This window comes from Pseudomonas sp. JC1203, assembly GCF_056175065.1.
Genome location: NZ_JBWCAM010000008.1, coordinates 110,496 through 164,634 on the forward strand (window position 1 = coordinate 110,496; position 54,139 = coordinate 164,634).

Sequence of the window (54,139 nt, forward strand, 5' to 3'; positions counted from 1 at the left end):
CTGGTGGTGCCGATCCTGATCGTGATGGCCTACTCCCTTATGCAGGCCAACCCCTATGGCGGCGTCGATCACCATTTCAGCACCGAGGCCTATATCTCCCTGCTGTTCGAACGGCAGATGGACGACAGCCTGGCCTTCACCGACGCTTACCTGATGATCGCCCTGCGCTCCATCGGCATCGCCGGGCTGACCACGCTGATCACCCTGCTGATCGGCTTCCCCGTGGCCGTGTGGCTGGCCATGCAGCCGCCCCAGCGCCGCGGCCTGTTGATTTTCCTGATCACCGTGCCGTTCTGGGCCAACCTGCTGATCCGCACCTACGCCTGGATTCTGCTGCTGCGCGACAGCGGCGTGATCAACAACAGCCTGATGGGCCTGGGCCTGATCAAGCAGCCGCTGCCGCTGCTGTACACCGACGGCGCCGTGCTGCTGGGGCTGGTCTACACCTACGCGCCGTTCGTGGTGCTGCCCATCTACGCCACCCTGGAGAAGATGGACATCCGCCTGCTGGAAGCCGCGCAAGACCTGTACGCCGGCAAGTGGCGCACCCTGCGCAAGGTGGTCCTGCCCATCGCCAGGCCCGGCATCATGGCCGGTGCCATCCTGACGTTCGTACCGTGCCTGGGCGCCATGATTGCCCCGGAACTGCTGGGCGGCGGCACGAAGCTGATGCTCGGCAACCTGATCTTTCGCCAGTTCAGCGACGCCCGCAACTGGCCGTTCGGCGCCGCGCTGTCGCTGGTGCTGATGGCGGCCGTGATGCTGGTGTTAACCCTGTACGCCCTGCGCGCCGAGCGCCAGCGCATTGCCCAAGGAGGCCTGTGATGCTGCGTCTACTGACCCGTGGCCGGCTGGGGGTGCAGGACTTCCCCGGCTTTGGCGGCTTCAGCTTTTTGTTCTACCTGTACCTGTACGCGCCTATCGTGGTGCTGGTGGTGTTCTCGTTCAACGCCAACCAGTCCGCCACCGTGTGGACTGGCCTGAGCCTGGACTGGTACCGCGCCGCCTTCGCCAACCAGGCCCTGCGCAGCGCCGCCGGCAACAGCCTGCTGATTGCCGGCTGCGCCAGCGTGATTGCCACGGTGATCGCCACCCTGGCGGCACTGGGCACCTCGCGCGGGGCGAAATTCAAGGGCATGCAGCTGTCCATGGGCGCGATCATGCTGCCGCTGGTGCTGCCGGAAATCGTCGTCGGCGTCGCTACCCTGGCGCTGTTCTCGTCGCTGGGCGTGTCGCTGGGCTACGGCAACCTGATCATCGCCCACACGGTGTTCTGCATCCCGTTCGCCTACCTGCCCATCCGCGCGCGGCTCAACGACATGGACCTGTCGCTGGAGCATGCCGCCGCCGACCTGTACGCCGGCCCCTGGCGGATATTTACCAAGGTCACGCTGCCACTGTTGATGCCGGGCATCGTCAGCGGCCTGATGCTGGCGTTTATCGTCTCGCTGGACAACTTCGTGATCTCGATGATGGTCTCGCAGGCCGGCACAACGACCTTGCCGATCTTCATCTTCGGCCTGCTGCGCATGGGCGTGACGCCGGACGTGAACGCGGTTTCCACCCTGATTCTTGGCGTGTCGGTGCTGTTCGTCAGCCTTTCCTATCTGCTCGGCAAAAAGAAAGCCTGAGCCTTTTATCCAACCGTGGGGGTTTATGCATGAAGACGTTGATGACCACCGTAGGGATGTCGCTGGCGCTGGGCCTTGCCGGCACCGCGCAGGCGGCGGAGCAGTTGAACGTGGTGAGCTGGAGCGGCTACTTTTCGCCGGAAATTCTCAACAAGTTCGAGAAGGAAACCGGCATCAAGGTGACCGTGGATTCCTACGATTCCAACGAGACCCTGCTGGCCAAGTTGAAACAGGGTGGCAGCGGCTATGACGTGGCGATTCCGTCGCACCAGTTCGTGCCCATCCTGATCAAGGAACAGCTGCTGGAGCGCTTCGACCCGGCCAAGCAGCCGTACTACGCCAACGTGGTGGATAACCTGAAAAATCCCACCTGGGACCCGGACGGTGCCTACGCCATGCCGTTCATCTGGGGAACCACCAGCGTGGTCCTCGATACCGCGCGCTACAAAGGCCCGCTGGACAGCTACGACGTGCTCTACCACCCGCCGGCCGAGCTGCAGGGGCGCATCAACATGTTCGACTCCTCCAGCGAAGTGATCGATACCGCCAGCCTTTACCTGAACATTCCGCTGTGCAGCGAAGACCCCAAGCAGATGCAGCAGGTACTGGCGCTGCTCAAGGCGCAGAAGCCGTTCGTGAAGACCTACAGTTCCAAGGCCGGGTCGATTCGCGAGAACCTGGCCGCGGGTGAAGTCGACATGTCGATGTTCTGGGGCGGCTCGGCCATGCGCGCCCGCGAGATGAAACCGACCCTGGCCTACCTGTACCCCAAGCAAGGGGTGATGGCTTGGGTGGACAACATGGTCATCCCCAAGGGCAGCCAGCACCCGGGTAACGCGCGCAAGTTCATTGCTTTCCTCAGCCAGCCTGAAAATGCCGCCATCACCCAGAACTTCCTCAAGCATCAAAGCCCGATCAAGGGCGTGGAGCCCTTCCTCGACGCCAGCCTGAAGGATGCGCCGGAGCTGCACATTCCCGCCGGCACCAAGGTCGTGTTCAGCCAGACCTGCGGCGAGGGCGCCATCCGCCTGGCCGACCGGCTGTGGACCAACCTGATGCGCTGATGCACCACTGCCCCGCCAGGACGGCGGGGTCTGTTTCCCTGTTACCAAGGTTGCTGCCATGAACACCCCGACTGTCAACGAGCTGGTGCTGCTGCCGGCCCATGAGCTTGCCGAACGAATCCGCCTGCGCCAGGTGTCCTGCCGCGAGGTGATGCAGGCCTATTTGGGCCACATCGAGCGCTTCAACCCGCTGGTCAACGCACTGATCAGCCTGCAACCGGCCGAACAGTTGCTGGCCCAGGCCGACGAGCGCGACGCGCAACTGGCCCGGGGTAGCTACCTGGGCTGGATGCACGGGTTGCCCCACGCCATCAAGGATCTGTCGCTGACCCAGGGCATTGCCACTACCCTGGGCTCGCCGCTGTACCGCGACTTCATTCCCGAGCGCGACGGCATCATGGTGGCGCGCATCAAGGCCGCTGGCGCAATCATCATCGGCAAGACCAACACCCCGGAATTCGGCCTCGGTTCGCAAAGCTACAACCCACTGTTCGGCGCCACCGGTTGCGCCTTCGCCCCCGAAAAGACCGCCGGCGGCAGCAGCGGTGGCGCCGCCGCGGCCCTGGCCCTGCACCTGGTGCCGGTGGCCGACGGCAGCGACATGATGGGCTCGCTGCGCAACCCGGCGGCCTTCAACAACATCATCGGTTTGCGCCCCTCCCAGGGCCGCGTGCCCTTCGACGACGCCGCCGACCTGTTCTTCGACCAGCTGGGCTACGAAGGCCCCATGGGCCGCACCGTGCGCGACACTGCCCTGCTGCTGTCGGTGCAGGCCGGCCACGACCCGCGGGCACCGCTGTCGCTGGCCGGCGACGGCAGTGAATTCGCCGCGCCCCTGGCCCGTGACTTCACGGGCACCCGGCTGGGCTGGCTGGGCGATTTTAACGGCTACCTCGCCATGGAGCACGGTGTCACCGCCCTGTGCGAAAAAGCCCTGGGCGATTTCCAGGCGCTGGGCTGCAGCGTGGAACACGCCGACCTGGGCTTCAGCCCGGAACGCCTGTGGGACTGCTGGCGCACCCTGCGCCATTGGACCGTCGCAGGCTCCCTGGGCAACGCCTACCAGGACCCAGCCAAGCGCGCGCAGCTCAAGCCGGAAGCCCAATGGGAAGTGGAAAACGGCCTGGCCCTGAGCGCCAGCGCCGTACACCAGGCCGGCGTCACCCGCACCGACTGGTACCGCGCCATCAACGCGTTGTTCGAACGCTACGACTACCTGCTGCTGCCCAGCGCCCAGGTTTTCCCGTTCGACAAACGCCAGCACTGGCCTGCCGAAGTGGCCGGGCGCAGCATGGACACCTATCACCGCTGGATGGAAGTAGTCATCCCCGGCACCCTCAGCGGCTGCCCGGTGGCCAACGTGCAGGTGGGCTTCAACGCCCAGGGCCTGCCCATGGGCATGCAGATCATCGGCCGCCACCAGGCCGACTTCGCGGTGCTGCAGTTGGCCCATGCGTATGAGCAGGTGAGCCGGTGGTTTGCGCGGGTGCCGGCGCCGGTGTTGGCACTAGCGCCGTAACGGAAGGCGGCAGACATGAAAAGGCCCGCATCGCGCGGGCCTTTTCATGGGTCAGGCTTTGCGCGTATTAGGCAACAATATCGTCAGGATGCCGAACAGCGGCAGGAACGAGCACAGCGTGTACACATACTCGATGCCGTGAATGTCCGCCAAGTGCCCCAGCAGCGCCGCGCCGATGCCGCCGAAGCCGAACATCAGGCCGAAGAACACCCCGGCGATCATGCCGACGTTGCCGGGCACCAGTTCCTGGGCGAAGACGACGATGGCCGAAAACGCCGAGGCCAGGATAAAGCCGATGATCACGCTGAGCACGGTGGTCCAGAACAGGTCCACATAAGGCAGCGCCAGGGTGAACGGCGCCACGCCGAGGATGGAGAACCAGATCACCGCCTTGCGGCCGATCTTGTCGCCGATGGGGCCACCGAAGAAGGTGCCCGCCGCCACTGCGCCCAGGAACAGGAACAGGTGCAGTTGCGAGCTGGCCACCGACAGCTGGAATTTCTCGATCAGGTAGAAGGTGAAGTAGCTGGTGAAGCTGGCCATGTAGAAGTACTTGGAGAACACCAGCAGGCCCAGCACCACCAGCGCGGCGGTGACGCGGCGCTTGGACAGGCCGTGGGTGGCCTGGCCGCCCTTCTTGGCCTTGAACAGGTTCAGGTGTTCCTTGTACCAGCGGCTCAGCACCCAGGTAACGCCCAGGGCGAATAGCGCGAAGATGCCGAACAGCGCCACGTTGCCTTGGCCGAACGGGATGATCAGCGCCGCCGCCAGCAGCGGCCCGAATGCTGAACCGGCATTACCACCCACCTGGAAGGTCGACTGCGCCAGGCCATAGCGGCCACCGGAGGCCAGCCGCGCGATGCGCGAGGTTTCCGGGTGGAAGGTCGACGAGCCAATGCCCACCAGCGCCGACGCCACCAAAATCATCGGGAAGCTGCCGACGAAGGCCAGCATCACAATGCCCACCAGCGTACAGATAGTGCCCAGCGGCAGCAGGTTCGGCTTGGGGTTGCGGTCAGTATAGAAACCCACCCATGGCTGCAGCAGCGAGGCGGTGATCTGGAAAGTCAGGGTAATCAGGCCCACCTGGGTGAAGCTCAGGCCGTAGTTGGCCTTGAGCATCGGGTAGATCGAGGGCAGTACCGACTGGATAAGGTCGTTGATCAGGTGCGCCAGCGCACAGGCGCCGATGATTCGCATCACCAGGGGGCTGGTCTGCGCTGCCGCGGCAGCAGGGGCCGTGCTGGTTTGAACGTTGGTTATGGCCATCAGGCAAATCTTCCACACAACGGGTAGGAACGCTGCTCAGCGTGCCGCAAACGAGTGCACGTCCAGCGCAAGGGCTCCTAATGTGCCATTTTTCGGGGCGGGATTGCTAACAATGAAACAATTTATGTCCGAAACCTGGGGGTTTGCCTGCCCGTTTGTCCGCGTGAACCCTAACCTTTTGATCACACGTAAAAAATTTTCAAAAAGATGATTGACACATGTTCGTTCTGAGGGAATAATGCGCGCCATCTTGGCTACATAGCTCAGTTGGTTAGAGCATAGCATTCATAATGCTGGGGTCCGGGGTTCAAGTCCCTGTGTAGCCACCAAGTACGAAAAAGAGCTTACCGAAAGGTAGGCTCTTTTTTTTTGGCTTGGGAAAAGTCCTACGAAATTTTGGGGTTAGGCTGATATAGGATCTTTGCTGACAGACGTATGCTGGCGTTTGTCATATTTCAGCAGGAGCTGGTGTCGCGGTGTCTGCCGTCGGCACCTTGAAACTCATGGATAACCTTGCCACCTCCGATTCACGTTGCGCACATACCTGGGAGGGCTTCATGAATAACGCTCACCCAACTCCCCAATGCCGTTACCCGTTTCGACGGAGCAGGGTGATAGTCATCGACCCTGATCGGAATTTCGGCAGCGCCATATTGTCAGCCAGCGGCATCGATACAGCCTTGCTGTATCAAGCCTACCTGGCAGAAGGCGAAGATCGCGAGCGCATCGCCGCGCTGTACGAGATTTCAGCCAGCGATGTGGCAGCCGCAGTCGCCTTTGAAAGCGGGAGCGCGGCTTGAAGTTTCTGCTCGACCACAACCTGCCCCCGGCGCTGGCCAGAGCTCTGAATGAATTATCCAAAGCAGATGGCCATAACGTTTACCCATTAAGGGACCGCTTTGCGCCCAACACCAGTGACCAGTGCTGGATCGGCATACTGAAGGCTGAAGGTGACTGGATTGTCATTTCACAGGACAGGTTCAGCAAGGGTGACGCCGAGCGCCAGGCATTCAGAACGTCTGGCATTCCTATATTCTGCCTCGCCAGGCAATGGGCCACGGAAACCTACTGGAACAAAGCCCACAACCTCATTCGCTGGTGGCCTGCGATTATCCAGCAGTCATCGCTGATCAAAGGTGGCGCCGGGTTCAAGATCAGCTGGCGCTTCTCACCTCCCGGCAAGTTCGAGCAACTGAAAATTTAACCCAGCGGCTGCTACATGCTGGTGACACACCTTGTCTCGCTGTGGCATTTCCAGAGCTTGGGGAATGTCCTACCCAGCGGTCGGCCGTTTCGGATTGTTTCCCTAGGGAACCCGCTGAAACAAACCCGCCCCACAACCGTCACAAACCACTGCTACCCTCCCGGCCAGTATTTTTTTGTTACGCCTGACCAGGGATGCCGTGATGAGTGACAAGACTGACGATACCCAAGCCCCCTCCTCCCCCTCGCTGCCCGACACCAGCCGCCGCCGCTTCCTGGGTGGCGTGGCGGTGCTGGGCGTGGGGGCGGCGACGCTGAGTGCCTGTGGCAGCACCAATGACCAGCCGGGCAAGGCCGATGAGCACCCGCTGTCGCCTGCCGAGCTGGACAAGGCGCTGGCCGACAACGTCAAGACGGTGGTGGTGATCTACGCCGAGAACCGCAGCTTCAACAACCTGTTCGCCAACTTCCCCGGCCTGGAAAACCCCTTATCGGCGCTCAAGCCGGAGCAATACCAGCAGCGCGACCGCGACGGCAGCCTGCTCAAGACCCTGCCGCCAGCCTGGGGCGGCACGCTGCAGGTTGGCCCGCAAGCAGTGGACGGCGTGACCTACGCCGCCGGCGTGCAGTACCAGGAGAACCTGCCCAACGCGCCGTTCGCGCTAAAAGGCCCGAACCAGGAAGACCTGCCCCTGAGCGTGGTCACCCGTGACCTGTGGCACGTGTTCTACCAGAACCAGATGCAGATCAACGGCGGCAAGAATGACCAGTTCGTGGCCTGGGCCGACTCCGGCGGCCTGACCATGGGTTATTACGCCCAGACGCAATATTCCCTGCGCCTGTGGGACGTGGCCCGCGAGTTCGTGCTGTGCGACAACTTCTTCCAGGGCGCTTTCGGCGGTTCGTTCTTCAACCACCAGTACCTGATCAGCGCCACCGCGCCGTTCTACCCCAATGCCACCACCTCCGTGGCCAAGGAACAGATCGCCACGCTGCAGAGCGATGACCCGCTGGACACGCGCTTGAAGCCCCTGGACAAGTCCCCGGCCAGCGCCATGACCGGCGCGCCGGCGTTCGGCCCCAGCGCGCTGACCCCGGACGGTTTCGCCGTGAACACCATGGCGCCGCCGTACTGGCCCACCTGGATCCGTGACCCGGAACGCCCTGACTATTCCAAGCCGGACCTGGCCAGCGTGCTGGTGCCGCAGACCCACGAACACATCGGCGACAAACTGAGCAAGAAGAACGTCGACTGGGCCTGGTACGCCGGCGCCTGGCAGGCCACGCTGGACCAGTTCAAGGACTCGGGCGGTATCCCCAAGATCCCCAACTTCCAGTACCACCACCAGCCGTTCAACTACTTCACCAAGCAGGGCCCGGAGAACCCGGCCGAACGCCAGAAGCGCCTGCGCGACGGCGGCCTGGGGGACGAGGTGGGCACCAACAAATTCTTCGCCGATGCCGCCGCCGGCAAGCTGCCTGCCGTTACCTTCTACAAGCCCCAGGGCAACCTCAACATGCACGCCGGCTACGCTGACGTGGCCGCCGGCGACCGCCATATCGCCACCGCCCTGAAGGTGCTGCGCAACAGCCCGCAATGGAAAAACATGGTGGTGGTTGTCACCGTGGACGAGAACGGCGGTTGGTGGGACCACGTGGCGCCGCCCAAGGGCGACCGCTGGGGCCCGGGCACGCGTATTCCGGCGCTGGTGGTGTCGCCGTTCGCGCGCAAGGGCACCGTGGACCACACCGTGTATGACACGGCGTCTATCCTGCGGCTGATCACCCGGGTGTTCAAGCTGGAGACCCTGGACGGCCTCAAGCAGCGCGACGATGCGATGGTGGCACGTGGGCAGAAGCCCATGGGCGACCTGACCAATGCGCTGAAATTCTGAGACCGACGCTGCCTCGTAGCAGTGGCCGCCAGGCCGCGTCATGGCGGCCACGGTGCGTCAGGCAAACCGCACCCACCGCCTGACGCAGCCTGGCGGCAGCTGCTACGCGGCCGCTCACAGGCGGCGCGCCACCAGCCGCCGGTTCCAGGCCTGCCCCGCCACCAGCACCAGCGCCGCCCCCAGCACGCTGGCCAGGTAATGCTGCAGCGCCACACTACCCGGCAGGTACCCGGCCAGCGCCGGGTCGGCCACCAACATCCCCCCGGCAATCCAGCCAATCAGCGCCCCGCCCAATTGAATCACCACCGGGAAACGCTCCATCGCCGCCAGCACCAGGCGGCTGCCCAGCACGATCACCGGAATGCTCACCAGCACCCCGAAGCTCACCAGGTAAATGTTCCCAGCCCCCGCAGCCGCCACCGCCAGCACGTTGTCCAGCGACATCACCGCGTCGGCGACGATGATGGTCTTGATGGCATTGAACAGGTGCACATCGCCACGAATGTCCGCGTGCCCGTCATCCTCGCGCACCAACAGCTTGACGCCGATCCACAGCAGCAACAACGAGCCGGCCAGCTTCAGGTAAGGCAACGACAACAGCTGCATGGCAAAGAACAGCAGCACCACGCGCAACACGATGGCCCCCGCCACCCCACCCAGAATGGCCTTGCGGCGCTGCTCGCGCGGCAGGTTGCGGCACGCCAGGGCGATGACCACGGCGTTATCGCCGCCCAGCAACAAATCGATGGCGATAATCTGCAACAGCGCGGTCCAGACGGCGGGGTCGGTCAACCAGAACATGAAATAAGCTCGCGGCGGCGTGAATAGTCATTGACCATTTTCGCAGGGAATCGGTCAATGGACGCCTGACTTACTTTTTCTCGGAGGGAACCCATGAGCGCAACGGTCCTGGTGCTGGTCGAAGCCGTCAACGATTACCTGCACATTCTCGAAGACAGCGGCTTCACCCTGATTCTGGCGCCCACCCCCGCGCAGCGCGCCGCCGCCATCCGCGAGCACGGCCAGCGCATCACCGCCGTACTGACCCGTGGGCCGCTGGGGTTCTTCGCCGATGAAATGGCGGCGCTGCCGCACCTGAAAATCATCTGCGTGATTGGCGCCGGCTACGAGCAGGTGGACCTGGCTGCCGCCCATGCCGCCGGCATCACCGTGACCAATGGCGCCGGCGCCAATGCCTCGTCGGTGGCCGACCATGCCATGGCCCTGTTGCTGGCGCTGGTGCGCGACATTCCCCAGGCCGACGCCTCGGTGCGCCGCGGCGAGTGGCGCAAACTCAGCCGCCCTACCCTTGAAGGCACCCGGCTGGGCATCCTTGGCCTGGGCGCCGTGGGCCTGGCAATCGCCAAGCGCGCGGCGCGCGGTTTCGACATGACCATCACCTACCACAACCGCCGCCCGCGCACCGACGTTGACTATCACTACTGCGCCAGCCCGTTGGAGCTGGCGGCGTCGTGCGATTACTTGGTGATCGCCACCCCCGGCGGGCCAAGCAGCCAGCACGCCATCGACAAAACCGCGCTCCAGGCCTTGGGCCCGCACGGTTTCGTGGTCAACATCGCACGCGCCAGCGTGATCGCCACCGCCGACCTGATCGAGGCCCTGCAACAGCGCACCATCGCCGGCGCGGCGCTGGACGTATTCGACGACGAACCGTCGGTGCCCGATGCCCTCAAGGCCCTGGACAACGTGGTGCTCACGCCACACGTCGCCGGCCTGTCGCCGCAGGCCTCCGAGGCCACGGTGAGCCTGGTGAACCAGAACCTGCTGGCCTTCTTCGCCGGCCAGCCGGTGCTGACGCCCATTCCCTATCCGTAAGGCTCAGGCCTGGGGGTGCTGGTAGCGGTACTCCTGAGTAATGCCAGCGTAACTGTAGGCCGAGGCACGGCAATCAATCACATGCACATTGGAGTGCGAGTGCAGGTTGCCGATGCGCTCGGCCAACAGGGCGTAGGCCTCGCGCTGGAACCGCGCCTTCTGGTCCTTGGTGGTGGTCTCATCGGTGATGGTGACTTGCAGGCGGAAGGCGTCCTTGCCCAGCTCGGCCAGGCTGCGGTTGTGGATAAACCACTGCGCGCGGGGCAGGAAATCCACCATCACCGTGGTGCTCTGCTGCTGTTTGTCGAGGATGGCGCAGGTGAGCTCGGTGAGCTCTCGCGCCAGCACAGGCACCAGGGCGTCTTTTGGTTCACCGGAAATCAGTAGGCTCAGACCAGGCATGATGTCGCTCCTTTTGAGTGAATTACGGCCATGATGATCAGCCTTGCCATGACATCGGAAAAGCGGGATATTCCGAGCACAGCCATCGGCGAAAGGCGCGATTATCGTGAGCCGCTTTGACCTCGACCTGCTCAACACCCTGACCGTGGTCGCCGAGGCCGGCACCCTGGCAGCGGCCGCCGAACGCCTGCATCGCTCGCAGTCCGCCGTCAGTGAACAACTGCAGAAACTGGAAAGTTTCTGCGGCCAGCAACTGTTTACCCGCAGCAAGCGCGGCACCCGCCTCACGCCCGTGGGCGAGCGCCTGCTGGGCCATGCGCGGCAGTTACTGGACCTCAACGACCAAGTGCTGCACGACATGCGCGGCACCGCGCTGAACGGCGACCTGCGCCTGCTGATCACCGATTACTTCCGCCCCAACGCCATTGCTCCGCTGCTCAAGCGCCTGGCCGAGCGCTACCCCGGCCTGCGCCTGCACGTGACGGTGCGCAAAAGCGCGTTGATCGAGGCCGAGCCCGCAGATTTCGACATCGGCCTGTACATGCAGATTCTCCACGACAGCGCCCAGCCGCTGCTTGAAGGCGTGGAGCCGGTGCGCGATGAAAGCCTGCACTGGGTGGTTGCCGAGCACCTGGTGGGCGAACGCCCTGCCACCCTGCCATTGGTGGTGCTGCCCGCTACCTGCTCGCTGCAGGGGCTGGCGCTGAACATTCTCGACCGCGCCCGCCGCCCCTACCTGGTGGCCCATTCCGCTTCAGGGGTGGCCGGCCTGCAGTCAGCGCTGAGCGCCGGGCTGGGGGTGGCCTGCCTCAACGAGTCGTCGATACCACCCGGCACGGTGCCGGTGCCGGCCAGCTGGCAACTGCCCGTGCTGCCGCCGGTGCAGTTCCGCGCCAAGGTCAACGCACATAGCGGCGCGTTCGCCCGGGACGTACTGGCAGTGCTCAAGGCACATCTAACCTGACGTCGGCTGCAGGCAATAGGAGGTGCGTGCGCTGTAGTCATCACCCCAGGTGCGGTAGCCGGTGGTGTCCAGGTGCACGCGCCCGGACGGGTAACGGCTGAGGCCCAACTGCCATTCGCCGCCGTGCTGCTTCCAGAAGTCGCACAGGCGTTGCGCATCGACACTGCCTTGCGGGAATTCCAGGTCCACGGCAAACGCCTGCACATGGGCGCTGCGGGCCGCACCGCCGGCACAAGCATTCAAGCGCTTGCCGCGGTAGGCCGAGACCACCTCGAAGCGGCCCAGCACGCCTTCACGCTTGAGCGTGGCCAACAGCTGCAGGGTCGACTCCACCGCAGGCCAGTGGCTGGCAGGCGGCAGCGCGAACGGCGGCGCCTGGCACTGCTGCCAGTCGGTGGCGGTGCGCAGCAGCTGGTACAGCGGCACCACGGTGTCGACCTTGCGCTGCATCAGGAAGCGCTCGAAACCCGCAGTGTCGTGGTGGCGGAACCAGGCCACGAACATCGCTTCGTCACGCGGGTCATCGGCCTGGGCCACGCCGGCCAGCAGCCCCAGGGTCATCATCAGAATGGCTTTCATGGGATTGAATTGTAGCCATCGGCAACCGCCACAAGACCATACAATTTTTTTGCCGGAAAGCATTCCCCGGCAACGCACACTCGCGCACTATGCGGCCTCTCACTGACAAGGAGTTATGTATGCCCAAGGCTTCCCCGCTCGCCACCGCACTCGCCGCCCTGACCCTGGCCGGGGCCGCCCAGGCAGACATCCAGATCGACCTGGGCAGCACCCAGCGCGTCACCCAGTTGTTTGCCTACCCCAACAACTGCAACGTCATCTGCTACAAGAACTGGACCCTTGAGCAGACCGTCGAGCATTACCTGGAGCAGAGCCTGAAGCGCGACGGCTACAACCAGGCCACCGTACGCGTGACCACCGACAACCAGCAGGTGTTCGCCACCCTGAAGGGCGTGCCCGACAACTACGACCAGCCACTGGTGCAGTTGCTCAACGCCGGCGACCTGGCCTACAAGGGCGCCAGCCAGCTCAACGCCGACAACAAATGGGCCTACAACTGGTATCTGTTCCTGCCGCTGGGCATGGCCCTGGAGAACCGCCGCAGCATCGAACTGCTGCACTTCCCGCCAGACTACTCCCTGACCCAGGCCCAGGATTACCTGCGTTCCAACACCAGCGACCGCTGGGCACAGCTGCTGACCGACAACGGCGTGGCCGCCGAGCAGACCCCGGGTTACCAGACCATTATCGATATCGCCCCCATCGCCGCGCCAGCCACCGCCGGCAAGGACCTGGAAGGCGTGTACGGCTACTTCCAGGACTACCAGACCACCATGGTCAAGCAGGTCAGCCAGAACCTGGCTGGGCAGACACTGCCCATGGTTGCGTTCGGCGCACCGGTGCGGGCCTGGATCAAGGCACAGTACGGCCAGGACCTCAGCGTGCTGAGCCTGGCCAGCATCAGCCCCAACCCGGGGCAGAACGTACCCGTACTGGGCGCTAACCACCCCAGCTACATCTGGAACGCGGCAGACCCGGCCAACTATGACAACAACGTGCAGGAAGCCGATGCAGTGGGCTTGAAGGTAATGGGCCAGGACCTCAGCGCCGCCTGCTGGCAGGCCGGCATGGGTGGCAACCCGAAAGCTGACGCGCAGGCAACCCTGGGCGCCTGCACGCAAAAATGGCAGGTCACCGACAAGGAACAGACGTGTGAGCTGTTCTACACCTCGGTGCGCCGCAACACGGCCGAGCAGGCCAGGGAGAAATGCGCAACGGCGCCGGTGAGCAAGGTGCTGAAGACCCTGAAGGCGCCGCTGGTGGTGCCCGCAAGCCTCTGACGGCCTGGCGGATCAACCCTGCATAGCAGCAACTGTCTTGTGGGAGCTGGCTTGCCAGCTCCCACAGGATGTAGCAGCTGCCGAAGGCTGCGTCCGGGCCCGACACACTATGCATGCGGGCCTTTGACGCGGCCTGGCGGCCGCTGCTACGTGGGCCAACCGTGCGCCGTTACAGTGGGCGCAAGCGGTACTGCGGCGGCAATTGCTCGAAGCCGCTGATGTTGGCGCCCAGGCTTTTCCACAGGCCATCCTTGATGCCGTAGATGCAACCATGCACCGACAGCGGCTGGCCACGGTGCCAGGCGTTCTGGACGATGCTGGTGTGCGCCACGTTGGCCACCTGCTGAATCACGTTCAGCTCGCACATGCGGTCCACCCGCTCTTCCTCGGTGGGTAGCTCGGCCAGGGCCAGGCGGTTCTCGTAGTACAGGTCGCGAATCGAGCGCAGCCAGCCGTCGATCAGGCCGAACTGGCGGTCCTGCATGGACGCCCGCACGCCACCGCAGCCGTAGTGGCCGGTGACCAGGATGTGTTTGACCTTGAGCACGTCCACGGCGTACTGGATCACCGACAGGCAGTTGAGGTCGGTGTGCAGTACCACGTTGGCCACGTTGCGGTGCACGAACAGGTCGCCCGGCAGCATGCCGACGATCTCGTTGGCGGGCACCCGGGCGTCCGAGCAGCCAATCCAGAGAAACTCTGGTGTCTGCTGGCGCGCCAGCTTGGCGAAGAAGTCGGGATCCTTCTGCTTGATGCCTTCGGCCCAGCGGGCGTTGTTATCAATCAGTTCCTGTAGATCGTTCATGTTCTAGCCTCGAAATTGGTGCGCAACCTATGACTGGCGCCGGGCGCCCCAGGTCACGCGCATGCCGCGATGGCCGGCTCGATACAGGGGGAATCTTCATGAAGGCCACGGGTCCACCCTATTAAGGCCCCAAACATGAGGAATAGCCATGACCGAGTCACACCGCCCGATGCACGCGCCGCAACCGGCGCCCATCGACGACAACGAAGACCGCATGGGCTCCATGGAGGAGCTGCACCTGGACCAGGAAGAGCCCAGCGCGAAGATCGGCGACGAAATGACCAACCCCGAGCTTGAACAGCAACTGCCCCCGCGCCGCGCCCGCGAAGCCGGCATGACCGGCGCCTCGATGGATGACCACGAACCCACTGATGACGACATGAGCCCCGAGACGCTGATCGACGAAGACGGCGCGCGCTCCCCCGACGAACCGGGAAGTGGCCGGCCGGCCGACTGGGCACTGAGCGTGGTGGATGAAGATGACATCGGCGGCGGCGACGGCCTGGATGAAGCCGAGCTTGCGCAGTTGGACCCGCTGGACGGCAAGCCCGAGAAACGTTGAGCGGAGGACCGCGGCGCTGACCGAAGTTCAGCGCCGCGCGGCAACTAGAACAGCACGGTCCACAACGCGATCACGGCATACCACAGCACTGCGGAACGCAGCAGCAGGTCCCAGAGGTTATCCAGGCTGGCGACACCCGCCTCGCCTGCGGCGGAGTCTGGCAGCTCACCGGCCACGCGCCCAACATCGGCAATCAGCTTTTTCGCACCGATATGCCAGTGCAGCACTTCGTGCAACATTACCTTGCCCACCGCGACGAAATTGCCCACCAGGGCAAAGCTTGCAGCCAGCACCCGCACCGGCAGCCAGTCGAAAGCATGGCGAATGCTGCCTGCGCGCGCGACCACGCCTGGGTGCTTCGAATGCGCCACCGCCAGCGCCAGCAGGCGATACACCAGCGCCGCCACAGGCCCCAGTAGCACATACCAGAAAATGACCGCGAAGAAGCTTTGGTACGCCTGCCACAGGAACAGGTTCTGCACCTTGGCCAACAGGCTGGCCTCGTCGTCACCGGTTACGCCCAGGTCACGCTCGGCCACATGCACCGCCGCTTGCTCGTCACCCCGGCGCCAGGCATCGCGGAAGGGCCCCAGCGACGCCTTCACATCACCCCGGCCCAGGCTGTAGATCACCACCCACAAGTGAATGGGGAACGCCAGCAAGCCATAAGCAACCGGCTTCAGCGCCAGCAGCACGGCGCCCAGCACGATGGCCGGCAGCAGCACCCACAACGCCAGGATCAACGCGGGCTCCTTCGCCAGCCTGGGTTTCGCTTCCAACCGCGCCAGCTCCTTCAGCCAGGCGCCATCGCGTTGCAGACGATGACGCAACGCCGAGAACTTCTCGACCCACAGCACCAGCACCAATACCAGAAAACTCATTGTTCGCCCTCATTGGCCAGCAGGCTGGCGCGGTAACGCGCCCAGTCGAAATGCGGGCCTGGATCTGTCTTGCGCACCGGGGCAATGTCGCTGTGCCCGCAGATGCGCGTCGGGGTAATGCCCGGGTACTGCGCCAGCAACTGCCGGGTCAGCTGCTCCAGCGCCTGGTACTGGGCATCGGTGAAAGGCTCGAAATCCGTGCCTTCCAGTTCAATACCGATGGAAAAGTCATTGCACGTCTCGCGCCCTTCGAACGTGGAAACACCGGCATGCCAGGCGCGCTGCAGGCAGGAGACGAATTGGCACACGGCCCCGTCCCGCTCGATCAGGAAGTGCGCCGACACCCGCAGCTCGGCAATGGTCTCGAAGAAAGGGTGGGCAGTGGTGTCCAGCTGGTTCTGGAAGAACTGCTGCACGCGGCCGGTCTTGAACTGGCCCGGCGGCAAGCTGATGTTGTGGATCACCAGCAGGGAGATCTCGCCGTCGGGGCGTTCGTTGAAATTCGGCGAGGGGCAGTGCTCGGCGCCCTGGCACCAGCCAGTGGCAGGATCGATGTGCATCCGTGGCTCCAGGATGTGTATTGCAGCCAGTCTACTTGCTTTTCAGCTGCCGCAGGTTGCTGACCACCGAATCCAGCGCACGGTCGAACAGCAGCGCATCGTCGAGGATGCGTACCGCGCCGCTGCGGAACTCCATGGCCAGGCCCGTGCGAGTCTTCTCCAGCACCTTCATGCCCGTGCGGTTGACGAACACATACTTGCCGGTGGCCTCGATGATCGCCGTCAGCTTGCAGCGCAGCCGGTGATCGTGGTCTTCCTGGATTTCCACCCAGCAACCCGGCCGAAGCTTGGCCACCTGCAACATGCCCGGGTCGTCGGCCGGCAGGCGCACCTGGGGCTCGCGTTCCTCGGCATCGCCATGGCCGGCCAGCACTATTTCTTCCACCACCGCCACCAGCGCCGGGGGCTCCTGGCCTGCGGCAAGCGGCGCCGGGTGCAGCGCGTCACGCTTGAGCGCCTGCACATGCAGCAGCTCCAGCTGGCTGAAGAATTCGCTGGTGGCGAAGGGGTCGAAGGCTGAGCTGGTGAGGCCGTCGCGCAACGCCTTGAGCAGGCCTGGCACCACGTTAAGCAAGCGCTGGTGGGCGTCGGGCTCATCATGGGGCTCCACGCTCCAGATCAGCTCGTCCATGGTGGCCAGGCCTTCGTGCCACTGCGCGGAACCGTCGCCGTGCTTCAGGCACACCAGCAGCAGCACTTTGCTCCAGGCCTCTTCCAGCAGGCGCACCACCACAACCGGCAATACCTTGCCCAGCAAGCGGCCGTTCAGTTCTTGCTGCACGCGGTGGCGCGCCAGCTCGGCCTTGGCACGGCCCTCCTCGGCATCGCGGGTGCGCTGTTCCAGCAGCTCGCTGCGGCGGCGCTCATCGGCGGTAAAGGCCAGGAAGTCGGCCAGCAACTCGGAGAAGATAGCCGGGTCGTCGACGAAGTCATTGAGCAGCCGCTGCACGATCTGCTCGATGCGCAGGTACAGGCTGTCACGCTGGTAGTCATCACGGTTGCCCCAGCCCATGGCGGCCGAGGCAATCTCGTTCAGCAGCCGCCGCGCGGGGTGGCTACCACGGCTGAAGAAGCTCTTGTCGAGCACCGCCACCTTCAGCATCGGGATTTGCAGGCGGCCGATCAGCGCCTTCAGCGAATCGGGCAGGGTGCGGTCGTCGAGAATGAATTCGAACAGCATGGCGATCAGGTTGATGACGTCTTCGTCCACCACGCCGATCACCCGGAACTTGCCGCTCTTGACGCTGACCCGGGTCAGCAATTGCTCCAGCTGGTAGCGCAGGTCGTAGTCGTCCTGCGCGGCCTGGGACGAGGGCACGTACTGCTGCAGGTGCGACAGCAGGCGCATCAAGTCATTGGTGGTGATGGGCTGGGCGTCGTGGCTGGCCTCAAGCTTGGGGGCCACGCTGCCACGCAACTGGCGCAACAGCTCCTGCAGCGCGCCGAACACTTCCTGCACGCTTTCATCCAGGTGCGTGGCAGTGGGCGCGGCAGTACCGGCCGACTCATCGCGGCGCGTGTTTTCCCGGGCCGGCGCCCGGTCGGCGCTGCGCCGCGCCGGGGCGGCCTTGAGCTCGGGCAGCACGCCCGTGGCGATCAGCAGCTGGTTGGCCTCGGCGTACAACTGGTCGCAGTCGCTGAGCACGTACTTCTCGAACAGCTTGAGCACGATCAGCTTGACCTTGATTTCCACGCCAAGGTTGCGCCCGGCCTCCAGGAAGAAATCGCAAAGCATCGCCGGCCCCAAGGGGTTGCTGGCGTCCTCCAGGCGGCGCAGCACCAGCGCGTTCAAGCGCGCCGTCAGTTGCCCCAGGGCAAAGCCGTCGCGGGCCAACACCTTGCCCACCATGGCATCCAGGGCCACCGTGCGCTCCAGGTCGTCGTTGGCCACCAGCTCCAGCTTTTCATAGTTGACCGGCTGCGCCACCACCGGCTCGGCAATCTCGTATTGGGCAATGGCGACGAAAGCCTCGTAGAGGCGTTCGAGGAAGCCACGCTCGATGCTCTTGCGCTTGAGGCGCAGGTCGCGCATGGCTTCGAAGAAAAGGTTCTGCTCGACATTGTTCTGGGCCCGGTCGGCCATCTCGAACAGCGTGTCGTCGGCGTTGTCGAACAATGCCTGCAGGCCTTGGCGCAACTGCTGCGCGGCCTTGTCGCGCACTTGCAGGAGGACAACGGGCAGGCGTGCCAAGGGCGTCTGACTGGCTTGGTCAGCAGCGGCCTTGTTCAACGGCACGACTTTCCCATCGTTGTGCATCCCGTCCTCCTGAAAGAATGAGGTCCTGTTGCGTATCGCCCTAGTATGCAGGTTCCCGGCACCCGCCCACAGCTACCTGGCGCAAAAGCTTTTGTAAGCAGTGGCACGCGGAACGAAAACAATATGGACCGACGTCAAAGACATGACGCCAATAACAAGGCGCTCATTATCTGCAAATCCGGGCGGCAGCGCTAGAGCGCCTGAACGGGTTATTTGCAACCCGATGCGAAGTGGACAACAAAGATGGCAAAAAGCTCCCACGCGCCCGTCTATTTCGTAGCGTAGCGCCACCTGGCCGCAAGCCGCTCGCAAGGCTTCGCGCCAGGGCATCACTGCCCTATAATCCGGCCACTTTGCCTGTGGAGCCTGCTATGCCGAATCTACGCCTCGCCGACCTGACTGCCGAGATCGAAGCCAACGTGCGCCGTGCGCTGCTGGAAGACATTGGCAGCGGCGACATCACTGCCCAGCTGATCCCGGCCGAGCGCCTGGCCAAGGCCACCATCATCACCCGCCAGGATTGCGTGGTAGCCGGCACCGCCTGGGTGGACGCGGTATTCCGCCAGCTTGACCCGCGCGTGGCTGTGCACTGGCAGGTCAGCGACGGCCAGCGCGCCAGCGCCAACCAGGCCCTGTTCCACCTCGAAGGCCCGGCGCGCTCGCTGCTCAGCGGCGAACGCACCGCACTGAACTTCCTGCAGATGCTGTCTGCCGTGGCCACCCAGGCCCAGGCGCTGGCCGACAAGGTGGCCGGCACCCAGGTCAAGCTGCTGGACACCCGCAAGACCCTGCCCGGCCTGCGCCTGGCGCAGAAATACGCCGTCACCTGCGGTGGCTGCCACAACCACCGCATCGGCCTGTACGACGCCTTCCTGATCAAGGAAAACCACATTGCCGCCAGCGGCGGCATTGCCCAGGCCATCAGCGCCGCGCACCGCATCGCCCCCGGCAAGCCGGTGGAGATCGAAGTGGAAAGCCTGAGCGAACTGACGGAAGCCCTGGCCGCCGGCGCCGACATCATCATGCTCGACGAGTTGAGCCATGACGACATGCGCGAGGCCGTGCGCCTGAACGCCGGCAAGGCGAAGTTGGAAGCCAGCGGCGGCATCAATGAAAGCACGCTGTTGCCCATTGCCCAAACCGGTGTGGACTACATCTCCATCGGCGCCATGACCAAGGACGTCAAGGCCATCGACCTGTCGATGCGCCTGAGTCTGTGACACCACCACCCACGAGATGAACGAAGGTATTGGAGTACTCGCAGTGACGAACACGCTCAACCCCGGGGCCGACAAGGTCTACATCATCCGCATCGACGGCACCCGCCTGGGGCCTTTCCAGACCCGGGTAGAACCCAACAAGGCGCTGATCTACGAGATCACCCTCAACGCCGGCGCCGGCGACACCCTGGAACACCACCGTGAAGACGGCCAGGTGGACAAATACCTGATCACCAACACCCACTTCCAGCCGCAGATGACCAGCGTCGCGGCGCACTACACCGTGCGCTGGCGGCAGGAAGGCTAACGCCCCCCGTAGCCGCTGCCGCAGGCTGCGCTGCCCTGATATTCACTGGAGATTTCCAGCGAGGTTCAAGGCCAGCGCAGCCTGCGGCAGCGGCTACAGTGGCTTGAGCGGCAGCGCACCCACCTGCGGCCGTGCAAACAGATACCCCTGCATCAGCTCGATACCCAGCGCCAGCAGCGCATCACGCTCCCCTGCCGTTTCCACGCCCTCGGCCAGCAAGGTAATCCCCAGCCGCTGCGCCACCAGCACGATACCCGCCACAATGGCCTCGCGCACGCCGTCACTGTCGATATTGCGGGTCAGCGCCATGTCCAGCTTCAGCACCTGCGGCTGGAACGTCGCCAGCAGGTTCAAGCCCGAATAGCCCGAACCGAAATCATCGATGGCCGTGGTAAAACCCTGGCGCTCGTAAGCCTTGAAGATTGACTTCAAATGCTCCGGGTCTTCCACCTTCTCACCCTCGGTCACCTCGAACATCAGCCGCTCCAGCGGGAACGCCGATGCCCTGGCCGCTTCAAGCGTGGCGCGAATGCAGGTTTCGGCGCGGTACACCGCATTGGGCAGGAAGTTGATGCTCAACTTGCAGTCGGGGATCGCCACAATGCCCAGCCTGGCCGCCGTCTCGATGGCCTTGACCCGGCAAGCCTGGTCGAAGCGGTAGCGGTTCCCGTCGTTGACCTGGCCCAGCACGCTGGCCGCCGACTCGCCATTGGGCCCGCGCACCAGCGCCTCGAAGGCGTACAACTGGCCGGTGCGCACGTTGACGATCGGCTGGAAAGCCATGGTGAAGTCGAAATCCAGCGCTTCCAGGTTGCGGCATTGGGCGCAGCTGGCGGGTTCGAAGGGCGTGGGGAAGAAGGTATGGGTCATAGGCCCCTCTGGAAACGTGGAACGTTAGTAGTCTTGCAGTTGGAGCACATGGCCATCATCGCATTTGAATAACGAACGGCGGGCAATTTTCTTCAATCAGCTTGATAGCGTGAGCGCACTATTTTCCAAACCGCCGCCGCCCCGATTAGTTCAGAAAACATGCAGAACCGTTACTCATCAGCGCCGCGCGGCCTATTGCCAATCAACATAGGTGCGCGCCTTCGGCTGTCTACGCTGGAATAGGCAAATCTCCCCTCAGTGGGCCCTCCCGCCAATACAGGTACTTCACCATGAAAGGGATCTGCTTGACCGCCCTGGTCATATTCCTCGCCGGCTGCGCCATGCACGACGAACGCACCAACGACCCCCGCGAGCCATCGGCCAACGCCGTGGAACTCAAGGGCAATGCCATCAGCACCGCCCTGGTAGGCCGCCCGCACCGCGGCATCAACCGTGACGGCCAGGCCTACAGCGAAACCTTCCAACTCGACGGCACCGCCGTGCTCAGCCTGGCCGGCACCGGGCCGCAGAAAGGCAGCTGGCAGGTAAGCGAAAGCACCCTGTGCGTGAACTACGCGGCGTATGGCAACAAGTGCAACAACGTGAAGGCCGATGACCAATGGATCTGGTTGATCGATACCACAAACATGACCACGAACAATCGCATTTCGCGGCATTGAGGAAAGGGGTGGGTGACGCGGGGGAAGATGGTGCCGGGGATAGGAATCGAACCTACGACCTTCGCGTTACGAGTGCGCTGCTCTACCGACTGAGCTACACCGGCGGGGTGTGGTACATACGCTAGCATTGCCCGCGGGGGCGTTCAACTGCGCCCAATAAAAAGCCCCGCACTACGGCGGGGCTGGTATATCAGCTACCTGCAGCAGCCGCTGCAGCCGTACAGCCTTTTGGCAAGTAATCGCTATCAATGCTGGTGGCTGAGCAGCTCCAGCCAGTCGAGGCGTCGCGAGTCAGCTTGATAGAGCCCGAATTGATAACAGTAGGCGCATTGAGCAAGGCACAAGTGATGCTCGTTCCATCAACGGTAATCGTGCAGTTCTGAGTGGTTCCAGTACCACCAATACCAGTTGCCGCAGAGGGTACGGTGCCATTTCCAAGTGACTCTTCGAAACCGCTCTTGAGCGAAGAGATTTCCGCCAATCCGGCAGTTGCCTTAGCACGAGCTTGGTACTTGGAATAAGCAGGAATTGCAATGGCAGCCAGAATGCCAATGATGGCAACGACAATGAGCAATTCGATCAAGGTGAAGCCTTTTTGTGCCTTCATAGTTCCGTCTATCTCAACGTAAAAAAGCTTCGCCTCTCAATGGAGGCGAAGCAGGGGGGGAAGCATTATGGATAACTAGTTAAGCATCAGTAAAGCTACCCAACGCTTGATTCAGGATCAAGAACAGCCTTTGGGTTTGTAATCTGAAGTGATGTTAGCGTTGGTGGCGCAAGTCCAGCCGCTCGTAGCATCGCGCGTCAAAGTAATAGTGCCGCCCGAAATTACGGTCGGAGGGGCTACCAGCGCACATATAATGGTGGTGCCGGTAACAGTGAGGGTGCAGTTCTGCGTTGGCGAGGTACCGCCGATGCTGGCTGCAGTGCTAGGAACTACGGCGTTACTCAGAGCGTCCTCAAAACCAGTCTTCAACGCGGAAATTTCAGCCAGGCCTGCAGTCGCCTTCGCTCGCGCCTGATACTTGGAGTATGCAGGGATTGCGATAGCGGCCAGGATGCCGATGATCGCAACCACGATCAGCAGCTCGATCAGGGTGAAACCCTTTTGTCCCTTCATATGTTCGTCTCCAAATGTGAGAGAAGGCCAATTGCCTAGTGGAACATCAGCAACCGCCATGCCAGTTCTCAATCGGCGCGTTTATTGGGCCTGACGCAGGCTAACCGGGCTACCGGAGCAGACACAACGAGGGCAAAACTGACGTTTTTTGTCACACCCTTTTATCCGATTTGGCACCACCGCCCGACTACGCTATAAAACACCGATTAGTTGTGTCCGGTGCCTAAATGAACGATATCGCCCTTACTGGTCTGGCCAAGCATCTGGTCCAGGCTGAACTGCTCACTGACAAAAGCGCGCAACAGGCGTATCAGCAAGCTCAACGCAACCGAATTCCGCTCGTGCATTTTCTCGTGCAGGGCAAGCTGGTAAAGAGCCGCGAAATCGCCGAAGTGGCGTCCGAGCAGTTTGGCGTGGCCTTCATGGACCTCACCATGCTGGACAAGGAGAGCCAGCCCAAGGGCCTGGTAAGCGAAAAGCTGATCCGCCAACACCGCGCGCTGCCCCTGTGGCGGCGGGGCAACAAGCTGTTCGTGGGTATATCGGACCCCACCAACCATCAAGCCATCACCGATATTCAGTTCAGCACCGGCCTGACCACCGAAGCCATTCTGGTTGAAGACGACAAGCTCACCGACGCCATCGAGAAGTTCCTGGACAACGGCAGCACAGGCCTTGAGGAAATGGCCGATGTCGACCTTGATGGCCTCGACGTACAGGTTATCGACGATGACAAGGACGAGCCCGTAGGGCAGGAGTCTGATGACGCGCCAGTGGTGCGCTTCGTCAACAAGATGCTGCTGGATGCCATACGTGGCGGCTCATCCGACCTGCACTTCGAACCCTACGAGAAAGTGTACCGGGTGCGGGTGCGTACCGACGGCATCCTGCGTGAAGTAGCCAAGCCACCGATCAACCTGGCTGGCCGTATTGCCGCCCGCCTGAAGGTGATGGCCAGCCTGGACATATCCGAACGGCGCAAGCCGCAAGACGGCAGGATCAAGATGCGCATCTCGAAAAACAAGGCCATCGACTTCCGGGTCAATACCTTGCCGACCCTGTGGGGAGAGAAGATCGTGATGCGGATCCTCGACCCGTCCAGCGCCCAGATGGGCATTGATGCGCTGGGTTATGAGGCCGATCAGAAGGAGCTCTACCTTCAAGCCTTGCGCCAGCCGCAAGGCATGATTCTGGTCACCGGCCCTACGGGTTCCGGTAAAACAGTCTCGCTGTACACCGGCCTGAATATTCTCAACACTGTGGATATCAATATCTCCACCGCCGAAGACCCGGTGGAGATCAACATGGAAGGTATCAACCAGGTCAACGTCAACCCCAAACAGGGCCTCGACTTTGCACAGGCGCTTCGCTCATTCCTGCGCCAGGACCCGGACGTGATCATGGTCGGTGAGATTCGCGACCTGGAAACTGCGGAAATCGCCATCAAAGCCGCGCAAACCGGTCACCTTGTGTTGTCTACCCTGCACACCAACAGTGCTGCGGAAACATTGACGCGCCTGCAGAACATGGGCGTGGCGGGGTTCAACATCGCCACTTCGGTCAATCTCATCATTGCCCAGCGCCTGGCGCGCAAGCTGTGCGCCCATTGCAAGAAGGAAATCCAGATTCCGAAGGAAGCCTTGATCAAGGAAGGTTTCCCGGAAGAGCGGATTGGCACATTCAAGGTGTATGAAGCGGTAGGCTGCGAACATTGCAATGGCGGCTACAAGGGGCGGCAAGGCATCTATGAAGTGGTCAAGAACACCCAGGCACTGCAACGCCTGATCATGGAAGAAGGCAACTCCATCGACATCGCCCGCCAAATGCGTAAGGAAGGCTTCAACGACCTGCGTACCTCCGGGCTCGACAAGGTCATGCAAGGTGTAACCAGCCTTGAAGAAGTCAACCGGGTTACCAAGGACTAAACGATGGCGGTCAAAGCGGCAAAAGTCAGCGTCTACACGTGGGAAGGCCTGGATCGCAAGGGTACCAAGGTCACTGGGGAAATCAGTGGCCCTTCGCTGCCCCTGATCAAGGCCCAACTGCGCAAACAGGGTATAAACCCGACCAAGGTCCGCAAGAAAACCATCTCGATTTTCGGCAAAGGCAAGAAGATCAAGCCGCTGGACATTGCCCTGTTCACTCGCCAGATGGCAACCATGATGCGTGCCGGCGTTCCGCTGCTGCAGTCTTTCGACATCATCGGCGAAGGCTTCGAGAATCCCAACATGCGCAAGCTGGTGGACGATCTGAAGCAGGAAGTGGCTGCCGGCAACAGTTTTGCCAGCGCGCTCCGCAAGCACCCCAAGCATTTTGATGATTTGTACTGCAACCTGGTCGATGCAGGCGAGCAGGCAGGTGCGCTGGAAACGCTGCTGGACAGGGTCGCCACTTACAAGGAGAAGACAGAAGCCCTGAAGGCCAAGATCAAGAAAGCCATGACTTACCCTGCAGCCGTACTGGTAGTGGCGTTCATCGTTTCAGGCATCCTGTTGATAAAAGTGGTGCCGCAGTTCGAAGCGGTATTCAAAGGCTTTGGCGCGGAACTTCCTGCCTTCACCCAAATGGTGATCAACCTGTCGGTGGTCCTGCAGGAGTGGTGGTACCTGGTGCTGGCAGCCCTGATCGGCGCCGTGTATGCATTCAAGTATGCCCACAGCACCAACCAGCGGTTTCACGACGCTGTTGACAGGCTGCTGCTGAAGTTGCCGGTGATCGGCGGAATACTCTACAAATCAGCCGTGGCTCGCTACGCACGCACCCTGTCCACAACATTTGCAGCGGGCGTGCCGCTGGTCGAAGCACTTGATTCGGTATCAGGCGCGACTGGCAACATCGTTTTTAAAACAGCGGTCAATCGCATAAAACAAGATGTGTCCACCGGTATGCAGCTCAACTTCTCCATGCGTTCTACCGGCGTCTTCCCCAGCCTGGCTATCCAAATGACAGCGATTGGCGAAGAGTCGGGTGCACTTGATGACATGCTCGACAAAGTCGCCAGTTTTTATGAAGCCGAAGTCGACAATATGGTCGACAGCCTTACCAGCCTGATGGAACCCATGATCATGGTTGTCCTGGGCGTAGTGGTCGGCGGCCTTGTCGTTGCCATGTACCTTCCCATCTTCCAACTCGGCAACGTCGTTTAACATGCCCTTATCCGAATACCTGGCCACCACCCCCGTGGCCTTCACCCTCTGCGCGCTTATCCTGGGCCTCGTAGTGGGCAGCTTCCTCAACGTCGTCATCCACCGCCTGCCGAAAATGATGGAGCGCGACTGGAAAGCCCAGGCCCGTGACATCCTCGGCTTGCCGGCCGAACCCGAGGGCGCGCGCTACAACCTGATGCTGCCCGCCTCAGCCTGCCCGCATTGCCAGCACAAGATCCGCGCCTGGGAAAATATTCCCGTGGCCAGCTGGCTGGCGCTGAAGGGCCAATGCAGCCAGTGCAAGGCGCCCATCAGCAAGCGCTACCCGCTGGTGGAACTGGCCAGCGGCTTGTTGAGCGCGTTCGTTGCCTGGCATTTCGGCTTTGGCTGGGCGGCGGGCGCGATGATGTTGCTGACCTGGGGCCTGCTGGCCATGAGCATGATCGATGCGGACCATCAGTTGCTGCCGGATACGCTGGTGCTGCCGTTGCTATGGCTGGGGCTGATCGTCAACGTGTTTGGCCTGTTCGCCACGCTACCCGACGCACTGTGGGGCGCGGTGGCCGGTTACCTGGCGCTGTGGCTGGTGTTCTGGCTGTTCAAGCTGGTGACTGGCAAGGAAGGCATGGGCCATGGTGACTTCAAGCTGCTGGCGATGCTGGGCGCCTGGGGCGGCTGGCAGGTGTTGCCGCTGACTATCCTGCTGTCGTCGCTGGTGGGCGCCATTCTGGGGGTGATCATGCTGCGCCTGCGCAACGCCGCGCATAGCACGCCTATCCCTTTCGGGCCGTATCTTGCCATTGCGGGCTGGATCGCATTGCTGTGGGGTGGTCAAATAACCGCTTCCTACATGCAGTTTGCTGGTTTCTGATGACTACAGCTTCTTCGACGCCCTGGATCCTGGGCCTGACCGGCGGTATTGGCAGCGGCAAGAGTGCCGCCGCCGAACGCTTCGCCGAGCTGGGCGTGCACGTGGTGGACGCTGACCAGGCTGCGCGCTGGGTGGTTGAACCGGGGCGCCCTGCCCTCGCCGAAATCGCCCGGCACTTCGGGCCTGGGGTGTTGCAGGCTGATGGCACGCTGGACCGGGCGGCGCTGCGCCGGCTGATTTTCGAGGACGCCGAGCAGCGGCGCTGGCTGGAAGGCCTGCTGCACCCGCTGATTGCCACCGAAATTGCCGAGGCGCTGGCCAAGGGCACTTCGCCCTACGCCGTGTTCGTCTCGCCGTTGATGGTGGAGTCGGGGCAATATCGGCTCGCCCAGCGCCTGCTGGTGATCGATGTGCCGCAGGCGTTGCAGATCGAGCGCACCCTGCGCCGCGACAACACCAGCCTTGAGCAGGTGCAGGCGATTCTCAAGGCCCAGGCCACCCGCGAGGAACGCCTGCGCCATGCCGATGATGTGCTGGTCAACGACCGTGACCTGGGCGCCTTGCGCGCCGAAGTCGAGCGGCTGCATGATTTTTACCTGACGCTGACTGGAGGCCAATCATGAGCCAACCCCTGACCGTACAATGCCCCACTTGCGGGGCGCCGGTGGAATGGACCGCGGCCACGCCGACCCGGCCGTTCTGCTCCGACCGCTGCAAGCTGATCGACCTGGGCGCCTGGGCCGCCGAAGAGCACAAGATTCCGGTGGCGCCGGACGCCGAGGATGAATTGTTCTCGGGTGATCTGCCGTATAGCGAGCACTGACATCCCGAGGCATCACGCTTACTCATCCTTCCACGGCGCTGCCAGGTACCGCGTGCGGTTAAAGGTTTCAAGCCATTCAGGGCAGAACACCACCAGCGCCGTGACGATCACCCCGTTGATGAACGCTTCGGGGAAGATCACCAGCCACAGGTAGCCGACGAAGTCCCAGATCCACTCCGGCAGGGCAAAGCGCCCGTCCAGCCACAACAATCCCAACCCGGCGAACACGCACAACAACGCTGCCAGCGCAGCAGGAAAGAAACCCGAGCAAAAAATGTAAACAAAGGGATTCCTGGGCTGCGCGCGCTCCACCAGCACCGCACAGACTTCGGTGACCAGCACCGGCAGGCCGATCAACAGCAGGCCATTGATGCCGGCCGCCAGCAGGTCCTGGCGGCCCAGCAGCACCAGGCCCATTTGCGCCGCCAAGCCGCCCAGCAGCGCCAGCGGCCAGTCCAGCAGCAGGGTCACGGCGGTCATGCCGATGAAGTGGTAGGACACGCCGGTATCGAAATCGCGCCGCACTAGCCACAGCAGGAACAACGCCAGCACCGTGCCGAACAGCAGGTGCTGACGGCGGCTGTCACTGAACAATTCCACCCACGGCGCGCGCCAGGCGGCCCAGCCAAGCAGCGGTATATACAGGCACCAGCCGACGCCTAGCGTCACGCCGGACAGCACCTGCGCGCTGATCATTTTTGCGCCTGTTCCAACGCCGTCTTCAACGCGGCGGCGTCGGTGAACTCGTGCTGGGCCACGACCCGCTGGTGGTCCAGTTCCAGCCACAGTACCGAATCATCGGCCACCCCATAGTTGGGCGCAATGCGGCCCTCGCGGTCGAGCACCACGCGGTAGTCGTAGGAGCGCATGGACGGCAGTGCGAACATTTTCGCAATCAATGCCGGCATGCGCTGAATGTCGGCGAGGAAAACCGCCTTGCGCCCTTCCAGGTAGCCCTTGGGCTGGCCTTGCAGCGCGGCGTTGACCAATTTGGCCCCGCCCATGTCGCGGGCCACCAGCAGAATGCGCGCGTCTTCGTTGAGGCTGTAGGGCGCATCGAACTGGTCCAGCAACGTCCACGGCGGTAGCCGCTCGCCCACTTCCAGGGCCATGGCCCAGCAAGGCAGCAGGCTGAGCAGCAACAGGGTCCAGAACTTCATGTACAGGTTCCTCTGGCGAATGTGCTTGTTGGCAGTTTACACCCCGCACCGTGACACAGCGTGTGCAAGTCATTCACGGCAAAGCGCATTTGAACCGCTAAGCTTGTGAACATGGATGACTCAGATTACCTGCGCCTGCTCACCAACCAGGCCGAACAAGCCAATGCGTTCCTGTCCAATGCCCGCAAATGGGAGCGCGAGCGTTGGGTATGCCAGCGCCTGCTGCAAGGCCTGAACATTCCGTACCGCGCCGAGGAATTCAACCCGGCCGGCCAGGAGCCGCCCGACGTGCTGTTTCGCGACGCCAGTTTCGAGGTGTTTTTCGTGCTGGACGAAGGCCGGCGCCTGAACGACGAGTGGCGCGAGGAGCTGCAACGGCGCCGCAGCGCCTTTTCCCTGGCCCAGTTGGTGCGCCGCGAGGCCCGGCCCAAGCGCATCGGCGCACCGGAACTGCTGCAGCGCCTGGCCCCCACCCTGCGCAAGAAGTCGCACAACTACAAGGAGCGCGGCCTGGACCTGGGCGAGCTGGACATCATTGCGTTCGCCAGCCTGAAACGCGAGGTGCTGGACCTCAATAGCCATTTCCCGCCGCCTACGGAGTACCTGCGCCAGGGTTGGCGTTCACTGTCGCTGGTAGGCCCGACCTTCGCCCGGGTGCTGTTCGCCCACCCGGATGCGCCGGACTTTCTGCGCAGCAACCTGGGGCGCAGCATTGTGTTTGATGTGGGGATAAGCCTCTAGAAGGCGCGGGGGCCGGACGCAGCCTTCGGCAGCTGCTACGGGGGTGGAATGGCTGTATGATTTGCGTGGGGAACACTGTACTTTTCCTACAGTCAGAAGCGTCTACCTTACGAGGCCATGATGAGCAGCCGTCTGAATCCCGAAGATCAGCAACGCGTGGATCAATACCTGCAGCTGCCCCAGCACAAAGTCGAGCGCCGGCCTTTTCGGCCGTGGATGCTCCTGGTGCTGACGGTAGCCATCACCATCGGCCTTGGCTTGTTGAGCCGCCTGATCAGTTACCTGGTGCTATGAGCTGCCTTGCGCTCGCCCTTCCCACTGACCCACAGAATTCCGTAAACCTTATGAGTACTTTGAATGACACATCGTATCGTGATTGTCGGCGGTGGCGCCGGCGGCCTGGAGCTGGCGACCCGCCTGGGTAAAACCCTAGGCAAGCGTGGCACCGCCAGCGTGACCCTGGTCGACGCCAACCTGACGCACATCTGGAAACCGCTGCTGCACGAAGTGGCCGCCGGCTCCTTGAACTCCTCGGAAGACGAGCTGAACTACGTGGCCCAGGCCAAGTGGAACCACTTCGAGTTCCAACTGGGGCGCATGAGCGGCCTGGACCGTGCCGCCAAGCAGATCCAGCTGGCAGCAACCATCGACGAGAATGGCCTGGAGCTGCTGCCTGCGCGCACCCTGGGCTACGACAGCCTGGTGATTTCGGTGGGTAGCACCACCAACGACTTCGGCACCCTGGGCGCGGCGCAGAACTGCCTGTTCCTGGACACCCGCAAGCAGGCCGAGCGCTTCCACCAGCAGTTGCTCAACCACTACCTGCGCGCCCACGCCCACAGCGATCTGGATAGCCAGATCAGCGTCGCCATCGTCGGCGCCGGCGCCACCGGCGTGGAGCTGGCCGCCGAGCTGCACCACGCCGCGCACGAACTGGCTGCCTACGGCCTGGACAAGATCAAGCCGGAAAACATGCGCATCACCTTGATCGAAGCCGGCCCACGGGTACTGCCCGCGCTGCCGGAGCGTATCGGCGGGCCGGTGCACAAGACCCTGGAAAAGCTCGGCGTCACCGTGCTGACCAATGCTTCGGTGAGCGAAGTGGGCCCCGACAGCCTGAAGACCGCCGACGGCAAGGTCATCCCGGCCAGCCTCAAAGTGTGGGCCGCAGGCATCCGTGCGCCGGCGTTCCTCAAGGACATCGACGGCCTGGAAACCAACCGCATCAACCAGCTGCAAGTGCTGCCCACCCTGCAGACCACCCGCGACGAGAACATCTTCGCCTTCGGTGACTGCGCGGCCTGCCCGCAGAAAGGCACCGACCGCAACGTGCCACCGCGCGCCCAGGCCGCCCACCAGCAGGCATCCCTGCTGGCCAAGTCGCTGAAGCTGCGCATCGAGGGCAAGGAGCTACCCGAATACACCTACAAGGACTACGGCTCGCTGATCTCGCTGTCGAAGTTCTCTGCCGTGGGCAACCTGATGGGTAACCTGACTGGCAGCGTGATGCTCGAAGGCTGGCTGGCGCGCATGTTCTACGTGTCGCTGTACCGCATGCACCAGATGGCGTTGTACGGCACCTTCAAGACCATGATGCTGATGCTGGGCAGCCGCATCGGCCGCGGCACCGAGCCGCGCCTGAAACTGCACTAACCCCTCCCCACCTGGCGGCCCGTAGCAGCGGCCGCCAGGCCGCGTCATCCCCCCTCCGATTCACCTGGCACACCGTGGCGGTCCTGGACGCAGCCTGCGGCAGCTGCTACGTGGGTGCCTGGGGTTATCGATTTGCGACAAGGTGCGCTTTACCGCCGACAGAGCTCTTGCTATACCTGTATATACAGGCTTATATAGCTACCCTCTCAACCTGACATCAGGACCTCGCCATGCCCGCCACCCTGCACATCCTGCCCGGCCATTTCGACCTCGACCAACTGCGCGCCATCTATCAGCACCAGGCTCCCTTCGAGCTCGACGCCTCGGCCCGGGATGCAGTGGCGGCCAGCGCCAGCACCGTCAGCCAGATCATCGCCAACGAACGCACCGTGTACGGTATCAACACCGGTTTCGGCCTGCTGGCACGCACGTCCATCGCCACCGACAAGCTGGCCAAGCTGCAGCGCAACCTGCTGCTGTCGCACTGCACCGGCACCGGCCCGCTACTGGATGACGCCAGCGTGGGCCTGATCATGGCGCTCAAGGTGGCCTCCCTGGCCCGCGGCTTTTCCGGCGTGCGCTGGGAGCTGATCGAGGCGTTGCGCAAGCTGTACACGGCCAAGGTCTTCCCGTGCATTCCGTCCCAGGGTTCGGTGGGCGCCAGTGGCGACCTGGCGCCGCTGGCGCATATGTCGGCGGTGCTGATCGGCGTCGGTCGCGTACGCCATGAAGGCCGTGAGATGGACGCGGTAGAGGGCCTGGCCATCGCTGGCATGACGCCGCTGGAGCTGGGCCCGAAAGAAGGCCTGGCGCTGATCAACGGCACGCAGGTATCCACCGCATTGGCGCTGCGCGGGCTGTTCGCCGCAGAAAAACTGTTCAGCGCCGCCGTGGTCGCCGGCAGCCTGACCGTGGAAGCCCTGAAGGGCTCGGCCGTGCCGTTTGACCCGCGCATCCAGGCAGTGCGTGGCCAGCCTGGGCAAATCGCCGCCGCGGCCTATTATCGCGACCTGCTGGGCGCCACCAGCGAGATTCGCCAGTCCCACGCCGACTGCAAGCGCGTACAAGACCCCTACTCCCTGCGCTGCCAGCCACAGGTAATGGGCGCCTGCCTTGACCACATGCGTTTCGCCGCCGGGGTGTTCCTGCGCGAGGCCAACGCCGTGTCCGACAACCCGCTGGTGTTCAGCGCCGACGGTGACGTGCTGTCGGGCGGCAACTTCCACGCAGAACCGGTGGCCATGGCCGCCGACGTGCTGGCCCTGGCCATCTCGGAAATCGGCGCGCTGTCCGAACGCCGCACCGCGCAGCTGGTGGACCCGGCGCTGTCCGGCCTGCCCGCCTTCCTGGTGCGCGAAGGCGGCCTGAACTCCGGCTTCATGATCGCCCAGGTCACCGCCGCCGCCCTGGCCTCGGAAAACAAGACCCTGGCCCACCCCGCCTCCATCGACAGCCTGCCCACATCCGCCAACCAGGAAGACCACGTGTCCATGGCCACCTTCGCCGCCCGCCGCCTGCTGGACATGGCCGGCAACAGCAGCGCCGTGGTCGCCATTGAACTGCTGGGCGCCGCACAGGGCATTGACCTGCTGGCGCCGCTGCAGACCTCGCCGAAGCTGACCGAAGTGATGCGCTTCATTCGCGAAGGCGTGGCCCACTACGACGAGGACCGCTATTTCGCCCCGGACATCGCCGCTGCCCGCAGCTGGGTGGAAGACGGCGTGTTCAGCCGCTGGCTGGCATTCGCCGAGCTGTACCAGGGATGAGCACCCGCCCCGCCCAGGCGCTGTACCAACGCGCCAAGGACTTCGTGCTGGACAAGGTTCACGCCGGGCATTGGAAGCCCGGCGACCTGATTGCCTCGGAAAACCAGCTGGTGCAGGCCCTTGGCATGTCGCGCATGACGGTAAACCGCGCCCTGCGCGAGCTGGCCGAGGAAGGCCGGCTGGTGCGGGTCAACGGCGTGGGCACGTTCGTGGCCGAGCCCAAGCCGCAGTCCAACCTGATGCGCATCAGCAACATCGGCGACGAGATCATCGCCCGTGGCCACCGCTATGAATGCCGCATGCTGCACATGGGGCGCGAAGCGGCGTCGCTGCCAGTAGCGGCGGCCATGGGCCTGGCCACCGGGGCATCGGTATTTCACTTGTTGTGCGTGCACCTTGAAGAAGGAGTGCCGGTGCAGTTGGAAGACCGCTATGTGAACCCCGACCTGGTTCCGCAGTTGCTGGCGCAGGCGTTTGGCGCGCAGCTGCAGCCCGCCAGCTATTTGCTGCAGGTGATCAGGCCGGATGAAATGGAACACATCGTCGAAGCCGGGCACCCCAGCGACGAGGAAGCCAGGCTGCTGCAGATGGAGACGGATGAGGCCTGCCTGGTGCTGCTGCGGCGCACGTGGAATGCAGAGCGGGCGGTGACGTATGTGCGGCTGGTGCACCCGTCGTCGCGGTACCGGCTGGGAAGCCGCGTGAAGGTGTAGGTCGGAAAGCGACAGGCCCACATTTCAGGCATAAAAAAGGCGTCCACAAGGGACGCCTTTTTTCTGAAGATGGTCGGGGTAAGGGGATTCGAACTCCTGACATCCTGCTCCCAAAGCAGGCGCGCTACCGGACTGCGCTATACCCCGGTACAAAAAAGGCACCCAGAAGGCGCCTTTTTTGATGCCTTCCGACGTTACTCGGAAGGACTTTTTAAGATCTGACCCAGCGAACTGGAATCAAAAATGGTGGGTCGTGTGGGACTCGAACCTACGACCAATTGGTTAAAAGCCAACTGCTCTACCAACTGAGCTAACGACCCAAAAATGGTCGGGGTAAGGGGATTCGAACTCCTGACATCCTGCTCCCAAAGCAGGCGCGCTACCGGACTGCGCTATACCCCGATATGAAATTTGGCTCCGTGACCAGGACTCGAACCTGGGACCCAATGATTAACAGTCATTTGCTCTACCGACTGAGCTATCACGGAACTATCAATTTCAGTTGCTGCAAATTTCGAATCTGTATTCCTACCGCTTCGAACTCTTCGGCTTTCCCGTATCGCTACGTTAGTGCCTCTGAGGCGCGCTATTCTACAAGCTTCAAAACCCTTGTCAACCCCTAATTTTCATTCAACTTACTGAATTTCAAACTATTTTCAGATCCCGGTGAAGCGTGGTGATCTGTGGGTTGCCGTTACAGCGAGGCGAACTTTACTCAACCTTTTTGAGAAATGCAAATAGAAACATGCATTTAGCTGCAATTTTTTTCAAAGCCTGTGGGAGCTGGCTTGCCAGCGAGCTTTTAGCCCTTTAAAGGGCTCGCCGGCAAGCCAGCTCCCACACACCGGTCAGGCGAAGACAATCTCGTCGTCGGCCACGGTAGCGGTCACCGTGCTGCCTGGCAGGAACTGCCCCGACAGGATCAACTGCGCAAGCGGGTTCTCGATCCAGCGCTGGATAGCCCGTTTCAGCGGCCTTGCGCCATACACCGGGTCGTAACCCACGGCTATCAGCTTGTCCAACGCCTCGTCGCTCAGCTCCAGGCTCAACTCACGCTCGGCCAGGCGGCGGCGCAAACGGCCGAGCTGGATTTGCGTGATGCCGGCGATCTGGTCGCGCGCCAACGGCTCGAACACCACCACTTCGTCGATACGGTTGATGAACTCCGGCCGGAAGTGCGAGCTCACCGCGTCCATCACTGCCGCGCGTTGAGCTTCACGGTCACCCACCAATTCCTGGATCTGCGCCGACCCCAGGTTGGAAGTCATCACGATCACCGTGTTGCGGAAGTCCACGGTACGGCCCTGGTTGTCGGTCAGGCGGCCGTCGTCCAGCACTTGCAGCAGCACGTTGAACACGTCCGGGTGCGCTTTCTCCACCTCGTCCAGCAGTACCACCGAATACGGCCGGCGACGAACGGCCTCGGTCAGGTAGCCACCTTCTTCATAACCGACGTAGCCCGGTGGCGCACCAATCAGACGAGCCACGGAATGTTTCTCCATGAACTCGGACATGTCGATACGCACCATGGCCTCCTCGGTGTCGAACAGGAATTCGGCCAGCGCCTTGCACAGCTCGGTCTTGCCCACGCCGGTAGGGCCCAGGAACATGAACGAGCCGCTGGGGCGATCCGGGTCCGCCAGCCCGGCACGGGAACGGCGCACGGCACTGGAAACCGCTTCCACGGCTTCGTTCTGGCCGATCACGCGCTTGTGCAGCAGGCTTTCCATCTTCAGCAGCTTCTCGCGCTCGCCTTCGAGCATCTTCGCCACCGGAATGCCGGTCCACTTCGACACTACCTCGGCAATCTCTTCCTCGGTGACCTTGCTGCGCAACAGCTGGTTATCGCTCTTGCCGTGCTGGTCGACCATCTGCAGGCTGCGCTCCAGGTCCGGGATAACCCCGTACTGCAGCTCGGCCATGCGGCTGAGGTCGCCACGCCGGCGGGCGGCTTCCAGTTCCTGGCGCGACTGTTCGATTTTCTGCTGGATCTGCGCCGAGCCCTGCACTTCGGCTTTTTCCGAGGTCCAGATCTCTTCCAGGTCCGCGTACTCACGCTCGACGCGGGCAATTTCCTCGGTCAGCTTCTCCAGGCGCTTGATCGCAGCCTCGTCGTCCTCTTTCTTCAGGGCCTGGGATTCGACCTTGAGTTGAATCAGGCGGCGTTCCAGGCGGTCCAGCACTTCAGGCTTGGAGTCGATCTCCATGCGGATGCGGCTGGCAGCCTCGTCGATCAGGTCGATGGCCTTGTCCGGCAGCTGGCGGTCGGTGATGTAGCGATGGCTGAGCTTGGCCGCGGCAATGATCGCGCCGTCGGTGATCGCCACCTTGTGGTGCACCTCGTAGCGCTCTTTCAGGCCACGCAGGATGGCGATGGTGTCTTCCTCGCTCGGCTCATCCACCAGCACTTTCTGGAAACGCCGCTCAAGGGCTGCGTCCTTCTCTATATATTGGCGGTACTCGTTGAGCGTGGTGGCGCCCACGCAGTGCAGTTCGCCACGGGCCAGGGCCGGCTTGAGCATGTTGCCGGCGTCCATGGAGCCCTCGCCCTTGCCCGCACCGACCATGGTGTGCAGCTCGTCGATGAACAGAATGATCTGCCCTTCCTGCTTGGACAGGTCGTTGAGCACACCTTTAAGGCGCTCTTCGAACTCACCGCGGAACTTGGCACCGGCGATCAGCGCACCCATGTCCAGCGACAGCAGGCGCTTGCCGCGCAGGCCGTCTGGCACTTCGCCATTGATGATGCGTTGGGCCAGGCCCTCGACGATGGCGGTCTTGCCCACGCCAGGCTCACCGATCAGCACGGGGTTGTTCTTGGTGCGGCGCTGCAGCACCTGGATAGTGCGACGGATCTCGTCGTCACGGCCGATCACCGGGTCCAGCTTGCCCTCTTCGGCGCGCTTGGTCAGGTCGACGGTGAATTTTTCCAGGGACTTGCGCGAGTCTTCGGCGTTGGCGTCATTCACCGCCTCGCCGCCGCGCAGGTTGGTAATGGCGTTTTCCAGGGCTTTCTTGCTCACGCCCTGGCCGAGCAGCAACTTGCCCAGCTTGCTGTTCTCGTCCATGGCCGCCAGCAGCACCAGCTCGCTGGAGATGAACTGGTCGCCCTTCTGCTGCGCCAGGCGGTCGGCCTGGTTGAGTAGGCGCGCCAGGTCCTGGGACATGTTGACGTCGCCGGTAGGGTTCTGGATTTTCGGCAGGCGGTCGAGCTCTTTGCTCAATTCCTTGCGCAGGCTGTTCACGTCGAAGCCTACCTGCATCAGCAGTGGCTTGATGGAACCACCTTGTTGGTCAAGCAATGCCTGCATCAAATGCGCAGGCTCGATGGCTGGATGGTCCATGCCCACCGCCAGGGATTGGGCATCGGACAGCGCCAACTGCAATTTGCTGGTTAAACGGTCAATACGCATATGTCACCTTCCTATAGGGGCAGGCCGGAGCGATGGACACACCTGATGAAGAAAAACCTGCCTGAGATACCGAAGTAGATGGGGGGGATTGTTCAATATTCAAGCGGCAGGGGCTTGACCCACATCAATAAGGCACCGACGTGGGAGCGGGCTCTGCCCGCGAAAAGAACGCCGCATCGTTCTGTAAATGCGCGGTGTTGCGTTCGCGGGCAGAGCCCACTCCCACACTATTCCAGCCAGATCAGCGACGCGAAGCGGCCTGTCTGCGGCGCACGCCGATAAGAGAAGAAGCGTAGATCCTCGATGGTGCATTCACCACCGCCGTACACGGCGGTAATGCCCATCGCTGCCAGGCGCAGGCGCGCCAGCGCGTAGATATCGGCCAGGAACTTGCCCGGCGCGGCGCCCGGCACGAAGGCTGCGGCAGCTTGCGGGTGGCTGGCCATGAAGATGTCGCGCACCTCGGCGCCCACCTCGAAGTTGCGCGGGCCGATGGCGGGGCCCAGCCACACCATTATCTCGCTGGCCGGTACCGCCAGGCTTTCCGCCGTGGCTTCCAGCACACCGGCGGCCAGCCCGCGCCAGCCGGCATGGGCAGCACCCACGCAGGTGCCGGCGCGGTCGCAGAACAACGCGGGCAGGCAGTCGGCGGTCATCACCGTGCAGGCGATGCCGGGGGTGGCGGTCCAGCTGGCATCCGCCTCGGCGATGATGGCCGGGTTGGCGTGAGCCACATGGATGCCGTGCACCTGCTTGAGCCACGCCGGCTGGATGCCGAACGTGCGCGTCAGGCGCAGGCGGTTCTCGGCCACCGCCGCGGGCGCGTCGCCCACATGGTCACCGAGGTTCAAATACTCGAAAGGCGCGGCGCTGACGCCGCCCTCTCGCGTGGTGACGCAGGCCTTCACGTTGGCCGGTGCCGGCCAGTCGGGAAAAATCAGGTCCTGCGCCAAGTCACTCACCCGACGAACGCCTCGCGGTCCTGCTTGAGCAGCGATAGCAGCCAGACGAAATCGTCCGGCAGTGGCGATTCCCAGCTCATGCGTTGGCCGGTGGTGGGGTGCTCCAGCTCCAGGAAGCGCGCGTGCAGCGCCTGGCGCGGGAAGGTCTTCAAGGCATCGACCATGGTCGCGCTGGCGGCCGGCGGAATGCGGAAGCGACCACCGTAGGCCTGGTCACCCACCAACGGGAAGTTGATGTGCGACATGTGCACGCGAATCTGGTGGGTACGGCCGGTTTCCAGTTTGACCCGCACGTGGGTGTGCGAACGGAAACGCTCCAGCACGCGGTAGTGGCTGACGGCAGGCTTGCCGCCTTCCATCACCGCCATGCGCTGGCGCTGCTGGCCGTGGCGACCGATGGGGGCGTTGATCTTGCCCCCGGCGGTGACCACACCAATGACGATGCACTCATAAATCCGACTGACGGTACGGCTTTGCAGCTGGGCAACCAGTTTTGTCTGCGCCTGGATGGTCTTGGCGACCACCATCAGGCCAGTGGTGTCCTTGTCCAGGCGGTGCACGATACCGGCGCGCGGGACATTGATGATGTCCGGCACGTGGTGCAGCAAGGCGTTGAGCAAGGTGCCGTCGGCGTGGCCGGCAGCCGGGTGCACCACCAGGCCCGCAGGCTTGTTGATGACCAGGATGTCGTCGTCTTCATAGACGATGTCCAACTCGATGTCCTGGGCGATCCACTCGCCCTGGGCTTCCTGTTCGGCATTAAGGGCCAGGATGGCGCCACCGTGAACGATGTCACGCGGGCGCAGCACGCCACCGTCCACGGTCAGGCGGCCTTCTTTGATCCAGGCGGATAGGCGCGAGCGCGAGTGCTCGGCGAACAATTGTGCGGCGACTTGATCGAGGCGTTGGCCGCCCAATTCGGACGGCACCTCTGCGCTAAGTTGTATGATCTCGGACATGCTCGGACTGTGCGGCGGCACAGCCTTTGGTTTCGGCTGCACGCTTGTGGTTAAATACGGCGTCTTTTGCCCCGAGGCTTCCACGGGGCGCTCATCATAACAGGACGGTCACGCCCAAGACAGCGGCCGTCATAGGGACGCAAGCCGCCATGCAAGTGAAACACCTGCTGCTGATCGCCATCCTCGGACTCACGGCCGCCTGTTCGTCGAAGAAGGAAGTGGTCGACGAAAACCTGAGCGAAACCGAGCTGTACCAGCAGGCGCAGGCCGACCTGGACAACCACAGCTTCACCAGCGCCACCGCCAAACTGAAGGCGCTGGACTCCCGCTATCCGTTCGGGCGCTACGCCGACCAGGCGCAGCTCGAGCTGATCTACGCCAACTACAAGAACTCCGAGCCTGAAGCGGCCAAGTCGGCTGCCGAGCGTTTCATTCGCCTGCACCCCCAGCACCCGAACGTCGACTACGCCTACTACCTCAAGGGCCTGACCTCGTTCGACCAGGACCGCGGCCTGCTGGCGCGCTTCCTGCCGCTGGACATGACCAAGCGTGACCCGGGCGCTGCCCGCGACTCCTACAACGAGTTCGCCCAGCTGACCAGCCGCTACCCCAACAGCCGCTACGCCCCCGACGCCAAGCAGCGCATGATCTACCTGCGCAACCTGCTGGCGGCCTACGAGATCCACGTGGCTGACTACTACCTGACCCGTCAGGCCTACGTCGCCGCCGCCAACCGTGGCCGCTACGTGGTGGAAAACTTCCAGGAAACCCCGTCCGTGGGTGACGGCCTGGCCGTGATGGTGGAAGCCTACCAGCGCATGGGCCTGGACGACCTGGCTGCCACCAGCCTGGAAACCCTGAAGCTGAACTACCCGGACCACCCGCAACTGGTGGACGGCAAGTTCGTGCCGCAGCAGAAGGAAGCGGACAACCGCTCCTGGCTGACCAAGGCCACCCTGGGCCTGGTGGGCACCAGCGCGCCACTGCCACCGGGTGAAACCCGCGCCAACCAGGAACTGACCAAACAGTTCCAGGATGACAAGGACGCCATCCCGCACGAACTGCTGCCAAAAGACCAGGGCGGTACCGCCGACGAGCCGGCCAAACCGGTAGACGACGCACCGAAGAAGAAGCGTGGCTTCTTCAGCTACCTGACCTTCGGCCTGTTCGACTGAGCAGCACCGCAGTAAAAAAGAGGCCCTCGGGCCTCTTTTTTTGTATCCGCAGAAATATAAATACTTGTGGGAGCTGGCTTGCCAGCGAGCTTTTCAGGCGGTATCAAAAGCTCGCTGGCAAGCCCGCAACCCAACGCCCACCAAAAAATATCAACCCCCCAACCCGGCACCGCTTGTCCCCCGCCCGGCCCGCTCCTACACTGCCGCATCTCCTTAAGTTCGAGCCGTAGACCATGATTCGCCTGATTTTCTGGATCGCCATTGTCTTTGCCATCGTATGGCTATGGCGCAAGGTCAAGCCAAGGCCCCAGACCTCGGCACGCCCGGGCAATGACCAGCCACTGCCGATGGTGCGCTGCGCCCAGTGTGGCGTGCACCTGCCGCAGAACCGCGCGCTGGGCAGCGGCCACCAGTGGTACTGCAGCCAGGCACACCTGGACCAGGGCCCGGCGCCACGTGAGCGCTGAGACCTTCCTGCCCGGCGGCCCCCAGGCGCGGCGCATGCTGCGGCTGTACCACCTGTACCGCCTGAGCATCGGCATTACCCTGATTTTGCTGATCTCCAGCGACATGGACGACAAGCTGCTGCAACTGGCCAATGGCACCTGGTTCCGCACCGGCAGCTGGGCCTACCTGCTGTTCAACATTGCCGCAGTCATCCTGCTGGAGAAACTGCGCCCGCCCGGGCACGTGTTCGCCCTGGCGCTGCTCGACATCCTGATGTTGTCCGGGCTGTTCTACGCCGGCGGCGGCACCGCCAGCGGCATCGGCAACCTGATGATCGCCTCGGTGGCCATGAGCAACCTGCTGCTGCGCGGGCGCAACGGCCTGTTGATTGCCGCGCTGGGCAGCATCGGCATCATCTACCTGACCTTCTACCTGAACTTCCTGCGCCCCAACAGCGCCACCAATTACGTGCAGGCCAGCACGCTGGGGGTGCTGTGCTTCGCCGTGGCCCTGATGGTGCAGGCGCTGACGCGCTTGCTGCGGGTCAGCGAAAGCCTGGCCCAGCAACGCGCTACCGATGTCACCAACCTGGAAGAGCTCAACGCGCTGATCCTGCAGCGCATGCGTACCGGCATCCTGGTGCTGGACACGGTCAACCGCGTGCAACTGGCCAACGAAGGCGCGCTCAAGCTGATCGGCCAATACAACCTGGGCGGCCAGTTGATCACCGCCTACTCGCCGGAACTGGTGGAGCGCCTGCTGCAATGGCGCACCAACCCTACCCTGCGGCTGCGCAGCCTGAAATTCACGCCCACCGGCCCGTCGGTGCAACCCAGCTTCATCTCGCTGCGCCGTGGCGATCAACAACAGACCCTGGTATTCCTCGAAGACCTGTCGCAGGTGGCCCAGCAGGCCCAGCAACTCAAGCTGGCGGCCCTGGGGCGGCTGACCGCCGGTATTGCCCACGAGATCCGCAACCCCCTGGGCGCCATCAGCCATGCCGGCCAGCTGCTGCAGGAATCGGAAAACCTCGACGCTGCCGACCTGCGCCTGACCGAGATCATCAAGGATCAGTCCAAGCGCATGAACCTGATCATCGAGAACGTGCTGCAGCTGTCCCGGCGCCGCCAGGCAGAGCCGGCGCCGCTGGACCTGGGCGGCTTCCTCGAAGGGTTCCTGGCCGATTTCCGCGCCACCGCCACGCCACGGCAGGCGTTGCACCTGTATGTCACCGACGGGCCGATAGAGACGCGCATGGACCCCCACCACCTCACCCAGGTGCTCAGCAACCTGGTGGAAAACGGCCTGCGCTATAGCGCCCACGCCCATGGCCAGGCCCAGGTGTGGCTGAACCTGTTCGTCGATCCGACCAACGGCCTGCCCATTCTTGACGTGCTGGATGATGGCCCCGGCTTTTCAGCCGATCAACTGCAACACATCTTCGAACCTTTCTTCACCACCGAGACCAAAGGAACAGGATTGGGCCTCTACATTTCCCGTGAGTTATGCGAAAGCAACCAGGCGCACCTAGACTACAAACCACGTGAACGCGGTGGCAGTTGCCTGCGTATCACGTTCGCCCATGCACGGAAGCTGAGTTGAACATGAGCCAACGGCAAAAGATCCTGATCGTCGACGATGAGCCGGATATCCGCGAACTCCTGGAAATCACCCTGGGCCGGATGAAGCTCGACACGCGCAGCGCGCGCAACGTCAAGGAGGCCCGCGACCTGCTGGCCCGCGAGCCGTTCGACCTGTGCCTGACCGACATGCGCCTGCCCGACGGCACCGGCCTTGAGCTGGTGCAACATATCCAGCAACGCTTTCCCCAACTGCCGGTGGCGATGATTACCGCCTACGGCAGCCTGGACACCGCCATCAACGCCCTGAAGGCGGGTGCTTTCGACTTCCTGACCAAGCCCGTGGACCTGGCGCGCCTGCGCGAGCTGGTGAGCAGCGCCCTGCGCCTGCAAGCGCCGGCGGGCAGCGAACCGAGCATCGACGACCGGCTGCTGGGCGACTCACCGCCCATGCTGGCCATGCGCAAGCAGATCCTGCGGCTGGCGCGCAGCCAGGCACCGGTGTACATCAGCGGTGAGTCGGGCAGCGGCAAGGAGCTGGTGGCACGCCTGATTCACGAGCAGGGCCCGCGGGCCGAGCTGCCGTTCGTGCCGGTGAACTGTGGTGCCATACCCTCGGAGCTGATGGAAAGCGAATTCTTCGGCCACCGCAAAGGCAGCTTCACCGGCGCCGTGGAAGACAAGCCCGGGCTGTTCCAGGCCTCCAACGGCGGCACGCTGTTTCTCGACGAGGTGGCCGACCTACCGCTGGCCATGCAGGTGAAACTGCTGCGTGCCATCCAGGAGAAGGCCGTGCGCAGCATCGGCGGCCAGAGCGAAGTGGTGGTGGACGTGCGCATTCTTTGCGCCACCCACAAGGACTTGAATGCCGAAGTGGCGGCCGGGCGCTTCCGCCAGGACCTGTACTACCGCCTCAACGTTATCGAGCTGCGCGTGCCCTCCTTGCGTGAACGGCGCGAAGACATCGCACTGCTGGCGACCCGCGTGCTCAAGCGCCTGGCCCATGGCAGCGGCCTGCCCCCGGCGCAACTGAGCCCTGCGGCGCTGGAAACCCTGAAGGGCTACCGTTTCCCAGGCAACGTGCGGGAGCTGGAGAACATGCTCGAACGCGCCTACACCCTGTGCGAGAACGAGCGCATCGAGCCCAGCGACCTGCGCCTGAGCGAATCGGCCCAGACCACCGAGGGCGGCCTGCCCGACCTGACCAACGTCGACAACCTGGAAGACTTCCTGGAAAACATCGAGCGCAAGCTGATCCTGCAGGCGCTGGAAGAAACCCGCTGGAACCGCACGGCGGCGGCACAGCGGCTGAGCCTGTCGTTCCGGTCGATGCGCTACCGCCTGAAAAAGCTGGGCCTGGAGTAACGCGGCCTGCGGCCGCTACGGGTGCGGTGTACGCAGGATTCGCGTAGCAGCTGCCGAAGGCTGCGTCCGGCGGCGGCCCTGCGTTGCTCCGGGACGCGGCCGTGCGGCCGCTGCTACGGGGGCGATCGCGTCGTCTGCATCGCGGCCAAGGCCGGCTCCTACCACGGACGGCGTAGGAGCCGACTTTAGTCGCGATGCAGGCAACGCGGTTTCAAGACAGTTGCTGCTACGGGTTAGGCGAGGCGGCTGGCGGGGTTGTAGGGGGCCGGATCGATTATGGGGTCGCGCCCCAGCATCAGGTCGGCGAACAGCTGGCATGAGGCCGGCGCCAGCACCAGGCCGTTGCGGTAATGGCCGCAGTTGAGCCACAGGCCCTCGAAACCTTCCAGCCGGCCAATGAACGGAATACCTTCCGGCGAGCCCGGCCGCAAGCCTGCCCAATGCTTCACCGGCGTCGCCTGCGCCAACGCTGGCAAAAGCTCGATGGCCGAGGCCTTCAGGCTTTCCAGGGCACTGACGGTAGGCGTCTTGTCGTAGCCTTCATGCTCCAGCGTGCTGCCCACCAGGATATGCCCGTCGCGCCGCGGGATCGCGTAGCGCCCCTTGGCCAAGACCATGCTCGGCAGGAAGTCCGCTTCGCACTTGAACAGAATCATCTGGCCCTTCACCGGCTCTACCGGCAAACGCACGCCCAGGCTTTCCAGGAGGTCGCCGCTCCAGGCGCCAGCCGTCAACACCACCTGGTCGGCGCGCAACTCGCCGTCGGCGGTGTCCACGCCGACTACCACCTGGCCATCGCGCAGGAAGCCGCGCACCTCGCAATGCTCACGCACGGTGACGTTGGCGCAGGCCTGCAGCGCCGCGGCAAGCGACTTCACCAGCCGCGGGTTGCGCACATTGGCCACATCGGCCATGTACACCGCGCTGCGGTAGCCACCGCCCAGCACTGGCACGCCGTCGTAGGCTGCGGAAATATCCACCTTGCTCAGCGGCCGGTTCAACCGCGCCGCCCAGGCCAGGGCCTCGTCCTCATCAGGCAGGTCCAGCCAGTACAGGCCGGTGGTGTGCACCTCGGGGTCGATGCCGGTGTCAGCAAACAGCCGCGCGCCCAATTGCGGGTAGAAGTCCTGGGACCAATGCGCCAGCGCCGTCACTGCGGCGCTGTAGCGCCAGGGGTACAGCGGCGAGACGATGCCGCCACCGGCCCATGAGGACTCCTGGCCAAGACCTGAGCGGTCCAGCAAGGTGATGCGGCCCACGTGCGGGGCCAGGTTGAGGGCAGTCAGCAGGCCGATGACGCCGCCACCGACGATGATCAGTTCTTGTTGTGTGGGCATGGGGTTTCCAGAGTCAGGGGAACAATCAACGCCCCCAGCAAGTGGCAATTGTCGACGTGTTGTTGACGTTGTTTCGGGCGCCGGTGTTGTCCAGCGTGTAAGTACCGCAGACGTCGCCGGCCATCATCGTACCGGCATTCGGCGCGGCCTGCAGGGTATACCCGGTAGCGCTGCGCGCCGGGAAGGTCACGGTGTACCAGGTGTTGCTGGAGGGCGCCGTGAATGTGACCGTGGAGCTGGGGTCGCCATAGGTACCGTACTTCGAGTACCAGCGCTCAAGGTTCTGCGCCGTTTCCGACATCAACTCGACGATCTCCGCACGGTGCGTGCGCTTCACGTAATTGGTGTAGGAAGGGTAGGCGATCGTCGCGAGAATACCGACGATGGCTACTACCACAACCAGCTCCACCAGGCTGAAACCTCGTGCGTCCTTATGCATATGCAGACTCCTTCATTGAATTTGGCGCCACATGATTCTTCCCGGGCTGGAGAGCGTGGTGCTTGAACTACCCGCGTCGTACTCTTTGGTCTCGCCCCCCGTAGTACTGACAAAGTACTCGGTTGAAGTCGTGCTTATGGTGCTGCTTCCAACCGTGCTCACAGTAGTGATTGATAAAATAGCGGTCAGGTTGGGAATGCCCGTCGAGATATAGATACCGCTCATGACAAGGTCGGCGCTGGTGACCTGGCCGTCCCCCGTTGTATCAATCGCTGGGCTGGTGAGCATCCTGCCATTCAGCGCATCCAGAATCACCAGGTAGCCCGAGCCCTGGCTGGAACACGGATCGGTGGTATCTACACCAGCGGTGGTGAACAGGATGTTCCCCGACGAATAGGTAGCCGGATAGATGACCCGCTGCCCGGTCAGCTTGGTGCCTGACACCAGCGGCAGATACCAACCCTTCAGTGAGGTGTAGTTGGTGGTGGTCGTGGAGGTGGTCATGTACTGCGTAGTGCCCACTGTAGTGAAGCCGGCAATCGACTGGGCCTGCAAGTTCGCGGTCGTGTAGTTGCCTGCCCCACCGTCGGCGTCCCAGATGGCGTAGAAACCCTGGGCATCGGTAGTGGTCTTGTCAGTGGTCTCGTTGAGTTTGCCCGTGCCGAAATACACCATCTTGCCGCTGGTGCTATTGGTCACCAGCGTGGGCTGGGCCGTGATGGGCTGGGTGGCACCGCCCGGTGCGGTGAACAGCGGCAGGCCCGAGAACGCAACGCTCCAGCTGGAAGGCGTGGTGCTGCTCAGGTCGAACTTCCACATATGCCCCAGCAGGTCACCACCGTACGCAGCCTGCACCACATTGGAAGCGTTGACCTTGAGCTTCACCGAGGAAAGCCCGTTGGCGCCGTTGGCGCTTTCGGCGACGATTTCCTTGATCACCGCCCCGGTCTCCAGGCTGACTACCAACAGCGAGGCGACACCCTTGGTGCTGCCGTAGCCGTTGGCAATAAAGGCTGCCCAGGTCCCGTCAGGCAGGCGCGCCACCTCCGGTTTGGAGTAGGCGTAGCCCAGGTTCGCGAACGCGGTGCCAGTGTCAGGGCGCCACTCATACAGCGCCTTGACCACGTTACCGGCGCTGGAGTCGTACAACTGAATGGCTGAATAGGCCTTGCCCCCTGCCGCCGTGCCCGACAACGCCAAGGTCTTCCAGACACCGCCTATTTGCGCGTCATAAACACCAATCTGGCCATCGTTGAGGAACGTATGCGAAGAGCCGTTGATGTAGGCCGTGTCGGCTACCTTGTACAACCCCGCCAGCGCCGTCGATGGCATGTAAGCGTAGATACGCGCCCCAGTGCTCGCATTGATCACGTTGGTAAAACCATCGTTGGCATTGACCACCAGGGTGCCGGTCATGCCGGCGGCCTTTTTGGCCAGGTAGGCGGTATAGCTGGTGTCGTTGGTCAGGTCGGAGGCCGTCTGGGCGCTGGGCGATGCCAGCGTCAGCGACGAGTTGATCACATCGCCCAGCAACACCGAGCGGGTCTTGAGGCCGGTGATGTTGGTGCCCTGGCTCCAGCTGACCAGCTGCGGCCCCTTGATACCGGAAGGGCTGGTGGGCAGGTTGGCGTCGAGCACCGCCCGCTGCGCCGTGGAATAGTTCAGGTAGGCCATGGTGATCGGCTGGGCTGTACTGGTGTTATAGGACTCGAAGGTCGTGCCCGTGGCGCCCACGGCCATGGTGGTATTGGTGCTCCAGCTTTCGGTGGTCGCGATGGCGCCGGTTGAGCTGATGGCGTAGGCCTTGACGATGCCGCGCCAGTCCACCGGGTCGTAGGAAGTCTGGTAGTACTTGGTGGTTGACGTCAGCGTTGACGAACTGGCCGCGCCCCCGCCCCCGGAACCAGCCTTGGAGGTGATATCGCTGAGTGCCGAAGACAGGGCGGTGGTCAGCGAGGAACTGTCGGTGGCCAGGTAATATTTACCGTGGCCGTAACTGGCTGTGTCCAGCAGCATCTGGTTGCTGGCAGTAAAGCCAATGGCGTAAGTGGACATGTTCTGCGTGGGGAAATCGGCGTCCCAGCTTTTGCCAGCCGCATCGGTACCGTTGGCAGACGCCGTGCGCATGTCGATGTCATAGGCAAACTTGGCAATGTCATCGAGGTAAAGCGTATCGCCCTCGCTGTCGCCACTGAGGTTGGCACCATCGTTGAGGCTATTGCCGTCCCAGTTCGGCAGGTTTTTCCCGCCCAGTGGGTCGTTGGTGGGGAACGTACGATCGTAGGTTGGCAGGCCATCGGTGATTACCACGCCAAAGTTTTTCTGGCAGCGCCATTGAATGGGGCTGGTATAGGTGGAAGGCGTGGAGTTGTAGTACGGCGCCAGGCCCCGCATGTAGCGGGTAATCTCGTAATAAGTCTCGGCCAGCGGCGTGTTGGAGGTGGCCGACAGGCCAGCGATGGCGTTGGTCAGGTTGGAAAAGTTCTTGTCGGCGGTAGCCTGGCTCACGGCCGACACGGTGCCGCTGGCGGTCACGGGGGAAAGGTCACTGATCGCCTGGGCTATCCTGCCGCCGGGGCCTGGGTCGGAGTTGGTCGGCGGGTTGAACGTGGCCAGGCCGATGCGCAAGGCACGGTTGCTGGTAACCAGGCTCGTCGCCACGCTGATGGCAGTGAGCATCCGCGTGCTGTTGGTGACGGTGATGGTATTGCCGGCGTTGGCCTGCTGCACCAGGTACGACAGGTATTCAATGGGGTAACGGGTGAGGCCACTGCCGCGTGGGTCGGGCAAGGTCAGGCACAGTACGGTGCTGGAGTTCTTGTAGAACGAATACTGGCCGTTGCTGCAATAGGACGTGCTGAGGTTGCCCACGAAGACATAATCGGCGCTGCCGTTACTGATGGCGTTACCGGGCGTATACCCGCTGCAGGCGAACAGGAAACACGAGCGCGTGACCGAATAGATGGTGGGGTAATCGGTCGCTGTGTTGAACCCCGAGTCCATCAGGATGCTGTCCATGCTGCCGGAGTTATCCACCAGCATCATCAGGTTCGGTGGCACCGCCGCAGCACTCAGCAGCGGCGAGGACGCGGGGGCGAAAGCGTCGGCGGGGGTGCCGATGAACAACGTGAGCAGCAATCCCACCAGCACGTTCAACCAATACGGCAACGAGCGTTTGTTACCTGCCATAAATGCTCTCCACCACGCTGCGCGGGTTGCTGATAGCCGCTGCCGTGAAGCCGATGGCAGTGATGCGGTAAAGCGTGACGCTGTTACCGCTGTTATTCATCGCATCCTTGGTGGTGCCGATGTTCTGCACGCCGTAGAAACCTGTCGTACCGACGGCAACCCAGGTGATACCTGCAGTGCCATAGTTGCTGGCGGCCGCCGCGATGTTGTTGTAATCGGCTGCCGGCGGCGGCGCACAGGTGGCATTGGTGGTGCACACGGCCAATGTGTAGCCCGTGGCGGCGACGGCATTTTCGCCTGCACGCAGCGCGGCCTCGGCATTCTGGAACGTGGTGTTGCGCGTTTGCACGCTACCCGCCATTTTCTCCTGCAGGGTGGCGTTCTGCATGGATGACACGCCGATCATGGTAATGAGCAGCAGCATCACCAGTGCCACCAGCAGTACCATGCCTTGTTGCCCCCTGCGGCCGGGGGGGCACGATATGTGGCGGAGTTTGTTCATCGACGCCTCCTTCAGGGCAAGCGGTTGCGAATGGCCGCGGCGGCCGTGAATGTTCGGTCCGCGAGGCGGCCATTGGGGTCAGTCAGGGTAAGGCTGATGCGCACACTGCGAATCTGCGCAGGCGTGCCAGGTGCGAAGCTGTAGGACGTGACAGGGCTGGGGACAGTGGTGCCGGACGTCACCCCGAACATGACGGCAAAACCGCTGACGTTGCTCAACAGCACGTAGGCGGTGCCGTTGAGCGTGGTGGTCAACTGCTTGGTGCTGCTGTTGTAGGTGTAGATCACCTTGCGGATCGGCACGGCTATCTGCCCGGCTGCCGCAGCCTTGGCGCCGCCGTAGACGGTGGACAGCGTCAGGCAATCCGTGAGGATGGTCCATGTGGGGACACCGCCGTTCGCGCCCACGTCCCCCGTGACCATCGTCAACACCTGCGTAGTGACGCCACCGGTGGTACTGGTGCTGTAGCTGATGGCCGGGCTGAGGCTTGGGTCTACCCAGCCGGCGAGCAAGGCAGAGGCATCGGGGGTAATGGTGTTCAGGCAGCCGAACATGCCAACCATGCGCACCTCCTGGAGCATCTTGCTCAAACCATAGCGGGCATCTTCCTGCATGCTGGCGGCAGCGTTCTGGGCCAGGTAGGTGTTCTTCGCCGAAATGAAAATCTGCGTGACGCCGAGCAGGACGATCAGGCCCAGCGCCAGGGCGACCATCAACTCGATCAGGCCAAAGCCCGATGACTGCTTCTTCATTGGGTCACCGTGTTGTTGAATGCGCGCGTGGTCAGGGTGAAGGTCTGGGCCGAGGTATCATTGGCTACGGCGTTGGCGTTGATGGCATTGATTGCCTGCCCCGCACGCGCATCCGTCCAGGTGATGGTGATGGTGACTACGTTGCTGGCAATGGCGATCACGCCCTCCCCGGTGCCACCACTGAACGTCGCGATATTGGCCTTGAAGTCCGACCAGTCCACTGCGCGGGGGTTGCTGTAGTCGGTGCTGGTGGCCGCCGCCTTCGCCGACAACAGGCTGTAGTTGAGCGAGCTGTTGGCGCGAATACGGTCGAGCATGTCATAGGCGATGAAGCTGGCCTGGGTGCGCATGGACGAGCTGTCGGTGTATTTCAGGGCATTGAGCTGGATGGCCGCAGCCCCCAGCAACCCGATCGACATGATCAGCAGCGCTACCAATACTTCAATCAGCGAAAACCCTCGATGGGCGTTTTTCAGGCTCATGTGCAGGTACCGTTCAAGACAATCCGGCCATTGAGGCACACACCCAGGCTACGGCTCACGGTGCCCTGGGTGTAGGTGAGCGTCAGTGCGGCGGCGGGATAGGTCAGGCCGCCCAGGTTGTTGAACTCGATGTAGGCAGAAGTGCTGCTGAAAGCCAGTGCCGAGGTACTGGACATGGCGGGAATGACCCGCAATACAGTGCCGGCGGTGCTCAAGGTGATGTTCAGCGCGCCCGTCCAGGCGCCACCCGCGGTGGCTGGGGCGATGCGTACGCTGAGGCCGCGGTTGATGGCTTCAAGGCGGGTGTAGTTGAGGGCGCGGTAAAGGTCGCCGGTCTCGGAGTCGGTGCGGTTATTGGCAATGAGCTTGCTGAAGGAAGGCAAGGCGATGGCGGCCATGATCGCCAGTATCACTACGGTCACCAACAGCTCCACCATGGTAAATCCATTACGTCTTGAATCCATTTTCCCCACTCCCCCCGGATGCGCTGGACTATAAACCAGCAGTGCCTGCGCCAACGCACGGCACAGGATATACGGTTGTTCCAGAGGGATCAGCGTTCATCTGTACAAAGACGTCTCGGGTTTGCCACGCAAGGAGCACAGGCATGCACCAACAAGGTTTTTCACTGCTGCAATTAATGATCGCCATGGCCGTGGCTGGGGTACTGATGCACTTGGCCCTGCCCCATTATCACGGCATGACCCAGGCACTGCGCCGCCAGGTGCTGGCTCAGGAACTGCACGACGGCCTGCGTGCGGCGCGCAGTGAAGCGGTATTGCGCGGGCGGGACGTGCTGATGCATCCAGTGGACGGCAATTGGGCCAACGGCTGGCGAATCGTGGTGGCGCCCGACGAGGAAACGCTGCGTGTGCACCAGGGCAATCCCAAGGTACAGGTGCAGGGCAACGGCCCGGTGCGTGAACAGGTGCGCTTCAATGCCAATGGCTGGGGAAGGCTGGGTGCGGGCGGCTTCCTGGCCGGCACTATCCACGTATGCGATGGGTTGGGGTATAGCGACTATCAGGTGGTGGTGGCCATGTCCGGCCGCGTGCACCTGACAAACAAAAGGGCCGTTGAGGCCCTTTGTTCAGTACAACGTTCAGATCGCCTTGACGCGTAGTTCCTTGGGCATCGAGAACGTGATGTTCTCCGGGCGGCCGTCCAGTTCTTCGGCGCCGCTGGCGCCCCAGGCGTGCAGCTGGTCGATCACGCCGCGCACCAGCACTTCGGGGGCCGACGCGCCGGCGGTGATGCCAATGCGCTGCACGCCGTCGAACCAGGCCTTCTGCATGTCCTCGGCACCATCGATCAGGTACGCCGGGGTAGCCATGCGTTCGGCCAGCTCGCGCAGGCGGTTGGAGTTGGAGCTGTTGGGGCTGCCCACTACCAGCACCACGTCACACTCGTCCGCCAGCTGCTTGACCGCGTCCTGGCGGTTTTGCGTGGCGTAGCAGATGTCGTCCTTGCGCGGCCCGCCGATGTTGGGGAAGCGGGTGCGCAGGGCGTCGATGACGCGGCTGGTGTCGTCCATCGACAGCGTGGTCTGGGTGACGAAGGCGAGGTTGTCGGGGTTGCGCACGTTAAGGCTGGCAACGTCCTTCTCGTCTTCCACCAGGTAGATGGCGCCGCCATTGCTGGCGTCGTACTGGCCCATGGTGCCTTCCACTTCCGGGTGGCCAGCGTGGCCGATCAGGATGCATTCGCGGCCGTCACGGCTGTAGCGGGCTACCTCGATGTGCACTTTGGTCACCAGCGGGCAAGTGGCGTCGAACACCTTCAGGCCACGGCCAGCAGCTTCCTGGCGCACCGCCTGGGAAACCCCGTGGGCGCTGAAGATGACGATGACGTCGTCCGGCACCTGGTCCAGTTCTTCGACGAAGATGGCACCGCGGTTGCGCAGGTCCTCGACCACGAACTTGTTGTGCACCACTTCGTGACGCACATAGATCGGCGGGCCGAAGACTTCCAGGGCGCGGTTGACGATTTCGATCGCCCGGTCCACGCCGGCGCAGAAGCCACGGGGGTTGGCGAGTTTTATTTGCATGCTAGGCCTCGTGTCAGCGCGCTGGCGTCAGGCTCAGAGAGCCTTGACGTCGATGATTTCCACTTCGAAGTTCAGGGTCTTGCCAGCCAGCGGGTGGTTGAAGTCGACGGTCACTTGCGTGTCGTCGAACGCTTTCACCACGCCGGGCAGTTCAGTATTGGCCGCGTCGTTGAAAATCACCAGCAGGCCTTCCGACAGCTCCATGTCCTGGAACTGCGAGCGTGGCATGATCTGCACGTTCTGCGGGTTGGGCTGACCGAAGGCGTTCTCCGGCGGGACCACCACGGTGCGCTTGTCCCCGGCCTTGAAGCCGAAGATGGCCGCCTCGAAGCCTGGCAGCAGGTTGCCGTCGCCGACCTTGAACACGGCCGGGGCCTTGTCGAAGGTGCTGTCGACGGTGTCACCGTTTTCCAGATGCAAGGCGAAGTGCAGGGTAACTTCGGTGTTTTGAGCGATACGCTGCTCAGTCATTGACCGCTTCTCCGGTTTTCTTGCTCTTGAACATATCCAGGGCCAGCATCACGGCGCCCACGGTAATGGCGCTGTCGGCCAGGTTGAACGCCGGGAAGTACCAGCGGTTCTGCCAGTGCACCAACACGAAGTCGATCACGTGGCCCAGCACGATGCGGTCGTACAGGTTGCCCAGTGCGCCGCCCAGTACCAGCACCAGCGCTACCGCCAGCCAGTTCTCGTGGCGGCCAAGGCGCTTGAGCCACACCAGCAGCACGGCGCTGACCACCACGGCGATCAGCGCGAACAGCCAGCGCTGCCAGCCGGAGCTGTCAGCCAGGAAGCTGAAGGCAGCGCCGGTGTTGTAGGCCAGGGTCCAGCTGAAGTAGTCAGGGATGACCACCATCTGCTGGTACAGGCTCAGGTTGCTCTGGAAGTAGAACTTGCTGGCCTGGTCAAGGACCACGACCAGCACGCTCAGCCAGAGCCAGCCCAGGCGCCCGAAGCGCCCGGCATCGGCCTTAGGCATAGTGACGCACCTCGCCCGCACCGCTGATGTTGTCCACGCAACGGCCACAGATTTCCGGGTGCTCGGCGTTCACGCCGATGTCATCGCGGAAGTGCCAGCAACGGGCGCACTTGGTGTAGCCGGACTTCACCACTTTCAGCTTCAGGCCCGCCACTTCGGTGACCACGGCATCGGCCGGGGCATCGACGAACGGTGCCACCGTGGCCTTGGAGGTGATCAGCACGAAGCGCAGTTCGTTGCCCAGCTTGGCCAGGTCGGCGCTGACGGCTTCGTCGGCGTACAGGGTGACTTCGGCCTGCAGGTTGCCACCGATGGCTTTCGCCGCACGCTGGTTTTCCAGTTCCTTGTTGACCGCGGTCTTCACCGCCATCACGCCTTCCCAGTACTGGCGGCCCAGCTCGAAGCCTTCCGGCAGCTCGGTCAGGCCCTGGTACCAGGTGTTGAGCATCACCGATTCGTTGCGCTCGCCCGGCAGGTACTGCCACAGCTCGTCGGCGGTGAACGCCAGGATCGGCGCGATCCAGCGCACCAGCGCTTCGGAGATGTGGAACAGTGCGGTCTGGCACGAACGACGTGCGGTGCTGTTGGCGCCGGTGGTGTACTGGCGGTCCTTGATGATGTCGAGGTAGAAACCACCCAGCTCCTGCACGCAGAAGTTGTGGATCTTGGAGTACACGTTCCAGAAGCGGTATTCGCCGTAGTGCTCTTCCAGCTCGCGCTGCAGCAGCAGGGCG

56 protein-coding genes and 6 tRNA genes (2 of these 62 only partly in view) are annotated in these 54,139 nt (G+C 63.0%); 30 read left to right on the forward strand and 32 right to left on the reverse strand.

The genetic code is table 11. From position 1 onward, the window contains the following. The 4 genes in view from AC0SZ7_RS13930 to AC0SZ7_RS13945 are tightly spaced (at most 58 nt apart) and all read left to right on the forward strand, a layout consistent with a single transcriptional unit that may run on beyond the window. A protein-coding gene (locus tag AC0SZ7_RS13930) for an ABC transporter permease (protein WP_475504944.1) crosses the window boundary here: on the forward strand, positions 1 to 825 show its 3' portion. 105 nt of this gene lie to the left of the window's left edge; the window shows 825 of its 930 coding nt (coding positions 106–930); the start codon falls outside the window, past its left edge; it ends in the stop codon at positions 823 to 825. Then, entirely contained in the window at positions 825 to 1,631 is an 807-nt protein-coding gene (locus AC0SZ7_RS13935; protein ID WP_475504945.1) for an ABC transporter permease, read from the forward strand. The genes AC0SZ7_RS13930 and AC0SZ7_RS13935 overlap by 1 nt, the downstream gene beginning before the upstream one ends. Positions 1,632 to 1,660: 29 nt before the next feature. Beyond that, complete coding sequence (locus tag AC0SZ7_RS13940) at positions 1,661 to 2,695, forward strand: ABC transporter substrate-binding protein (protein ID WP_475504946.1); 1,035 nt, start codon at positions 1,661 to 1,663, stop codon at positions 2,693 to 2,695. A gap of 58 nt (positions 2,696 to 2,753) precedes the next feature. Continuing rightward, on the forward strand, positions 2,754 to 4,214 hold the full coding sequence (locus AC0SZ7_RS13945) for an amidase (RefSeq protein ID WP_475504947.1): 1,461 nt from the start codon (positions 2,754 to 2,756) through the stop codon (positions 4,212 to 4,214). A 51-nt stretch (positions 4,215 to 4,265) separates the two neighbouring features. Here AC0SZ7_RS13945 and AC0SZ7_RS13950 read toward each other — a convergent pair whose 3' ends face one another. Further along, entirely contained in the window at positions 4,266 to 5,483 is a 1,218-nt protein-coding gene (locus tag AC0SZ7_RS13950; RefSeq protein WP_475504948.1) for an MFS transporter, read from the reverse strand. Between the two features lie 252 nt (positions 5,484 to 5,735). On the opposite strand from AC0SZ7_RS13950, the gene AC0SZ7_RS13955 reads away from it, so the two are divergent. The 4 genes from AC0SZ7_RS13955 to AC0SZ7_RS13970 all read left to right on the forward strand — a co-directional run bounded on the left by AC0SZ7_RS13955 (position 5,736) and on the right by AC0SZ7_RS13970 (position 8,581). Next, a tRNA-Met gene (locus AC0SZ7_RS13955) sits at positions 5,736 to 5,812 on the forward strand. Between the two features lie 228 nt (positions 5,813 to 6,040). Then, positions 6,041 to 6,283: a DUF433 domain-containing protein gene (locus tag AC0SZ7_RS13960; protein ID WP_475504949.1), complete on the forward strand. Its 243-nt coding sequence runs from the start codon at positions 6,041 to 6,043 to the stop codon at positions 6,281 to 6,283. After that, positions 6,280 to 6,687, forward strand: coding sequence for a PIN-like domain-containing protein (locus tag AC0SZ7_RS13965; protein ID WP_475504950.1), 408 nt, complete (start codon positions 6,280 to 6,282; stop codon positions 6,685 to 6,687). The genes AC0SZ7_RS13960 and AC0SZ7_RS13965 overlap by 4 nt, the downstream gene beginning before the upstream one ends. A 202-nt stretch (positions 6,688 to 6,889) precedes the next feature. Beyond that, positions 6,890 to 8,581, forward strand: a complete 1,692-nt coding sequence (locus AC0SZ7_RS13970) for an acid phosphatase (protein ID WP_475504951.1) — start codon at positions 6,890 to 6,892, stop codon at positions 8,579 to 8,581. A gap of 114 nt (positions 8,582 to 8,695) precedes the next feature. On the opposite strand, the gene AC0SZ7_RS13975 is transcribed toward AC0SZ7_RS13970, so the two are convergent. Next, entirely contained in the window at positions 8,696 to 9,382 is a 687-nt protein-coding gene (locus tag AC0SZ7_RS13975; RefSeq protein WP_475504952.1) for a TerC family protein, read from the reverse strand. 93 nt (positions 9,383 to 9,475) lie between these two features. Here AC0SZ7_RS13975 and AC0SZ7_RS13980 point away from each other — a divergent pair, with 93 nt between their 5' ends. After that, positions 9,476 to 10,417: a 2-hydroxyacid dehydrogenase gene (locus AC0SZ7_RS13980; RefSeq protein ID WP_475504953.1), complete on the forward strand. Its 942-nt coding sequence runs from the start codon at positions 9,476 to 9,478 to the stop codon at positions 10,415 to 10,417. A 3-nt stretch (positions 10,418 to 10,420) separates the two neighbouring features. On the opposite strand, the gene AC0SZ7_RS13985 is transcribed toward AC0SZ7_RS13980, so the two are convergent. Next, the gene (locus AC0SZ7_RS13985) at positions 10,421 to 10,819 is read right to left on the reverse strand and encodes a tautomerase family protein (RefSeq protein ID WP_475504954.1); all 399 of its coding nucleotides are present in this window, start codon (positions 10,817 to 10,819) and stop codon (positions 10,421 to 10,423) included. Between the two features lie 106 nt (positions 10,820 to 10,925). Between AC0SZ7_RS13985 and AC0SZ7_RS13990 the strand changes: the two genes are divergently transcribed. Further along, positions 10,926 to 11,783, forward strand: coding sequence for a LysR family transcriptional regulator (locus AC0SZ7_RS13990; RefSeq protein WP_475504955.1), 858 nt, complete (start codon positions 10,926 to 10,928; stop codon positions 11,781 to 11,783). Here the strand turns inward: AC0SZ7_RS13990 and AC0SZ7_RS13995 are convergent. Further along, the gene (locus AC0SZ7_RS13995; protein WP_475504956.1) at positions 11,775 to 12,362 is read right to left on the reverse strand and encodes a D-Ala-D-Ala carboxypeptidase family metallohydrolase; all 588 of its coding nucleotides are present in this window, start codon (positions 12,360 to 12,362) and stop codon (positions 11,775 to 11,777) included. The two genes, AC0SZ7_RS13990 and AC0SZ7_RS13995, sit on opposite strands and share 9 nt — an antisense overlap. A gap of 119 nt (positions 12,363 to 12,481) precedes the next feature. On the opposite strand from AC0SZ7_RS13995, the gene AC0SZ7_RS14000 reads away from it, so the two are divergent. Next, a complete protein-coding gene (locus AC0SZ7_RS14000) occupies positions 12,482 to 13,642 on the forward strand; it encodes a hypothetical protein (protein ID WP_475504957.1) in 1,161 nt (386 codons plus the stop codon). 169 nt (positions 13,643 to 13,811) lie between these two features. Here AC0SZ7_RS14000 and can read toward each other — a convergent pair whose 3' ends face one another. Next, complete coding sequence (gene can / locus AC0SZ7_RS14005; RefSeq protein WP_416426919.1) at positions 13,812 to 14,447, reverse strand: carbonate dehydratase; 636 nt, start codon at positions 14,445 to 14,447, stop codon at positions 13,812 to 13,814. Positions 14,448 to 14,595: 148 nt separating this feature from the next. On the opposite strand from can, the gene AC0SZ7_RS14010 reads away from it, so the two are divergent. Beyond that, positions 14,596 to 15,009 (forward strand): serine kinase/phosphatase, encoded by a 414-nt coding sequence (locus AC0SZ7_RS14010; protein ID WP_475504958.1) that lies wholly within the window; start codon positions 14,596 to 14,598, stop codon positions 15,007 to 15,009. Between the two features lie 44 nt (positions 15,010 to 15,053). On the opposite strand, the gene ampE is transcribed toward AC0SZ7_RS14010, so the two are convergent. The 3 genes from ampE to AC0SZ7_RS14025 are packed head-to-tail and all read right to left on the reverse strand — an operon-like array spanning position 15,054 to position 18,707. Beyond that, entirely contained in the window at positions 15,054 to 15,890 is an 837-nt protein-coding gene (gene ampE, locus AC0SZ7_RS14015) for a regulatory signaling modulator protein AmpE (protein ID WP_475504959.1), read from the reverse strand. After that, positions 15,887 to 16,450 (reverse strand): 1,6-anhydro-N-acetylmuramyl-L-alanine amidase AmpD, encoded by a 564-nt coding sequence (ampD, locus tag AC0SZ7_RS14020; protein ID WP_475504960.1) that lies wholly within the window; start codon positions 16,448 to 16,450, stop codon positions 15,887 to 15,889. The genes ampE and ampD overlap by 4 nt, the downstream gene beginning before the upstream one ends. Before the next feature lie 31 nt (positions 16,451 to 16,481). Next, entirely contained in the window at positions 16,482 to 18,707 is a 2,226-nt protein-coding gene (locus AC0SZ7_RS14025) for a DUF1631 domain-containing protein (protein WP_475504961.1), read from the reverse strand. 371 nt (positions 18,708 to 19,078) lie between these two features. Here AC0SZ7_RS14025 and nadC point away from each other — a divergent pair, with 371 nt between their 5' ends. Both nadC and AC0SZ7_RS14035 read left to right on the forward strand, forming a co-directional pair. Next, a complete protein-coding gene (gene nadC / locus AC0SZ7_RS14030; protein WP_475504962.1) occupies positions 19,079 to 19,927 on the forward strand; it encodes a carboxylating nicotinate-nucleotide diphosphorylase in 849 nt (282 codons plus the stop codon). A 43-nt stretch (positions 19,928 to 19,970) separates the two neighbouring features. Then, a complete protein-coding gene (locus AC0SZ7_RS14035; protein ID WP_475504963.1) occupies positions 19,971 to 20,234 on the forward strand; it encodes a hypothetical protein in 264 nt (87 codons plus the stop codon). A 93-nt stretch (positions 20,235 to 20,327) separates the two neighbouring features. Here AC0SZ7_RS14035 and AC0SZ7_RS14040 read toward each other — a convergent pair whose 3' ends face one another. Beyond that, on the reverse strand, positions 20,328 to 21,104 hold the full coding sequence (locus AC0SZ7_RS14040; RefSeq protein WP_475504964.1) for an EAL domain-containing protein: 777 nt from the start codon (positions 21,102 to 21,104) through the stop codon (positions 20,328 to 20,330). 290 nt (positions 21,105 to 21,394) lie between these two features. Here AC0SZ7_RS14040 and AC0SZ7_RS14045 point away from each other — a divergent pair, with 290 nt between their 5' ends. Then, positions 21,395 to 21,784: a hypothetical protein gene (locus AC0SZ7_RS14045; RefSeq protein ID WP_475504965.1), complete on the forward strand. Its 390-nt coding sequence runs from the start codon at positions 21,395 to 21,397 to the stop codon at positions 21,782 to 21,784. A 28-nt stretch (positions 21,785 to 21,812) separates the two neighbouring features. On the opposite strand, the gene AC0SZ7_RS14050 is transcribed toward AC0SZ7_RS14045, so the two are convergent. The 3 genes from AC0SZ7_RS14050 to AC0SZ7_RS14060 form a co-directional block, all read right to left on the reverse strand. Continuing rightward, positions 21,813 to 21,888: transfer RNA gene (locus AC0SZ7_RS14050), tRNA-Thr, on the reverse strand. Positions 21,889 to 21,974: 86 nt separating this feature from the next. Next, positions 21,975 to 22,391 carry a pilin gene (locus AC0SZ7_RS14055; RefSeq protein WP_475504966.1) on the reverse strand — a complete coding sequence of 139 codons (417 nt, stop codon included), beginning with the start codon at positions 22,389 to 22,391 and terminating at the stop codon, positions 21,975 to 21,977. Between the two features lie 117 nt (positions 22,392 to 22,508). Continuing rightward, complete coding sequence (locus AC0SZ7_RS14060) at positions 22,509 to 22,904, reverse strand: pilin (protein ID WP_475505088.1); 396 nt, start codon at positions 22,902 to 22,904, stop codon at positions 22,509 to 22,511. Between the two features lie 227 nt (positions 22,905 to 23,131). Between AC0SZ7_RS14060 and pilB the strand changes: the two genes are divergently transcribed. The 5 genes from pilB to yacG are packed head-to-tail and all read left to right on the forward strand — an operon-like array spanning position 23,132 to position 27,744. Continuing rightward, a complete protein-coding gene (gene pilB / locus AC0SZ7_RS14065) occupies positions 23,132 to 24,829 on the forward strand; it encodes a type IV-A pilus assembly ATPase PilB (protein ID WP_475504967.1) in 1,698 nt (565 codons plus the stop codon). 3 nt (positions 24,830 to 24,832) lie between these two features. Beyond that, a complete protein-coding gene (locus AC0SZ7_RS14070) occupies positions 24,833 to 26,050 on the forward strand; it encodes a type II secretion system F family protein (protein ID WP_475504968.1) in 1,218 nt (405 codons plus the stop codon). Between the two features lies 1 nt (position 26,051). Continuing rightward, positions 26,052 to 26,921 carry a prepilin peptidase gene (locus AC0SZ7_RS14075; RefSeq protein ID WP_475504969.1) on the forward strand — a complete coding sequence of 290 codons (870 nt, stop codon included), beginning with the start codon at positions 26,052 to 26,054 and terminating at the stop codon, positions 26,919 to 26,921. Continuing rightward, positions 26,921 to 27,544 carry a dephospho-CoA kinase gene (gene coaE / locus AC0SZ7_RS14080; protein WP_475504970.1) on the forward strand — a complete coding sequence of 208 codons (624 nt, stop codon included), beginning with the start codon at positions 26,921 to 26,923 and terminating at the stop codon, positions 27,542 to 27,544. The genes AC0SZ7_RS14075 and coaE overlap by 1 nt, the downstream gene beginning before the upstream one ends. Next, positions 27,541 to 27,744: a DNA gyrase inhibitor YacG gene (gene yacG / locus AC0SZ7_RS14085; RefSeq protein ID WP_008371540.1), complete on the forward strand. Its 204-nt coding sequence runs from the start codon at positions 27,541 to 27,543 to the stop codon at positions 27,742 to 27,744. The genes coaE and yacG overlap by 4 nt, the downstream gene beginning before the upstream one ends. A gap of 18 nt (positions 27,745 to 27,762) precedes the next feature. Here yacG and AC0SZ7_RS14090 read toward each other — a convergent pair whose 3' ends face one another. Next, positions 27,763 to 28,440, reverse strand: a complete 678-nt coding sequence (locus AC0SZ7_RS14090) for an energy-coupling factor ABC transporter permease (protein WP_475504971.1) — start codon at positions 28,438 to 28,440, stop codon at positions 27,763 to 27,765. Continuing rightward, entirely contained in the window at positions 28,437 to 28,904 is a 468-nt protein-coding gene (locus AC0SZ7_RS14095; protein WP_475504972.1) for an FAD/FMN-containing dehydrogenase, read from the reverse strand. The genes AC0SZ7_RS14090 and AC0SZ7_RS14095 overlap by 4 nt, the downstream gene beginning before the upstream one ends. 111 nt (positions 28,905 to 29,015) lie before the next feature. On the opposite strand from AC0SZ7_RS14095, the gene AC0SZ7_RS14100 reads away from it, so the two are divergent. From AC0SZ7_RS14100 to hutC, 5 genes are all read left to right on the forward strand, one after another. Continuing rightward, positions 29,016 to 29,645, forward strand: a complete 630-nt coding sequence (locus tag AC0SZ7_RS14100; RefSeq protein WP_475504973.1) for a DUF1780 domain-containing protein — start codon at positions 29,016 to 29,018, stop codon at positions 29,643 to 29,645. Positions 29,646 to 29,765: 120 nt separating this feature from the next. Beyond that, positions 29,766 to 29,939, forward strand: coding sequence for a DUF3094 domain-containing protein (locus AC0SZ7_RS14105; protein ID WP_475504974.1), 174 nt, complete (start codon positions 29,766 to 29,768; stop codon positions 29,937 to 29,939). 63 nt (positions 29,940 to 30,002) lie between these two features. Continuing rightward, entirely contained in the window at positions 30,003 to 31,298 is a 1,296-nt protein-coding gene (locus AC0SZ7_RS14110; protein WP_416426938.1) for an NAD(P)/FAD-dependent oxidoreductase, read from the forward strand. Positions 31,299 to 31,528: 230 nt separating this feature from the next. After that, a complete protein-coding gene (hutH, locus tag AC0SZ7_RS14115) occupies positions 31,529 to 33,064 on the forward strand; it encodes a histidine ammonia-lyase (protein WP_475504975.1) in 1,536 nt (511 codons plus the stop codon). Beyond that, positions 33,061 to 33,777 carry a histidine utilization repressor gene (hutC, locus tag AC0SZ7_RS14120; RefSeq protein ID WP_475504976.1) on the forward strand — a complete coding sequence of 239 codons (717 nt, stop codon included), beginning with the start codon at positions 33,061 to 33,063 and terminating at the stop codon, positions 33,775 to 33,777. Before hutH ends, hutC begins: the two co-directional genes overlap by 4 nt. Before the next feature lie 70 nt (positions 33,778 to 33,847). Here hutC and AC0SZ7_RS14125 read toward each other — a convergent pair. The 7 genes from AC0SZ7_RS14125 to rluD all read right to left on the reverse strand — a co-directional run bounded on the left by AC0SZ7_RS14125 (position 33,848) and on the right by rluD (position 39,111). Beyond that, positions 33,848 to 33,924 (reverse strand) — tRNA-Pro (locus AC0SZ7_RS14125). A 97-nt stretch (positions 33,925 to 34,021) separates the two neighbouring features. Next, positions 34,022 to 34,097, reverse strand: a tRNA-Lys gene (locus AC0SZ7_RS14130). A gap of 5 nt (positions 34,098 to 34,102) precedes the next feature. Then, a tRNA-Pro gene (locus AC0SZ7_RS14135) sits at positions 34,103 to 34,179 on the reverse strand. Between the two features lie 10 nt (positions 34,180 to 34,189). Beyond that, positions 34,190 to 34,265 (reverse strand) — tRNA-Asn (locus AC0SZ7_RS14140). A gap of 360 nt (positions 34,266 to 34,625) precedes the next feature. Beyond that, entirely contained in the window at positions 34,626 to 37,190 is a 2,565-nt protein-coding gene (gene clpB / locus AC0SZ7_RS14145; RefSeq protein WP_475504977.1) for an ATP-dependent chaperone ClpB, read from the reverse strand. A 227-nt stretch (positions 37,191 to 37,417) separates the two neighbouring features. Then, a complete protein-coding gene (pgeF, locus tag AC0SZ7_RS14150) occupies positions 37,418 to 38,152 on the reverse strand; it encodes a peptidoglycan editing factor PgeF (protein WP_475504978.1) in 735 nt (244 codons plus the stop codon). Then, entirely contained in the window at positions 38,149 to 39,111 is a 963-nt protein-coding gene (gene rluD / locus AC0SZ7_RS14155; protein WP_475504979.1) for a 23S rRNA pseudouridine(1911/1915/1917) synthase RluD, read from the reverse strand. Before rluD ends, pgeF begins: the two co-directional genes overlap by 4 nt. 149 nt (positions 39,112 to 39,260) lie before the next feature. Here rluD and AC0SZ7_RS14160 point away from each other — a divergent pair, with 149 nt between their 5' ends. From AC0SZ7_RS14160 to AC0SZ7_RS14175, 4 genes are all read left to right on the forward strand, one after another. Continuing rightward, the gene (locus tag AC0SZ7_RS14160) at positions 39,261 to 40,286 is read left to right on the forward strand and encodes an outer membrane protein assembly factor BamD (protein WP_475504980.1); all 1,026 of its coding nucleotides are present in this window, start codon (positions 39,261 to 39,263) and stop codon (positions 40,284 to 40,286) included. 233 nt (positions 40,287 to 40,519) lie between these two features. Beyond that, a complete protein-coding gene (locus AC0SZ7_RS14165) occupies positions 40,520 to 40,753 on the forward strand; it encodes a PP0621 family protein (RefSeq protein ID WP_475504981.1) in 234 nt (77 codons plus the stop codon). Beyond that, the gene (locus AC0SZ7_RS14170; protein WP_475504982.1) at positions 40,743 to 42,335 is read left to right on the forward strand and encodes a sensor histidine kinase; all 1,593 of its coding nucleotides are present in this window, start codon (positions 40,743 to 40,745) and stop codon (positions 42,333 to 42,335) included. Before AC0SZ7_RS14165 ends, AC0SZ7_RS14170 begins: the two co-directional genes overlap by 11 nt. Positions 42,336 to 42,337: 2 nt before the next feature. Further along, positions 42,338 to 43,678, forward strand: coding sequence for a sigma-54-dependent transcriptional regulator (locus tag AC0SZ7_RS14175; protein WP_475504983.1), 1,341 nt, complete (start codon positions 42,338 to 42,340; stop codon positions 43,676 to 43,678). Positions 43,679 to 43,911: 233 nt separating this feature from the next. On the opposite strand, the gene thiO is transcribed toward AC0SZ7_RS14175, so the two are convergent. The 7 genes from thiO to AC0SZ7_RS14210 are packed head-to-tail and all read right to left on the reverse strand — an operon-like array spanning position 43,912 to position 50,843. After that, the gene (gene thiO, locus AC0SZ7_RS14180) at positions 43,912 to 45,015 is read right to left on the reverse strand and encodes a glycine oxidase ThiO (RefSeq protein WP_475504984.1); all 1,104 of its coding nucleotides are present in this window, start codon (positions 45,013 to 45,015) and stop codon (positions 43,912 to 43,914) included. Between the two features lie 25 nt (positions 45,016 to 45,040). Then, on the reverse strand, positions 45,041 to 45,454 hold the full coding sequence (locus AC0SZ7_RS14185) for a type IV pilin protein (RefSeq protein WP_475504985.1): 414 nt from the start codon (positions 45,452 to 45,454) through the stop codon (positions 45,041 to 45,043). A 12-nt stretch (positions 45,455 to 45,466) separates the two neighbouring features. After that, a complete protein-coding gene (locus AC0SZ7_RS14190) occupies positions 45,467 to 48,643 on the reverse strand; it encodes a pilus assembly protein (protein WP_475504986.1) in 3,177 nt (1,058 codons plus the stop codon). Then, positions 48,633 to 49,145, reverse strand: a complete 513-nt coding sequence (locus tag AC0SZ7_RS14195) for a pilus assembly PilX family protein (RefSeq protein WP_475504987.1) — start codon at positions 49,143 to 49,145, stop codon at positions 48,633 to 48,635. The genes AC0SZ7_RS14190 and AC0SZ7_RS14195 overlap by 11 nt, the downstream gene beginning before the upstream one ends. An 11-nt stretch (positions 49,146 to 49,156) precedes the next feature. Continuing rightward, positions 49,157 to 49,897: a PilW family protein gene (locus tag AC0SZ7_RS14200; protein WP_475504988.1), complete on the reverse strand. Its 741-nt coding sequence runs from the start codon at positions 49,895 to 49,897 to the stop codon at positions 49,157 to 49,159. Then, the gene (gene pilV / locus AC0SZ7_RS14205) at positions 49,894 to 50,379 is read right to left on the reverse strand and encodes a type IV pilus modification protein PilV (protein ID WP_475504989.1); all 486 of its coding nucleotides are present in this window, start codon (positions 50,377 to 50,379) and stop codon (positions 49,894 to 49,896) included. Before pilV ends, AC0SZ7_RS14200 begins: the two co-directional genes overlap by 4 nt. After that, complete coding sequence (locus AC0SZ7_RS14210; RefSeq protein ID WP_475504990.1) at positions 50,376 to 50,843, reverse strand: GspH/FimT family pseudopilin; 468 nt, start codon at positions 50,841 to 50,843, stop codon at positions 50,376 to 50,378. Before AC0SZ7_RS14210 ends, pilV begins: the two co-directional genes overlap by 4 nt. Positions 50,844 to 50,986: 143 nt before the next feature. Here AC0SZ7_RS14210 and AC0SZ7_RS14215 point away from each other — a divergent pair, with 143 nt between their 5' ends. Further along, positions 50,987 to 51,502 carry a GspH/FimT family pseudopilin gene (locus AC0SZ7_RS14215; protein WP_475504991.1) on the forward strand — a complete coding sequence of 172 codons (516 nt, stop codon included), beginning with the start codon at positions 50,987 to 50,989 and terminating at the stop codon, positions 51,500 to 51,502. Here AC0SZ7_RS14215 and ispH read toward each other — a convergent pair. The 4 genes in view from ispH to ileS are tightly spaced (at most 33 nt apart) and all read right to left on the reverse strand, a layout consistent with a single transcriptional unit that may run on beyond the window. Next, positions 51,482 to 52,426 carry a 4-hydroxy-3-methylbut-2-enyl diphosphate reductase gene (ispH, locus tag AC0SZ7_RS14220; RefSeq protein WP_475504992.1) on the reverse strand — a complete coding sequence of 315 codons (945 nt, stop codon included), beginning with the start codon at positions 52,424 to 52,426 and terminating at the stop codon, positions 51,482 to 51,484. The two genes, AC0SZ7_RS14215 and ispH, sit on opposite strands and share 21 nt — an antisense overlap. Positions 52,427 to 52,459: 33 nt before the next feature. Next, positions 52,460 to 52,897, reverse strand: coding sequence for an FKBP-type peptidyl-prolyl cis-trans isomerase (gene fkpB / locus AC0SZ7_RS14225; RefSeq protein WP_475504993.1), 438 nt, complete (start codon positions 52,895 to 52,897; stop codon positions 52,460 to 52,462). Next, positions 52,890 to 53,405 (reverse strand): signal peptidase II, encoded by a 516-nt coding sequence (lspA, locus tag AC0SZ7_RS14230; protein WP_475504994.1) that lies wholly within the window; start codon positions 53,403 to 53,405, stop codon positions 52,890 to 52,892. Before lspA ends, fkpB begins: the two co-directional genes overlap by 8 nt. Then, on the reverse strand, positions 53,398 to 54,139 hold the 3' end of the coding sequence (gene ileS, locus AC0SZ7_RS14235) for an isoleucine--tRNA ligase (protein ID WP_475504995.1). Its footprint extends 2,090 nt past the window's final position; only the last 742 of its 2,832 coding nucleotides appear in the window; its start codon lies off the right edge, out of view — the gene reads right to left on this strand; the stop codon is at positions 53,398 to 53,400. The genes lspA and ileS overlap by 8 nt, the downstream gene beginning before the upstream one ends.

What these genes read in the sequence shown, in the direction of transcription:
- AC0SZ7_RS14075 (WP_475504969.1), top strand. Translation starts at nt 26,052, where the DNA reads ATGCCCTTATCCGAATACCTGGCCACCACCCCCGTGGCCTTCACCCTC.
- AC0SZ7_RS14160 (WP_475504980.1), top strand. Translation starts at nt 39,261, where the DNA reads ATGCAAGTGAAACACCTGCTGCTGATCGCCATCCTCGGACTCACGGCC.
- AC0SZ7_RS14095 (WP_475504972.1), bottom strand. Translation starts at nt 28,904, where the DNA reads ATGAAGTTCTGGACCCTGTTGCTGCTCAGCCTGCTGCCTTGCTGGGCC.
- AC0SZ7_RS14060 (WP_475505088.1), bottom strand. Translation starts at nt 22,904, where the DNA reads ATGAAGGGACAAAAGGGTTTCACCCTGATCGAGCTGCTGATCGTGGTT.
- clpB (WP_475504977.1), bottom strand. Translation starts at nt 37,190, where the DNA reads ATGCGTATTGACCGTTTAACCAGCAAATTGCAGTTGGCGCTGTCCGAT.
- fkpB (WP_475504993.1), bottom strand. Translation starts at nt 52,897, where the DNA reads ATGACTGAGCAGCGTATCGCTCAAAACACCGAAGTTACCCTGCACTTC.
- AC0SZ7_RS14010 (WP_475504958.1), top strand. Translation starts at nt 14,596, where the DNA reads ATGACCGAGTCACACCGCCCGATGCACGCGCCGCAACCGGCGCCCATC.
- pilB (WP_475504967.1), top strand. Translation starts at nt 23,132, where the DNA reads ATGAACGATATCGCCCTTACTGGTCTGGCCAAGCATCTGGTCCAGGCT.
- AC0SZ7_RS13950 (WP_475504948.1), bottom strand. Translation starts at nt 5,483, where the DNA reads ATGGCCATAACCAACGTTCAAACCAGCACGGCCCCTGCTGCCGCGGCA.
- AC0SZ7_RS14100 (WP_475504973.1), top strand. Translation starts at nt 29,016, where the DNA reads ATGGATGACTCAGATTACCTGCGCCTGCTCACCAACCAGGCCGAACAA.
- AC0SZ7_RS14185 (WP_475504985.1), bottom strand. Translation starts at nt 45,454, where the DNA reads ATGCATAAGGACGCACGAGGTTTCAGCCTGGTGGAGCTGGTTGTGGTA.
- AC0SZ7_RS14105 (WP_475504974.1), top strand. Translation starts at nt 29,766, where the DNA reads ATGAGCAGCCGTCTGAATCCCGAAGATCAGCAACGCGTGGATCAATAC.
- AC0SZ7_RS13975 (WP_475504952.1), bottom strand. Translation starts at nt 9,382, where the DNA reads ATGTTCTGGTTGACCGACCCCGCCGTCTGGACCGCGCTGTTGCAGATT.
- ampD (WP_475504960.1), bottom strand. Translation starts at nt 16,450, where the DNA reads ATGCACATCGATCCTGCCACTGGCTGGTGCCAGGGCGCCGAGCACTGC.
- pilV (WP_475504989.1), bottom strand. Translation starts at nt 50,379, where the DNA reads ATGAGCCTGAAAAACGCCCATCGAGGGTTTTCGCTGATTGAAGTATTG.
- AC0SZ7_RS13980 (WP_475504953.1), top strand. Translation starts at nt 9,476, where the DNA reads ATGAGCGCAACGGTCCTGGTGCTGGTCGAAGCCGTCAACGATTACCTG.
- ampE (WP_475504959.1), bottom strand. Translation starts at nt 15,890, where the DNA reads ATGAGTTTTCTGGTATTGGTGCTGGTGCTGTGGGTCGAGAAGTTCTCG.
- AC0SZ7_RS14190 (WP_475504986.1), bottom strand. Translation starts at nt 48,643, where the DNA reads ATGGCAGGTAACAAACGCTCGTTGCCGTATTGGTTGAACGTGCTGGTG.
- AC0SZ7_RS14040 (WP_475504964.1), bottom strand. Translation starts at nt 21,104, where the DNA reads ATGACCCATACCTTCTTCCCCACGCCCTTCGAACCCGCCAGCTGCGCC.
- AC0SZ7_RS14070 (WP_475504968.1), top strand. Translation starts at nt 24,833, where the DNA reads ATGGCGGTCAAAGCGGCAAAAGTCAGCGTCTACACGTGGGAAGGCCTG.
- hutH (WP_475504975.1), top strand. Translation starts at nt 31,529, where the DNA reads ATGCCCGCCACCCTGCACATCCTGCCCGGCCATTTCGACCTCGACCAA.
- AC0SZ7_RS14215 (WP_475504991.1), top strand. Translation starts at nt 50,987, where the DNA reads ATGCACCAACAAGGTTTTTCACTGCTGCAATTAATGATCGCCATGGCC.
- hutC (WP_475504976.1), top strand. Translation starts at nt 33,061, where the DNA reads ATGAGCACCCGCCCCGCCCAGGCGCTGTACCAACGCGCCAAGGACTTC.
- ispH (WP_475504992.1), bottom strand. Translation starts at nt 52,426, where the DNA reads ATGCAAATAAAACTCGCCAACCCCCGTGGCTTCTGCGCCGGCGTGGAC.
- AC0SZ7_RS13985 (WP_475504954.1), bottom strand. Translation starts at nt 10,819, where the DNA reads ATGCCTGGTCTGAGCCTACTGATTTCCGGTGAACCAAAAGACGCCCTG.
- AC0SZ7_RS14175 (WP_475504983.1), top strand. Translation starts at nt 42,338, where the DNA reads ATGAGCCAACGGCAAAAGATCCTGATCGTCGACGATGAGCCGGATATC.
- AC0SZ7_RS14025 (WP_475504961.1), bottom strand. Translation starts at nt 18,707, where the DNA reads ATGCACAACGATGGGAAAGTCGTGCCGTTGAACAAGGCCGCTGCTGAC.
- AC0SZ7_RS13995 (WP_475504956.1), bottom strand. Translation starts at nt 12,362, where the DNA reads ATGAAAGCCATTCTGATGATGACCCTGGGGCTGCTGGCCGGCGTGGCC.
- AC0SZ7_RS14210 (WP_475504990.1), bottom strand. Translation starts at nt 50,843, where the DNA reads ATGGATTCAAGACGTAATGGATTTACCATGGTGGAGCTGTTGGTGACC.
- nadC (WP_475504962.1), top strand. Translation starts at nt 19,079, where the DNA reads ATGCCGAATCTACGCCTCGCCGACCTGACTGCCGAGATCGAAGCCAAC.
- AC0SZ7_RS14045 (WP_475504965.1), top strand. Translation starts at nt 21,395, where the DNA reads ATGAAAGGGATCTGCTTGACCGCCCTGGTCATATTCCTCGCCGGCTGC.
- rluD (WP_475504979.1), bottom strand. Translation starts at nt 39,111, where the DNA reads ATGTCCGAGATCATACAACTTAGCGCAGAGGTGCCGTCCGAATTGGGC.
- can (WP_416426919.1), bottom strand. Translation starts at nt 14,447, where the DNA reads ATGAACGATCTACAGGAACTGATTGATAACAACGCCCGCTGGGCCGAA.
- AC0SZ7_RS13945 (WP_475504947.1), top strand. Translation starts at nt 2,754, where the DNA reads ATGAACACCCCGACTGTCAACGAGCTGGTGCTGCTGCCGGCCCATGAG.
- AC0SZ7_RS14055 (WP_475504966.1), bottom strand. Translation starts at nt 22,391, where the DNA reads ATGAAGGCACAAAAAGGCTTCACCTTGATCGAATTGCTCATTGTCGTT.
- AC0SZ7_RS14200 (WP_475504988.1), bottom strand. Translation starts at nt 49,897, where the DNA reads ATGAAGAAGCAGTCATCGGGCTTTGGCCTGATCGAGTTGATGGTCGCC.
- AC0SZ7_RS13960 (WP_475504949.1), top strand. Translation starts at nt 6,041, where the DNA reads ATGAATAACGCTCACCCAACTCCCCAATGCCGTTACCCGTTTCGACGG.
- AC0SZ7_RS13935 (WP_475504945.1), top strand. Translation starts at nt 825, where the DNA reads ATGCTGCGTCTACTGACCCGTGGCCGGCTGGGGGTGCAGGACTTCCCC.
- AC0SZ7_RS13970 (WP_475504951.1), top strand. Translation starts at nt 6,890, where the DNA reads ATGAGTGACAAGACTGACGATACCCAAGCCCCCTCCTCCCCCTCGCTG.
- coaE (WP_475504970.1), top strand. Translation starts at nt 26,921, where the DNA reads ATGACTACAGCTTCTTCGACGCCCTGGATCCTGGGCCTGACCGGCGGT.
- AC0SZ7_RS14110 (WP_416426938.1), top strand. Translation starts at nt 30,003, where the DNA reads ATGACACATCGTATCGTGATTGTCGGCGGTGGCGCCGGCGGCCTGGAG.
- AC0SZ7_RS14090 (WP_475504971.1), bottom strand. Translation starts at nt 28,440, where the DNA reads ATGATCAGCGCGCAGGTGCTGTCCGGCGTGACGCTAGGCGTCGGCTGG.
- yacG (WP_008371540.1), top strand. Translation starts at nt 27,541, where the DNA reads ATGAGCCAACCCCTGACCGTACAATGCCCCACTTGCGGGGCGCCGGTG.
- AC0SZ7_RS14195 (WP_475504987.1), bottom strand. Translation starts at nt 49,145, where the DNA reads ATGAACAAACTCCGCCACATATCGTGCCCCCCCGGCCGCAGGGGGCAA.
- AC0SZ7_RS14165 (WP_475504981.1), top strand. Translation starts at nt 40,520, where the DNA reads ATGATTCGCCTGATTTTCTGGATCGCCATTGTCTTTGCCATCGTATGG.
- lspA (WP_475504994.1), bottom strand. Translation starts at nt 53,405, where the DNA reads ATGCCTAAGGCCGATGCCGGGCGCTTCGGGCGCCTGGGCTGGCTCTGG.
- AC0SZ7_RS14000 (WP_475504957.1), top strand. Translation starts at nt 12,482, where the DNA reads ATGCCCAAGGCTTCCCCGCTCGCCACCGCACTCGCCGCCCTGACCCTG.
- thiO (WP_475504984.1), bottom strand. Translation starts at nt 45,015, where the DNA reads ATGCCCACACAACAAGAACTGATCATCGTCGGTGGCGGCGTCATCGGC.
- AC0SZ7_RS13940 (WP_475504946.1), top strand. Translation starts at nt 1,661, where the DNA reads ATGAAGACGTTGATGACCACCGTAGGGATGTCGCTGGCGCTGGGCCTT.